This is a genomic window from Micromonospora musae (assembly GCF_003626635.1).
Taxonomy (GTDB): Bacteria; Actinomycetota; Actinomycetes; order Mycobacteriales; family Micromonosporaceae; genus Micromonospora; species Micromonospora musae.
Genome location: NZ_RAZT01000007.1, coordinates 284041 through 340194 on the forward strand (window position 1 = coordinate 284041; position 56154 = coordinate 340194).

Sequence of the window (56154 nt, forward strand, 5' to 3'; positions counted from 1 at the left end):
CGACCACGGTGGCGAGGACGAGCGGGACGACCGTCACGAGGAGGATCCGTCGCACCCCCGGTGGGGTGGACGGTGCGGGACGGCTGTGGTCGGCGCCCATTACGAATCTCCCAACGAATCCGGGGCAGGGTACGTGCCGGTGGGGCGATCGGTTCAGCGGCGCGGGACCGCCCCGCCACGAAAGATCCGGAGAGTCATCGTCGGAATGCTAACCATGGCGACCCTCCGGCGCCCGTTCACGCCGACGGTGTCACGTCATGACGGCGAAGGTCCCCACGGCGGCGGCCGACGGGGCATGTTGGGTTCATGACCGCAGATCCGTCACCGCACCACCCGGGCGCACCCGAGCCGGACCACGGCCGGGGTGGCCACGACAAGCACGCCGGCCACGACCCGGCGATGTTCCGGCGGCGGTTCTGGATCTGTCTGGCGCTCACCGTGCCGGTCGTGGTCACCAGCCACATGGTCATGGAGTGGCTCGGTTACCGGCTCGACGCGCCGGGCCTCACCTGGGTCGGGCCGGTGCTCGGCTCGGTGGTGTTCTGGTGGGGTGGCTGGCCGTTCCTGGTCGGCGCGGTACGCGAGGTGCGGGACCGGGCGCCGGGCATGATGCTGCTCGTCGCCATGGCGATCACCGTCGCGTACGGCGCGTCGCTCGCCACCAGCCTGGGCGCCTTCGACCTGGACTTCTGGTGGGAGCTGGCGGCTCTGGTCACCATCATGCTGCTCGGACACTGGCAGGAGATGCGGGCGATCGGGCAGGCGCGCGGGGCGCTCGCGGCGCTCGCCGCACTCCTGCCCGACCAGGCCGAGCGGGTCACCGAGGACGGCCGGACCGAGCCGGTGCCGGTGACCGGCCTGCGGGTCGGTGACGTGGTGCTGGTCCGGCCCGGTGGCCGGGTGCCGGCGGACGGACGCGTGGTGGACGGCGCCGCCGAGCTGGACGAGTCGATGATCACCGGGGAGTCCCGGCCGGTGTCCCGGTCCGTCGGCGATCGGGTGGTGGCGGGCACGGTGGCCGCCGACTCGGCGCTGCGGATCCGGGTCGAGGCGGTCGGGGAGCAGACCACGCTGGCGGGCATCCAACGCATGGTCGCCGAGGCGCAGCAGTCCAGCGGGCGGGCCCAGGTGCTGGCCGACCGGTTCGCCGCGGCGCTGTTCTACGTCGCCATGGCGACAGCCGTGGTGACGGTGCTGGCGTGGACGTTGATGGGCCGGGGCGACGAGGCGGTGGTCCGGGCCGTCACCGTGCTGGTCATCGCCTGCCCGCACGCACTCGGTCTGGCGATCCCGCTGGTGATCGCGCTCTCCACGGCGGTGGCCGCGAAGTCCGGGATCCTGGTCAAGGACCGGCTGGCGCTGGAGCGGATGCGGACCGTCGACGCCGTGCTGTTCGACAAGACCGGCACCCTCACCCGCGGCGAGCACGTGGTGACCGACCTGGCCACGGTCCCCGGCATCGAGCCCGACGAGCTGCTGCGGCTCGCCGCCGGAATCGAGGCGGAGAGCGAGCATCCGATGGCCCGGGCGATCGTCGCGGCGGCGGGGGAGCGTGGTGGGGCCGTCGCGGCCACCGGGTTCCGGTCCCGGCCAGGCCGTGGGGTGGAGGCCACCGTGGCGGGCCGGAGGTACGCGGTGGGCGGGCCGGCGCTCCTGCGCGAGCTGGGCGTACGCCTCCCCGACGAGCTGCGCGCCGAAACCGACCACTGGGCCGGCCGGGGCGCGGTGGTGCTGCACCTGGTGCGGCTGCCGGACGGGGTGCTCGGTGCGCTGGCGCTCACCGACGAGCTGCGCCCCGAGGCGCGCGACGCGGTCGCCGAGCTGCGGGCGCAGGGTGTACGGACCATCGCGATGATCACCGGGGATGCCCGGCCGGTGGCCGAGGCGGTCGCCGCGGACCTCGGGTTCGGTCCCGGCGACGAGGTGTTCGCGGAGGTGCTGCCGGCGCAGAAGGACGCCAAGGTGACCGAACTGCGGCGGCGTGGGTTGACCGTGGCGATGGTCGGCGACGGGGTGAACGACGCGCCGGCGCTGGCCCGGGCCGACGTGGGGATCGCCATCGGCGCCGGCACGGACGTGGCCATCGAGTCCGCCGGGGTGGTGCTCGCCTCCTCCGACCCGCGCGGGGTGGGGGCGGTCATCCGGCTCTCGCGTGCCTCGTACCGCAAGATGCTGCAGAACCTCGCCTGGGCGGCGGGCTACAACGTGGTGGCCCTGCCGCTGGCGGCCGGGGTGCTGGCCGGCGTCGGATTGTCGTTGAGCCCCGCCGTCGCCGCGGTGCTGATGTCGGGCTCCACCATCGTGGTGGCGCTCAACGCCCAACTGCTGCGCCGGGTACGCCTCGGCGCGCCGAACGCGGGCTGAGAGCCGCGCCCTGCCACGAGCCGAGGAGGCGTCGGGCGCCGCGGGGCGGCCGGGTCAGCCGCGCTTCATGAGCCGACCGACCGCGGCCATCATCTCGCTGGCCATCTCGTCGGCGCGCCCCTCGGCCGCTCCCTCGTGCATGCAGTGCCGGGCGTGGCCGTCGAGCAGCCCGAGGGCGACCTTGTCCAGCGCGGCCTGGACCGCGGAGATCTGGGTGAGCACGTCGATGCAGTAACGGTCCTCGTCGACCATCTTCTCGACGCCGCGTACCTGCCCCTCGATGCGGCGCAGCCGGGCGAGCAGCTGGTCCTTGCTGGCCGTGTATCCGCGGATGGGGGTCGGTGTGGTCATGGCGCAAGGATAGCCTACCCCCAGGGGGTATGGTACGGTCCTCGCAGGAGCCGATACCCCCACCGGGTACCGGTACAGCGACTAGGGCGGAAGCTTGCCCGGCTCTTACCCCCCGGGGGTATAGGTTGGGCGGCGGAAGGAGAGCTCCGATGGTCACCACGACGTACCAGGTGCAGGGCATGACCTGCGGACACTGCGTGAGCGCGGTCAGCGCCGAGGTCGGCGCCGTCGCCGGCGTCAGCGACGTCCAGGTCGACCTGGCCACCGGCCAGGTCACCGTCACCAGCGACGGCCCGCTGGAGACCAGTGCCGTGCGCTCCGCCGTCGACGAGGCCGGTTACGACCTCGTCGGCGAGTGAGCGGCGGCTGACCCGGAAACGAGGTCACACCGATGAACACACCCATGAAGCTGGGCAGCTTCGCGCTCGGCCTCGCGGCGGTGTTCGGCGCGGCGTACGGGGTCGGCCGAGTGGCCGACCCCGTCACCCCGGCCGCCGAATCCCGGCACGAGGGCCCGGCGACCGCCGAACACGGCACCCAGGACGATCCGGGACACGGCGGGAGCGAGGACGAACACCTCCCCGGCGGCCTGCTCGTCTCCGACCGGGGCTACACGCTCGCCCCCGTCACCGCCCCGGCCGGCGAGTTCGCCTTCCGGATCACCGACCACGACGGCCGGCCGGTCACCCGGTACGACGTGGCGCACGACGAGCGGATGCACCTCATCGTCGCCCGGCGCGACCTCTCCGGCTTCCGGCACGTACACCCCGAACTCGGCTCAGACGGCACCTGGCGGGTCGCCTCCCCGCTGGCCGGGCCGGGCGTGTGGCGGGCCTTCGCCGACTTCACCCCCACCGGGGGCGACCCGTTGACGCTCGGCGTCGACGTGACCGTGCCCGGTGCGCTGACCCCCCGGTCACTGCCGGCGCCGGCGACCAGCACCACCGTCGACGGGTACACCGTCACGCTCGCCGGTGACCCGCAGCCCGGCCGTACCGCCGAACTGACCCTGACCGTCAGCCGCGACGGCGCGCCGGTCACCGACCTGGAGCCCTACCTCGGCGCGTACGGTCACCTGGTGGCACTCCGCCAGGGCGACCTCGCGTACCTGCACGTCCACCCGGACGGCGAGCCCGGCGACGGGCGGACCGCGCCCGGCCCGACCGTCCGCTTCCTGGCCGAGGTGCCCGCCGCCGGCACCTACCGTCTCTACCTCGACTTCAAGCACGGCGGCACCGTGCGCACCGCCGAGTTCACCGTGGTGGCCGGCGTCGCGCTGGCCGACGAGAGTCCGGCCCCCGCCCCGACCGCCCCCGCCCCGACCGGTACCGCCGAACACGGTGGGCCCGGCCACGGGCACGACTGACGGGAGGCGTCATGACCACCACCAGCAGCAGCACCCCGCTGCCGACGGCGCCGAATCTCATCGAACTCGCCATCGGCGGCATGACCTGCGCCTCCTGCGCGGCGCGCATCGAGAAGAAGCTGAACCGGATGGAGGGCGTCTCCGCCACCGTCAACTACGCGACGGAGAAGGCCACCGTCCGCTTCGCCGACGAGGTCACCCCGGACGACCTCATCGCCACCGTGGAGAAGACCGGCTACACGGCGAAGCTGCCGCCGCCACCCACGCCCGCCGGCACGCCGGCCGCCGAGGCGCCGGTCGACGAGCTGCGCGGCCTGCGTAACCGGCTCTGGACGTCGGTGGCGCTGACCGTCCCGGTGATCCTGCTCGCCATGGTGCCGGCCTGGCAGTTCGACTACTGGCAGTGGCTGTCGCTGACCCTGGCCGCCCCGGTCGTGGTCTGGGGCGGGCTGCCGTTCCACCGGGCCGCGCTGATCAACCTGCGGCACGGCGCCGCCACCATGGACACCCTGGTCTCGGTGGGCACTCTCGCGGCGTTCGGCTGGTCGCTCTGGGCGCTCTTCCTCGGCGACGCGGGAACGCCCGGCATGACGCACCCGTTCAGCTTCGCCATCACCCGCTCCGACGGCGCCGGGAACATCTACCTGGAGGCGGCGGCCGGGGTCACTCTCTTCATCCTCGCCGGCCGCTACTTCGAGGCCCGCTCGAAGCGCAACGCCGGGGCGGCGCTGCGCGCGCTGCTCGAACTCGGCGCGCGGGACGTCGCCGTGCTGCGCGGCGGGGTGGAGACCCGCGTCCCGGTCGAGCAGCTCGCCGTCGGGGACCGGTTCGTCGTACGGCCGGGCGAGAAGATCGCCACCGACGGGGTGGTCGACGAGGGCACCTCGGCGGTCGACGCGAGCATGCTGACCGGCGAGTCCGTACCGGTCGAGGTCGGCCCGGGTGACGCCGTCGTCGGCGCCACGGTCAACGCCGGTGGACGGCTCGTGGTCACCGCCACGCGGATCGGCGGTGACACCCAGCTCGCGCAGATGGCCCGCCTGGTCGAGCAGGCGCAGAGCGGCAAGGCGGCGGCGCAGCGGCTCGCGGACCGGATCTCCGGTGTCTTCGTGCCGATCGTGATCGCCCTGGCCGTCGGCACCCTCGGCTGGTGGCTCGGCACGGGCGGCGGGCCGACCGCCGCGTTCACCGCCGCCGTCGCGGTGCTGATCATCGCCTGCCCGTGTGCGCTGGGCCTCGCCACGCCCACCGCGCTGCTCGTCGGCACCGGCCGGGGCGCCCAGCTCGGCATCCTGATCAAGGGTCCGGAGGTGCTGGAGAACACCCGGAGGGTCGACACCGTGGTGCTGGACAAGACCGGCACCGTGACCACCGGGCGGATGACGCTGGCGGAGGTGGCGCCCGCCGAGGGCGTCGAGGCCGCGGAGCTGCTCCGGCTCACCGGCGCACTGGAGGCCGCCTCCGAGCACCCGGTAGCCCGGGCGGTCGCCGCCGGCGCGGCCGAGGCCGGCGCACTGCCGCCCGTCACCGAGTTCGCCAACGTCGAAGGGCTCGGTGTGACAGGCGTCGTCGAGGGGCGCGCGGTGGTGGTCGGGCGGCTCCGGCTGCTGCGCGAGCGCGGCTTCGACGTACCTCCGGAGGTGGAGCGGGCGGTGACCGACGCGGAGGCCGCCGGTCGGACGGCGGTGCTCGCCGGCTGGGACGGGCGGGCCCGCGGCCTGCTCGCGGTCGCCGACGCCGTGAAGCCGACCAGCCGGGCCGCGGTGGCCCGGTTGCGCGAGCTGGGGCTGCACCCCGTGCTGCTCACCGGGGACAACGCCACGGTCGCCCGCGCGGTCGCCGAGGAGGTCGGCATCGACGAGGTGATCGCCGAGGTGTTGCCGGCGGAGAAGGTGGACGTGGTCGCCCGCCTGCAACGCGAGGGGCGCGTCGTCGCCATGGTCGGCGATGGCGTGAACGACGCGGCCGCGCTGGCCCAGGCCGACCTGGGCCTGGCCATGGGCACCGGCACCGACGTGGCGATCGAGGCGTCCGACCTGACCCTGGTCCGGGGCGACCTGACCGCCGCGGCGGACGCCGTCCGGCTGGCCCGGCGCACCTTGAACACCATCCGGGGGAACCTGGTCTGGGCGTTCGGCTACAACGTCGCGGCGCTGCCGTTGGCCGCGGCCGGGCTGCTCAACCCGATGATCGCCGGCGGGACGATGGCGCTCTCCTCGGTCTTCGTGGTCGCCAACAGCCTCCGCCTGCGCCGCTTCCGCCCCCTCACCACCCCCTGACCCCCCGCTGCCCTCGGCGTTGCCGCTCTCGGCGTTGATCATGAAGTTGGCGGGCGATTCGATCTCCGGATCCCCGTCAACCTCATGGTCAACGGGGGCGTGGGGGTGGGTTGGGGGTGGGTGGGGGTGGGTAACTGTGCGGGCGTAGCGACGTCTTGCACGGGAGGTGCCGTCATGGGTATCGACGACAAGGTCAGCAACGCGGCCGAGAACGCGGCCGGCAAGGTCAAGGAGCACACCGGCCGGGCCGCCGACGACGAGCGGCTGGAGGCGGAGGGTCGCAACGACCAGGCCGCCGCCAACCTGAAGCAGGCCGGCGAGAAGGTGAAGGACGCCTTCAAGAGCTGATCGCACGCGTACGCGCCGGGCCGGTCGTCACCGGCCCGGCGCGCTGCCTGCAAGCCCCTCGGTCCGGCGGCTCGTCACCGGCACCCCTGCGTGGTCCGGTCCGGCCGATGGTCAACTCGTCCTTCTTGAAGTCGGGGTATCCGCCGCAGCCGGACACCCCGACTTCAATGACCCCGAGTCGATCAACGCCGCCACCGACCGGAAGTCGACCGGCGAGCAGCTCAACGCCCAGCTCCGCCGGACCCTCGACGGGCTCGCCGACCAGGTGCGTGACCAGGCTCGCCGCGCGCAGGACCGCGAGATCAGGACACTGATCACCTCGACCGCCGACCGGATCGCCGCCGGTGCCCGGGCGAACCGCCCCACCACCTGGCTCGACGACACCTTCACCGGGATCCCGGCGACCCTCATGCGGGACTGCCGCCCCTGACGGCCCCGCCCGTCACCCCCTGGGTGCCAACCCTGACTTCACCCTCGGTCGCGGGCGCGGCCCTGTTCATCGTGGACGCTCACCCGCTAGCTTTCCTTTGCATGTGCAAGGGCTTGGCATGAGTGATGACCCACCGCTGTCGGGGGACGACCTGGTCCGGGTGCTCGGCACCCTGGCCAATCCACACCGGATGCGGGTGATCGCCGCGCTGTCCCGGGAGCGGGCGTACGTCAGTCGGCTCGCCCGGGATCTCGGGATCAGCCGTGCGCTGCTGCAGGTCCACCTGCGGAAGCTGACGGCGGCCGGCCTCGTGTCCGCCCACCTGGAGCTGTCGGAGGACGGGAAGGCAATGAAGTACTACGAGGTGGAACCGTTCGTGCTCCGGCTCACCCCGGGCACCATCGCGGCGGCGGCCCGGACGCTGACCCCGCCGGAGACCGTCGACCCGCACCGAGCCGAGCGGTGACCGGCATGAGCGACCACGACTGGACCGAGGTGGTCGGCGCGTTCGGTGTCTTCGCCCTGCTCATCAGCGTGTTCACGGTGACCGTGGTGCAGTTCGCCAAGACCCGGCGGGCGCGGTTCGCCGGGATTCGCGAGGAGGAGTACCGCCACCTCGCCGAGACGGCCGTCCGGCTCCAGGAGAGCAACGAACGCCTGCTGGCCACGCTCGACGGCCGGTTGGGATCCATGGAGGACCGGATGACCGCACTGGAGCGCGTCCTGCGCGAGGTCGACTAGTCCGGCCCGGAGCCCCGGGCCGTCGAGAGGCAACTCGACGACCCGGGTGGAAGCAGCATCGCCTCGCCCACGGGCGAGTTCTTTCCGCAACGCCCCTTCGAGGAGAGGACAACATCTCGTGCTGCGCGTACGCAAATCCGTCGGCTGGACGCTGGCGGTCGCGACGGTCGCCGCGCTGGTCGGCGCCGCCGGACCGCCCGTCGCGGCGGCCCCGCCCGATCCGGTCCGGACCATCAGCTGGCAGCCCTGTGAGCAGGACGCCACCGCCGAGTGCGGAACGCTCTCCGTCCCGGTCGACTGGGACCACCCGGACGGGGAGCGGTTCGATCTGGCCCTCGCCCGCCGGGCGGCCACCGACCCGCAAGCCGCCGGGGGCGCACTGGTCTTCGGTCCCGGAGGACCCGGCGACAGTGGCGTGGATCGGGTGGTGACCGGCATCGACCGGTTCAGCGACGACCTGCGCCGCCGGTTCGACATCGTGAGTTTCGACCCGCGCGGCACCGGCCGCAGTCACCCGGTCGTCTGCGCCACCGACCTGCTCGCCGCCCAGCCGCAGGTGATCGCCGACCAGGAGCAGTTCGCCGCCGCCCTCGCCGGCAACGCGCGGCTGCGCGCCGACTGCCGGACACGGACCGGGCCGCTCGTCGACCACGTGGACACGATCAGCGCGGCCCGGGACCTGGACGCGGTCCGGGCCGCCCTCGGCGAGCGCCGGTTGACCTTCCACGGCAGCTCGTACGGCACCCTGCTCGGCCTCCAGTACGCCGAGCTGTTCCCGCATCGGGTGCGGGCCATGGTGCTGGAGAGCACCGTCGACCACAGCCACGCGACCCGGTCCTTCCTCGACACCCAGGCGGTCACCGCGGAGGACTCGTTCGACGAGTTCGTCGCCTGGTGCGAGACCGCCGAGAAGTGCGCGCTGCACGGGCGGGACGTTCGGGCGGTCTGGGCCGGCCTCTGGTCCCGCGCCGAGCGGGGCGAACTCACCGACCCCGATCGCCCCGGCGCGCTGCTGAGCCCGTTCCTGCTCAGCCGGCTCGCGCAGCGGGCGTTCTACGGCCCGGACTGGCCGGGGCTGGCGGAGGACATCCAGACCATGGAGTCGAACCGACCGGCTCCGGTCGCCGCGTCGAGCACCACGGCGGGCACCTCGGTCAGCCCGTACCCCTTCGCGGTCTTCTGCCAGGACTGGTCACTGCCGGTCCGCGACTACCGGGAGTACGCGAGCCACCTGCGCCGGATCGCCCGGCTCGCGCCCGACCTGCGGTATCCCCAGGCCGTCTTCGCCCTCTCGACCTGCCTGGGCACGCCGACCCCGGTCGCGAACCCGCAGCACCGCCTCCGCGTCCGCACCGACGTGCCGCTGCTGCTCGCCGGCACCCGGCACGACCCGGCCAGCGGCTACAACTGGGCGACCAACGTGGCCCGCCAGCTCGGACGACACGGCGTGCTGCTGACGTACGACGGCTGGGGGCACGGCAGCTACACGACGAGCCGCTGCGTGTCCCGCGCCGTGGACCGGTACCTGCTCGACGGGGCGGTGCCGGAGCGCGGTGCCCGCTGCCCCGCGGTGGACCCGACCGCCTGATCCACCGGGGGCGTCCGGCCGTCGCGTGGTCCGCGGCCGGACGCCTCCCGGGTCAGCGCAGCACCCGGTACGTCACGTGGGTGACGGTCGGCCCGGCGACCACCGCCGCCTGTTCGAGCCGCAGATCGTCGAGGCCGGTGAGGAGGCGTTCGCCGCCGCCGAGAACGACCGGGACGATGTGCAGCTGGAGGGTGTCGAGCAGGCCGGCGGCCAGGTACTGCCGGACCGTGCTCGCCCCGCCGGCGACCGCGACCTTCCGGTCACCCGCCGCCTCCCGCGCCTGCTCCAGCGCCGAGTGGACGCCGTCGGTGACGAACCGGAACGTCGTACCGCCGGCCATCGGGAGCGGCTCGCGCGGCTGGTGGGTGAGCACGAAGACCGGTGTACGGAAGGGCGGCTCCTCGCCCCACCAGCCGCGCCACGTCTCGTCCCAGGGCCCGTCGCCGCCGCCGAACATCCGCCGTCCCATGACGTACGCGCCGACGTCCCGGGTCATCTCCTCCACGACGTCCGCGTCCACTCCGGGCTCGCCACCGGACAACCCGTGGTGCGCCCGCCAGCTCTCGAGGTTGTAGGCCCACTCGTGCAGCTGCTCGCCGCCCCGGCCGAGTGGGTCCTGGAGGCTCTGCTCGGGCCCGGCCACGTAGCCGTCGAGCGAGATCGACAGTTGACTGGTCACCGTACTCATGGATCCGTCCTCCGGGGTTGGTCGGCCACCACGAGCCGGGCGGCCCGCAGCTCCAGGTACCGCTGTTCGGGGAGGCTGGTGGTGCCCCGCGCCGCGGCCAGGTACGCCGCGCGCGCCGGACCGGGCTCGCCGGCCAGCTCCAGCAGGTGGGCGCGGACCGCCGCGAGCCGGTGATGCCCGGCGGTGCGCTCGTCCTCGACGAGCGGTGCGAGCATGGCGAGCCCTGCCCGGGGCCCGTCCACCATGGCCACGGCGACCGCCTGGTTCAGGGTGACCATCGGGTTCGGCGCGATCCGGGCGAGCAGCCGGTAGAGCGCGAGGATCTGCGGCCAGTCCGTCTCGGCCGCCGACGGCGCCTCCGCGTGCACCGCGGCGATCGCCGCCTGGAGCTGGTACGGCCCGGGCGGCGACCAGGTCAGCGAATCGGTGATCAGCGCGACGCCCTCCTCGACGGCCGCCCGGTCCCACCGGGTGCGGTCCTGCTCGGCCAGCGGCACCAGCTCGCCGCCCGGGCCCAGCCGGGCGGCCCGATGCGAGTCGGTGAGCAGCATCAGCGCGAGCAGACCGGTCACCTCACCGTCGTCCGGCAGCAGCGCGTGCAGCATCCGGGTCAACCGGATCGCCTCGCCGGTCAGCTCGGCCCGGTGCAGGTCCGGGCCGCCGGAGGAGGTGTACCCCTCGTTGAAGATCAGGTAGAGGACCTGGCGTACCGCGCTCAGCCGCTCGTCCCGATCGGCCGCCGACGGCATGGTGAACCGCGCGCCGGTCGCCTCGATCCGCTGCTTGGCCCGACGGATCCGCTGACTCATCGTCGCCTCGGGCAGCAGGTACGCGCGGGCGATCTGCGCGGTGGTGAGCCCGCCGACCGCACGCAGGGTCAACGCCACCTGCGCCGACCGGGCCAGCGCCGGATGGCAGCAGAGGAAGAGCAGGCGCAGCGTGTCGTCGCCGGCCGGCGGCTCCGCGTCCGCCGCCGGGGCGACCCCGGCGTACGCCGGCTCGCGTACCGCCACTGCGACCTCGCGATCCCGGCGGGCCCGTTCGCTGCGCCACTCGTCGGTCAGCCGTCGGGTGGCGACGGTGAGCAGCCAGGCGCGCGGCTTCTCCGGCACCCCCTGCCCGGGCCACTGCAGGGCCGCCGCGAGCAGCGCCTCCTGCACCGCGTCCTCGCACCTGTCGAACTGGCCGTGCCGGCGGACGAGCAGACCGAGGACCTGCGGCGCCAGGGCGCGCAGCAGCTCCTCGATCTCGCGCGACCCGGTCATCACATCTCCGGCCCGGCCTCGTCCATGATCGCGCGGATCTCCATGACGCCGCCGTACCGCACGTCCGGCCAGCGCTGCGCGATCTCCGCGGCCCGCTCCGGCGTGTCGCAGTCGACGGCGAGGTAACCGGCGAACTGCTCCTTGCTCTCCAGGAACGGCCCGTCGACGACCTCCGGGTGGCCGCCGGCCAGCCGGACCGTACGGGACTGCGACGGGTCGGCCAGCGCCTGCCCGCCGATCAGTTCGCCGGACTCGGAGAGCTCCTTCATGATCTCGTCGACCTCGCCGAAGAGCGCCACCCGGTCCTGCTCGGAGAGCTCCTCGACGAAACCCGGCCGGTTCCAGATCAACAGCATGTACTTCACAACCTGCTCCTCACGTCCCGGCCGCGACCGTGGGGTGGCGCGGCTCGCCCAGGGGTCGGAGCCGACACCCCGCTCCCTACATCCGCCAGGAAAGAAAATCCCAGAAATCTCGGCCCGCCGGCGGCCGGCTCACCGATGACCCCTCGGCCCGCTGTCGGGCCCCGTCGTGTCCTTCGGTCCGCCGTCGGGTTCCGTCGAGCCCGTTGTCCGCCGCTAGTTTCGCCGGCTCAGCGGCGGCCCCGCCGGCCGCCACGGACCTGACGGGCGCCCCGGGGGTCGCCCACGTCGAGAGACGCCCGATCCGCCGCCGCCGTGCCGGAGGCCCAGCCCTCTTCGTCGCGTACGGTCAGCCTGCTCCGGGTGACCCCGGGAAAGAGCGTCTCGAGCTGCTCCCGTACCGCCTCGCCCCGCGCCGCGAGCACCGGCAGCAGCCGCTCCGCGCCGGCCTCCTGCGCCGCCTGCTGGCTCGCCGCCGCCGTGGCCGCGCGCAGCCGCTCCCCGATCCGCAGCGCGAACGCGTTGAGGAAAGCGTCGTCGTAGCCGCGGGTGCGCCGCCCGCTGGACGCCCGACGCTCACCCCGGCCGGCGAGCATCGCGGCGGTGGCCTGCACCAGGAGCGAGGTGTAGAGCAGCTCCACCGCGTCCAGGTCGGCCGGCCAGCCGAGCACCGTGGCGAAGCCGAGGTCGTCGGACCAGACCGACTCGCACCCGTTCGCCGCCGCCACCTCCTGCACCAGCAGCGCCTTCGCGCCGGCGTAGGGGGCGTCGGTGCTCAACCGCACCCCGCCCGGCAGGTCGGACCGCTGCGTCTCGGCCGCCAGCAGCGCCTCGTCGAGCCGGTGTCGGGCGATCAGCTCCTGGGCCTTGCCGGTCAGCGCCTCCGCCTCGGCCGGGAAGGTGGTCGACTCGGCCTTGGCGAGCAGCGCCCGGACCCGGTCCAGGATCCGGGAGCCGCTGCCGCCGCGGGCAGTTCCGGTCGCCGGGCGGGCCCCCGTGGCACCGGGTGGCGGGCGGAGCACGGCGATCGGCGGCAGCGCCACCACGAGCGCCAGCGCGTCGACCGCCTCCCGCATGGCGGTCACCCGGTCGATCCCCTCCCGCGCCGCCCAGGCCGCGAGGTGACTGCTCTCCTTCGTCCACCACACGCGGGCGTCCAGCTCCCGAAGCTGCTCGTCCCACCACTGCGGAACCGGATCGGGCAGCTCCCGTCGCTGCACGGCGAGCACGTCGTGCAGCAGTCGCGCCGGCCGGGGCCCGAGGCGGCGGTGCGCGAGCCGGGCCAGGTCGACCGGCTGCCATCCGCGCGACCAGAGCCGCCCCACGTCGCGGGTCAGCCGGCGCAGCAGCGCCGCGTCCACCTCCGCGACGGCGTCCGGTCCGCCCGTGCCGACCACGAGCCGGTCCAGCTGCCGTTCGGCGAGGCGTACGTCCCGGCCGCGCGCGGCCGTCAGAGCGGCGTCGATCAGCTCCTCGGTCTCCGGCACGGCGTACTCCCTCCTCGCTGGCGGTTCCGCCGCCCACTCGATCATGCCCGCCGGTCGGGTCCGCCGTCCGGACGGGGCGCGCACTGACCTCGCACTTCGACCTGTTCGGGGCGGACGAGCCGGCCACGGTCAGGTCGGGCGGTACTCGACCTCGGGACGCCCCGGCGTGCCGTAGCGCGGGGTGCGGGTCACCCGGCCGGTGTCGGCCAGGTGCTCCAGGTAGCGCCGGGCGGTCACCCGGGACATCCCGGTCTGCTCGGCGACCTCCGAGGCGGAGAGGCCCGGCCGGCGGCGCAGCACGTCCAGCACGACGTCGAGGGTCTGCGCGACGAGGCCCTTGGGCAGCGTGTCCGGCGCCGTTCCGCGCAGCGTGGCGAGCATCCGGTCCACCTCGTGCTGGGCGGCGACCGCCCCGCCCGACGAGGCCTGCCGCCGGTACTCGGCGTAGCGCTCCAGCTTGTCGCGGAACGCGGCGAACGTGAAGGGCTTGAGCAGGTAGTGGGTCACCCCGAGGGCCACCGCCGCGCGGACCATCGTCAGATCCCGGGCCGAGGTCACCGCGAGCACGTCCGCGTCGCTGCCCGCCGCGCGCATCGCCCGGCAGACGTCCAGGCCGGGCACGTCGGGCAGGTGCAGGTCGAGCAGCACCAGGTCGACCGCGTCGGCACCGGTACGCCGCAGCACCCGCATCGCCTCCCGGGCGTTGTGCGCCACGCCGACCACGCGGAAGCCGGGCACCCGTTCGGTGTACGCGCGGTGCGCCTCCGCGATCAACTCCTCGTCCTCGACGACGAGCACCCGGATGTCGCTCACGCCGGTCCCTCGCTGCGCTCGGCACCGGCGTGAGGGTTCGCGCTCTGCCGGATGATTCGCTCGCCTGTGCGCTGCTCCACCGGCAGCGGAAGGTGTACCCGGAACACCGTGCCGCCGTCCGCGGCCTCCGCCACCTCGTGCCGGCCGCCGTGCCGGGTCAGCACCTGGCCGACCAGGGCGAGCCCCAGTCCACGGCCGCTGGCCTTGGTCGACCAGCCCCGGCGGAACGCGTCGGCGACCCGATCCGGTGGCAGCCCCGCACCGCTGTCGGTCACCTCCACCAGCACCTCGCCCGCCGTCTCGGCCACGTGCACGCGTACCCGGCGGGGCGGCTGTCCCGCGGCGACCGCCTCCAGCGCGTTGTCGACCAGGTTCCCCACCACGGTCAGCAGGTCACCGGCGGGCAGGGTGCCGACGTCGAGCCGGGACGCCGGATCGACGGTCAGCTCGACGCCGCGTTCGGCGGCCTGCGCCGACTTCCCGAGCAGCAGCGCGGCCAGGGCCGGCTCGGTGATCGCACCGACGACCTCGTCGGTGAGCTGCTGCGCCAGCGCCAACTCCTCGGTGGCCAGCCGTACGGCCTCCTCGGTGCGACCCAGCTCGACCAGGGTGAGGACGGTGTGCAGCCGGTTCGCGGCCTCGTGCGCCTGCGACCGGAGCGCGTCGGTGAGCCCTCGGACGGAGTCCAGCTCACTGGTGAGGGCCCGCAGATCGGTGTGGTCGCGCAGGGTGAGCACCGTGCCCATGGTGTGCCCGCCGGTACCGGTCGGCCGGAGGTTGGCGACCAGCGCACGATCGGCGGTCAGGATCAGCTCGTCGCGGGCGGTCTGCCCGTTCGTGATCAGTTCGGTCAGCGTGGCCGGCAGGTCCACCTCGGTCACCGGCCGGTCCACCAGCGGGGCGTCGGCGGGCAGCCCCAGCAGCCGGCGACCCTCGTCGTTGATCAGTGCGATCCGGCGGTCCGACCCGATGACCATGAGCCCCTCGCCGACGGAGTGCAGCACCGCGTCGTAGTACTCGTACATCCGGGTCATCTGCGCCGGACCGAGACCGTGGGTCTGCCGCCGCAGCCGTCGGCTGAGCAGCCAGGACCCGGCGGCGGCCAGGGCCAGGGCGGCGGCGGTGGCGACGAGCAGCACCGGTGAACGGTCGAGGAGTTCCCGGTTGATCGCCTCGGTGGTGATGCCGACCGACACCAGCCCGATCACCGTGCCGTCGGCGGCGCGTACCGGCACCACCGAGCGGACCGACTCGCCGAGCGTGCCGGTGTTCACCACGGTGATCGGCTGCCCGGCCAGCGCCGGGGCGATCTCGCCGATGAACGGTCGGCCGATCTGGGCGGGATCCTTGTGCGAGTAGCGGGTCCGGTCCGGGGCCATCACCACCACGAAGTCGGTCTGCGTCGCGCGTCGGATCGACTCGGCGTACGGCTGGAGCACGGCCGAGGGGTCGGGTGCGCGCAGCGCGTCGGCGACCTCGGGGGAGCGGGCGACCGTCTCGGCGACGGCGAGCACCTCCTTGCGGGCCGCCTCCCGGGCGTCGACCCGGGCGACCAGCGCGACCCCCGCGGTGGCCGCCGCCACCAACAACGTCACCACCACGACCTGGAGGGCGAAGAGCTGCCCGGCGATGCTCCACTTCCGTCCGCTCATGTCTCCTCGTCGTCGCGGGACTCGGGTTCCCCGCCCGGCCGGCGGTTCCGATCGGTGCACGTGCCCGTCGGGTCGACGGTTCAGGTCGGTGCGGCATCGCTCCGGCCGGGGCCAGGTCGGTGACGTCCGGGCCCGGTCGTGGGCTCAGGTCGGTGAACAGAATGAACGCAAGGCTGATTCCGGTTGAGACGTGGCCCACAGTCTCAGCCATGCAGACCCCCACCACCAGCACACCGGCCGCGCGAACCCGCCGCGACCGAACACACTTCCTGTACCTCGCGGTGATCGTCGCCGTTCTGGCGGGCATCCTGGTCGGCTTCGTCGCGCCCGACGCGGCGCAGGAGCTGAAGCCGATCGGCACCGGCTTCGTCGCGCTGATCAAGATGATGATCAGCCCGGTCATCTTCTGCACGATCGTGCTCGGCGTCGGCTCCGTACGGCAGGCCGCCAAGGTCGGCAAGGTCGGTGGTCTGGCGCTGGGCTACTTCCTGGTGATGTCGACAGTCGCGCTGGCCATCGGCCTCGTCGTCGGCAACATCGTCCACCCCGGCTCCGGGCTCCAGCTCAGCAACGAACTGGCCGAGGCGGGCCAGAAGGCCGCCGGCGCCGAGAGCGAGGGGACCGTCGACTTCCTGCTCGGCATCATCCCGACCTCGCTGCTCTCCGCGCTGACCGGCGGTGAGGTGCTGCAGACGCTCCTGGTCGCGCTGCTGGTCGGCTTCGCGGTGCAGGGTATGGGCCGCAAGGGCGAGCCGGTGCTGCGCGCCGTCGGCATCGCCCAGCGTCTCGTCTTCAAGGTCCTGACCATGATCATGTGGCTGGCCCCGATCGGCGCGTTCGGCGCCATCGCGGCGGTGGTCGGCGCGACCGGGGTGGACGCGCTGAAGAGCCTCGCGCAGATCATGCTCGGCTTCTACGCCACGTGTCTGATCTTCGTCGTGGTGGTGCTCGGGGCCATGCTCTGGCTCGTGGCCCGGATCTCGATCTTCTCGCTGCTGCGGTACCTCGGGCGCGAGTTCCTGCTGATCGTCTCGACCTCGTCGTCGGAGTCGGCGCTCCCGCGGCTCATCGCGAAGATGGAGCACTTCGGGGTCAGCAAGCCGGTCGTCGGCATCACCGTGCCGACCGGGTACTCCTTCAACCTGGACGGCACGGCCATCTACCTGACCATGGCGTCGCTCTTCATCGCCTCGGCGATGGGCGACCCGCTCTCGGTGACCGAGCAGATCTCGCTGCTGGTCTTCATGATCATTGCGTCGAAGGGTGCCGCCGGGATCACCGGCGCGGGCCTCGCCACGCTCGCCGGCGGCCTCCAGTCGCACCGGCCGGACCTGGTGGACGGCGTCGGCCTGATCGTGGGCATCGACCGGTTCATGTCCGAGGCGCGGGCGTTGACCAACTTCGCCGGCAACGCCGTGGCCACCGTGCTCATCGGTCGCTGGACCGGCGAGTTCGACCGGGAGCAGGCGCAGGCGGTGCTCTCCGGTGAGCGGCCCTTCGACGAGGCGACCATGCTCGACGAGGACCACGGCGACGCTGACGTGGCCGAGCCGGAGACCGCCGTCGCCCAGGACCGGGCCGAGGAGGTCAAGGCCGGCGCGGGCAACCGCTGACGAGCGTGCAGCGGAAGCGGCACCCCCCGCCGCCTCCGCTGCACGCCACCTTCCAGGCCGTCGCCGGGGCAGGGTGCCGCCGCCCCGGCGACGGCCCGCCCCCGTCGCACCCACCCCCCACCCCTCGCCCCCGCACCCTCGCCCCGTCGGCGGGGACAAATTCACGGAAAGAGTGGCCATCCGAGGCTGGATGGCCACTCTTTCCGTGAATTTGCGCGGATCTTGGGGCGGGCGGGCGGGCGGGCGGGTGGGTGGGTGGGTGGGTCAGGGCGGGGGCGGGTCAGTCAGGGGCGGGGTGGCCAGGTGTTCAGGATGGTGTGCACGGGGAGGGCGTCCCGCTCCGGGTCGGGGGCGGGGGTCGGGGGCGGCGCCGGCGTGCGGTCGAAGCGGGGCGCGGGGGCCGGCTGGATCTCCCGGCCCACCGCCACGAAGGTCCCCCGGGCGGCGTTGTGCGGGTGCCGGTGCGCCTCGCCGGGGGCGAGCACCGGTGCCACGCAGGCGTCCAGGTCGGCGAAGACGGCCGCCCACTCGTCCCGGGTACGGCCGGCGATCCGCTCGGCGAACCGGCGACGTAGCTCGCCCCAGCCGGCCGGGTCGTACTGGGCCGGCAGGTCGGGATCGTCGGCCAGGTCCAGGCCGGTGAGTAGGGCGGCGTAGAAGGCCGGCTCCAGCGCGCCGACCGCCAGGAAACCACCGTCGGCGGTGCGGTACGTGTCGTAGAAGGGCGCGCCGCCGTCGAGCAGGTTGCCGCCGCGCGGCGCGGACCAGGCACCGGTGCCGATCATCCCGTGCAGGAACGCCGTTAGCAGCGCCGATCCGTCGACCATCGCGGCGTCCACCACCTGCCCGACCCCCGAGCGTTCCCGCTCCAGCAGCGCGGCCAGCACACCGACGGCGAGCAGCATCCCGCCGCCCGCGAAGTCACCTATCAGGTTCGTGGGCGGGTACGGGCGTTCACCGGCGCGGCCCAGCGGTTCGAGCGCGCCGGAGACCGCGATGTAGTCGATGTCGTGACCGGCCCGGGGAGCCAGCGGCCCGTCCTGTCCCCAGCCCGTCATCCGCGCGTACACGAGGCCGGGGTTGCGGGCCAGGCAGGGCTCCGGGCCGAAGCCCAGCCGCTCGGCCACCCCCGGCCGGTACGCCTCGACCAGCACGTCCGCCCGCTCCACGAGGCTCAGGAGCGCCGCGACGCCGTCCGGGGTTTTCAGGTCCAGCCCGGTGACCCGCCGACCGCGCTGCAACGGCCCCGTTACCGGAGCGGCCAGCCGGCCGGAGGCGGGGCCGCCCGGCCGGTCGACCCGGACCACGTCGGCGCCGAGGTCGGCGAGGACCATGCAGCCGAACGGGGCGGGCGCGAGGCTCGCCAGCTCGACCACCCGCACCCCGGCCAGCGGCCCGCCGCGCGCCGTGGCCGACAGCCCGTCGTTCTCCTCGGCCAGCGGCCCGCCACGCACGCCGGCCGCTCCGCCGCCTCCGGCCGCTCCGCCGCCTCCGGCCGGCCCGCTGCCTCCGGCCGGCCTGCCGTCAGAGGGCACGGGCGATCAACTCCTTCATGATCTCGTTGGTGCCCCCGTAGATCTTCTGGGCGCGGGCGTCGGCGTACATCCGGGCGATCGGGTACTCGGTGGTGTAGCCGTAGCCGCCGAAGAGTTGCAGGCATCGGTCGACGACCTCGCACTGTCCGTCGGTGAGCCAGTACTTCGCCATGGCGGCGGTCGGCACGTCCAGCTCGCCTCGGCCGTGCCGGACGATGCAGTCATCGAGGAAGACCCGGCTCGCCCGCGTCCGGGTCGCGCATTCGGCGAGCACCATCCGGGTGTTCTGGTGCCCGAGCAGCGGCTTGCCGAACGCGGTCCGCTCCTTCGCGTACGCCACGGTCAGCTCGACGGCCCGCTCCATGGCGGCGACCGCGCCCACCCCGATCACCAGCCGCTCCTGCGGGAGCTGCTGCATGAGCTGGACGAAGCCGAGCCCCTCGGCGTCGCCCAGCAGGTTGGCGGCCGGCACCCGGAGCCCGTCGAAGAACAGCTCGGCGGTGTCGTTGGCGTGCAGGCCGATCTTGGTGAGCAGCCGGCCCCGGCGGAAGCCGTCCGGGTCGCCGCCGACCTCGCAGACCAGCAGCGAGATGCCGGCGGCCCGCTGCTGCGGGTCCGTCTTGACGGCCACGATGACCAGGTCGGCGAGCCCACCGTTGCTGATGAAGGTCTTCGCCCCGGTGACCAGGTAGTCGTCGCCGTCGCGCACCGCGCGAGTGCGCATCGCCTGGAGGTCCGAGCCGCCGTCGGGCTCGGTCATGGCGATCGCCCCGACCAGTTCGCCGCTGCAGAGGCCGGGCAGCCAGCGCCGCTTCTGCTCCTCGCTGCCGTACGCCACCAGGTAGCCGGTGACGATTCCGCTGTGTACGGCGAGGCCGAGGCTGCTCTCCCCGGCGTACGTCTGCTCCTGGAGCAGCACCGCCTCGTGGGTGAAGTCGCCGCCCCCGCCGCCGTACTGCTCCGGAACGGAGAGGCCGAGCAGGCCCAGCTCGCCCGCGCGGCGGTAGTGCTCCCGGTCCGGGTGCCCCTGCGCCAACAGCCGGTCGGTGTGCGGCAGCACCTCCCGGGTGAGGAAGGTACGGGCCAGCTCGGCCAGGTCGTCGTGCTCCGGCTTACGCCACGGCGAGGGGTGGAGCGTCGGCATGGCCCCACCCTTGTGCCCGTCCGGCGACGTGTCAACAAGCGTCGATCGACTCCCCGGGCCGTGAACCGCCCGCGTGTGATGGCGTCGTCAAGATTTCCCCTCGCCCCGTCACGGGGGCGTGAAAACCGTCGACTTCGGCGCGCGGACCGGCATGGGATGGCGGCCGACGGGCCCGGCAGGCGGGCCTCTTCGGCACCGGCGGAGGCAGAGCCGTGAAGGTCGATCGTGGCGGTCGCGGGACGCGGGACGAGGGGACGCCGACCGGGATCGGCGTCGCGACGGGCGCCGTGCTGGTCGTCGGCGCGACGTTGCTGGCCGCTGCGCTCTTCCCTTCGGGTGAGCTGCCCGGGCGGCTGGCCGTCGTCGCGCTCACGGTCGGCGGGTACGCCGTTCTCGTGCCGGGCCTGCGGGCGCTGGCCGGGGTCGCCGTGCTGGCGGTGGCCTGCTTCGTCGGGTTCCTGGTCAACCGGTTCGGCGAGCTGACCGGCGCCTCCGCGCAGGTCTGGGCGTACTCGGCAGTGATCGGGTTCGCCGCGCTGCTGGGCGCCGGCTGCCGGTGGGTCCGGACGCTCGCCCGGCCCACCGGAGCGGGCCCGGCGCCGGATCACGGCGCGGCGCGCGCCGGCGCGCCCGATGCCCAGCTCTCGCCGCATTCGGCCGGCTCGGACGGCCGTCCCTGTGGCCCGGTTCACCCGTAGCCGGGCGGCCCGTGAAAAGGGCGTCAAAAAGCTGTGCGCCCCCGTCACGGTCCCGTTATAGCCCCTGTCGCACCGCTGACGGTGGGGCTTTGATTGCCCGGCGCGACCGGGAGGCGGTCGCGACGAACCTTATCCGTACGAGGAGTCAGCGTGTCTGACGTGGTGTTCGTGGTCCTGACGGTGGCGCTCTTCGCGGCGCTCGCCCTGGTGGTCCGGGCGGTGGAGAAGCTGTGAGCGCGGTCAACGCCGTCGGTCTGGTGCTCGCGATCGGCCTGGGGATCTTCCTGGTCGTCGCCCTGCTCTTCCCGGAGCGCTTCTGATGACCATGACAACAGCCGGCGTCATCTTCGTCCTGTCGCTGGTGGTGGCGCTGGTCGCCGTCTACAAGCCGTTCGGCGACTACATGTACCGGGTGGTCTCCGGCACCCGGCAGTCCCGCGTCGAGCGCGGGATCTACCGGCTGGTCGGGGTCAACCCGGCCGCCGAGCAGAGCTGGGGCGTGTACGCCCGCAGCGTGCTGGCCTTCTCGGTCGTCTCGCTGCTCTTCCTCTACCTGCTCCAGCGGGTGCAGGACAAGCTCTGGCTGTCGCTGGGCTTCGACCCGGTGGTGCCGCACGGCGCGTGGAACACCGCGGTGTCGTTCGTGACCAACACGAACTGGCAGTCGTACTCGGGTGAGTCGACCATGGGCCACCTGGTGCAGATGGCCGGCCTCGCGGTGCAGAACTTCGTCTCCGCGTCGGTCGGTATCGCGGTCGCGGTCGCGCTGGTCCGGGGCTTCTCCCGGCACCGCACCGAGCGGCTGGGCAACTTCTGGGTCGACCTGACCCGGATCACCGTCCGCATCCTGCTGCCGATCGCCGTGCTCGGCGCGTTCGCGTTGATGCTCGGCGGGGTGGTGCAGAACCTCTCCGGCGGCACCGACGTCACCACCCTCACCGGTGGCGGCCAGACGATCACCGGCGGCCCGGTGGCCAGCCAGGAAGTGATCAAGGAGCTGGGCACCAACGGCGGCGGCTTCTACAACGCGAACAGCGCCCACCCGTTCGAGAACCCGACGTCCTGGACCAACTGGATCGAGATCTTCCTGATCCTGCTGATCCCGTTCAGCCTGCCCCGGGTCTTCGGCCGGATGGTCGGCCAGAACCGGCAGGGGTACGCCATCGCGGCCGTGATGGCGATCCTCGCGTTGGCGAGCGTCACCCTCACCAACGTCTTCGAGCTGACCGGGCACGGCACCGTGCCGCAGGCGGTGGGCGCCGCGCTGGAGGGCAAGGAGCTCCGGTTCGACGTCTCGAACTCCGCCACCTTCGCTGCGGCGACCACGTTGACCTCCACCGGCGCGGTGAACTCGTTCCACGACTCGTTCACCCCGCTCGGCGGCATGATGCCGCTGTTCAACATGATGCTCGGCGAGGTCGCCCCCGGTGGCGTCGGCTCCGGCCTCTACGGCCTGCTGATCCTCGCGGTGATCACGGTCTTCGTGGCCGGGCTCATGGTCGGCCGTACGCCGGAGTACCTGGGCAAGAAGATCGGCGCCCGGGAGATCAAGTTCGCCTCGATGTACTTCCTGATCATGCCCGCGCTGGTGCTGATCGGGACGGCCGCGGCGTTCGCCACCGGCAACAACGAGACCGCGCTGAACGCCGGCCCGCACGGGCTCTCCGAGGTGCTCTACGCGTTCACCTCGGCGAGCAACAACAACGGGTCCGCCTTCGCCGGCATCACGGTGAACACCACCTGGTGGGACACCGCGCTCGGGCTCTGCATGCTGCTCGGCCGGTTCCTGCCGATCATCTTCGTGCTCGCCCTCGCCGGCTCGCTGGCCCGCCAGCAGCCGACCCCGGCGTCCGAGGGCACCCTGCCGACCCACCGGCCGCTCTTCGTCGGGATGGTCACGGGCGTCACGGTGGTCCTCGTCGCGCTCACCTTCCTGCCCGCCCTCGCGCTCGGCCCGCTGGCCGAGGGGCTCTGATCTCTCATGAGGAACGAGAACATGTCCGTCACGTCGGTGACATCGGGGGCCGGCGACGCGCCGACCGCCGGCACGCCCGCCACCCAGGGCAACCGGGTCGGCGGCGGCCTGCTCGACCCGAAGCAGATGCTCCGGTCCCTTCCGGACGCGCTGCGCAAGCTCGACCCGCGCACGCTGTGGCGCACCCCGGTGATGCTGATCGTCGAGATCGGCGCCGTCTTCACCACCGTGCTGGCGATCGCCGACCCGTCGGTGTTCGCCTGGGCCATCACCGTCTGGCTCTGGCTCACCGTCATCTTCGCGAACCTCGCGGAGGCCGTGGCGGAGGGCCGGGGCAAGGCGCAGGCCGCCACGTTGCGCCAGGCCAAGCGGGACACCATCGCCACCCGGCTGATCGGTTGGCAGCCGGGCGCCGCGGCGAACTCGTACCGGGACGAGGCGGTGGCCGCGCCCGAGCTGAGGCAGGGCGACATCGTCCTCGTCGAGGCGGGGAGCATCATCCCCGGCGACGGTGACGTGGTCGAGGGCATCGCCAGCGTCGACGAGTCGGCCATCACCGGTGAGTCCGCGCCGGTGATCCGGGAGTCCGGCGGTGACCGCAGCGCGGTCACCGGCGGTACCAAGGTGCTCTCCGACCGGATCGTCGTGAAGATCACCCAGAAGCCCGGGGAGAGCTTCATCGACCGGATGATCGCCCTCGTCGAGGGGGCGAACCGGCAGAAGACGCCGAACGAGATCGCGCTCAACATCCTGCTCGCCGCGCTCACGATCATCTTCCTGCTCGCGGTGGTCACCCTCCAGCCGCTGGCGATCTTCTCGAAGGGCTTCCAGGCGGCCGCGTCGGACACCGGCGCGATCACCGACGCCGGCATCACCGGCGTGGTGCTCGCCTCGCTGCTCGTCTGCCTGATCCCCACCACGATCGGCGCGCTGCTCTCGGCGATCGGCATCGCCGGCATGGACCGCCTGGTCCAGCGCAACGTCCTCGCGGTCAGCGGTCGCGCGGTCGAGGCGGCGGGAGACGTGAACACGCTGCTGCTCGACAAGACCGGCACGATCACCCTCGGCAACCGGCAGGCCGCGGAGTTCCTGCCGGTCGAGGGGGTCGAGGCGGCGGAGGTCGCCGACGCCGCACAGCTCTCCAGCCTCGCCGACGAGACCCCCGAGGGGCGCTCGGTGGTGGTGCTCGCGAAGAACGAGTACGGGCTCCGCGAGCGGGAGCCGGGTGTCATGCCGCACGCCACCTTCGTGCCGTTCACGGCGCAGACCCGGATGAGCGGCGTCGACCTGACGCCCGACGCCAGCGTCGACGGCGGTACCACCGGGCCGGTACGCCGGATCCGCAAGGGCGCCGCGGCGGCCGTCATGAAGTGGGTACGCGACAACGGCGGCCACCCGACCGAGCAGGTCGGTGAGCTGGTCGACGCGATCAGCGGCACCGGCGGCACCCCGCTGGTCGTCGCCGAGCACGTCGCCGGGGAGCCGGCCCGGGCGCTCGGCGTCATCCACCTGAAGGACGTGGTCAAGTCCGGGATGCGTGAGCGGTTCGACGAGATGCGCCGGATGGGCATCCGAACCGTGATGATCACCGGTGACAACCCGCGGACCGCGAAGGCGATCGCCGACGAGGCGGGGGTGGACGACTTCCTCGCCGAGGCCACCCCGGAGGACAAGCTCGCCCTCATCAAGAAGGAGCAGGAGGGCGGTCGGCTGGTCGCCATGACGGGCGACGGCACCAACGACGCGCCCGCGCTCGCCCAGGCGGACGTCGGCGTGGCCATGAACACCGGCACGTCGGCCGCGAAGGAGGCCGGCAACATGGTCGACCTCGACTCCGACCCGACGAAGCTCATCGAGATCGTCGAGATCGGCAAGCAGTTGCTGATCACCCGGGGCGCGCTGACCACGTTCTCCATCGCCAACGACGTGGCGAAGTACTTCGCCATCATCCCGGCCATGTTCGCCGGCCTCTACCCGAGCCTGGACGCGCTGAACATCATGCGGCTGGCCAGCCCGGAGTCGGCGATCCTCTCCGCCGTCATCTTCAACGCGATCATCATCGTCGTGCTGATCCCGCTCGCCCTGCGCGGCGTGCGGTACCGGCCGGCCAGCGCGTCGAAGCTGCTCAGCCGCAACCTCTGGCTCTACGGCCTGGGCGGCCTCGTCGTGCCGTTCCTCGGCATCAAGCTCATCGACCTGCTCATCCAGTTCATCCCAGGGATCTCGTGATGCGCCTACCCAGCTGGATCACCCAGCACCTAGCCGCCCTGCGGGCCGTGCTCGTCTTCACCGTGCTGCTCGGCCTGGCCTACCCGCTCGCCATGGTCGCCGTGGGCCACATCCCCGGCCTCGACGGCAAGGCGAACGGTTCCCTGATCAGCGTCGACGGACGCACCGTGGGCAGCAGCCTCATCGGACAGTCCTTCACCGACGCGGATGGGAACCCGATCGCCCGCTACTTCCAGAGCCGCCCGTCGATGGCCGGCGACGGCTACGACCCGACCGCCACCTCGGCCAGCAACCTCGGCCCGGAGAGCGTGGTCGACACCATCGCCACCGATCCGGAGGAGTCCTCGCAGAGCCTGCTCACCCAGGTCTGCGAGCGCAGCAAGGCGGTCGGCGAACTCGACGGGGTGGACGGCAGCCGCCCGTTCTGCACCCCGGACGGGGTCGGCGCGGTGCTCGCCGTGTTCCGCGCCGACGGCCTCACCGGGGCGATCACCCGGGTGGTGAGCGTCAACCAGGCGGCCCCGGCCACCCCGTTCCTCGCCGACTACCAGGGCGTGCGGGTGCAGCTGGCCGAGCCCGGCCAGGACTACGTCGCCGAGGGCGGGATCATCACCCCGATCCGCGGCGACGCCCCCGCCGAGCCGGCCGTGCCCGCCGACGCGGTGACGGCCAGCGGCAGCGGCCTCGACCCGCAGATCAGCCCGGGCTACGCCGAGCTGCAGGTGAACCGGGTCGCGCGCGAGCGCGGCGCGGACCCGGCGGCGGTCCGCCGCCTGATCGAGGCGAACACCACCGGCCGGGCGCTGGGCTTCATGGGGGAGCCCGCGGTGAACGTGCTGGAACTGAACCTGGCGCTGGACCGGGAGTTCCCCGCCCGCTGACCCGTCGAACACGCGGGGCGAGACCACGAACGTGGTCTCGCCCCGCGCCGTGACCGCCCACCCGAGGGCGCAGGAGAGGATGGTTCCGTGTCCCGAGGAGAGCTGCGCATCTACCTGGGTGCGGCCCCCGGCGTCGGCAAGACGTACGCGATGCTGGAGGAGGCCCACCGGCGTGCCGAGCGCGGCACCGACGTGGTGATCGGGCTGGTCGAGACGCACGGCCGTAAGCACACCGCCACCATGATCGGCGACCTGGAGCAGGTGCCCCGCCGGACGGTCGAGTACCGGGGCAGCGAGTTCGCCGAGATGGACCTCGACGCGGTGCTCGCCCGCCGGCCGGAGGTCGCCGTGGTCGACGAACTGGCCCACACGAACGTCCCCGGCTCCCGCAACGGCAAGCGCTGGCAGGACGTCCAGGAGCTGCTCGACGCCGGGATCGACGTGCTCTCCACGGTCAACGTCCAGCACCTCGAATCGGTCAACGACGTGGTCGCGCAGATCACCGGCACCGTGCAGCGGGAGACGGTGCCGGACGAGATCGTCCGGGCCGCGGAGCAGGTCGAGCTGGTCGACATGACGCCGGAGGCGCTGCGCCGGCGGATGGCCCACGGCAACATCTACCGACCCGACAAGATCGATGCGGCGCTCGGCAACTACTTCCGGGTCGGCAACCTCACGGCGCTACGGGAACTGGCGCTGCTCTGGCTGGCCGACAAGGTCGACGAACAGCTCGGCCGGTACCGCGACCAGCAGGGCATCGCCGAGACGTGGGAGGCGCGCGAGCGGGTGGTGGTCGCGCTGACCGGCGGCCCCGAGGGGGAGACGCTGGTCCGTCGCGCCGCCCGGATCGCCGCCCGCAGCAAGGGCTCCGACCTGCTCGCCGTGCACGTGGCCCGCAGTGACGGGCTGGTCGGCGCGGACCCGGCGCAGCTCGCCCGGCAGCGGGTACTGGTGGAGAGCCTGGGCGGCACCTACCACCAGGTTCTCGGCGCCGACGTCTCGGCGGCCCTGCTCGACTTCGCCCGGGGCGTCAACGCCACCCAGCTCGTGCTCGGCGCCAGCCGCCGTGGTCGCTTCGCCCAGATGTTCGCCCGCGGCGTCGGGGTGACCACCATCGCGCACTCCGACGCCATCGACGTGCACCTGGTCACCCACACCGAGGCCGGTCGCGGGCGCCGCGCCGGCGGGGTGCCGGCAGCGCTGTCCCGGCGTCGTCGGCTGCTCGGCTTCGCCCTCGCCGCGCTCGGCGTACCGCTGCTGACCCTGCTGCTCACCCTCGTGCCCGACCTCACCCTGGCGAGCGACATCCTGCTCTTCCTCGCCGCCGTGGTCGTGGTGGCGCTGGTCGGTGGGCTCTGGCCGGCGCTGGTCGCCGCGCTCGGCGGGTCGCTGATCCTCAACTGGTTCTTCACCCCACCCTTCAACACGCTGACCATCAACGAGCCGGACAACCTGCTCGCCCTCGCCGTCTTCGTCGGCGTCGCGGTCGCGGTCAGCTGGATCGTGGACGTCGCCGCCCGGCGCACCCGGGAGGCGGCCCGCGCCGCCGCCGACGCGCAGACCCTCGCCGCCGTGGCGGGCGGGGTGCTGCGCGGTGGGCGACCCTTGATCGCACTGCTGGACCAGCTCCGCGAGACGTTCGGGCTGCGCGCGGTGAGCGTGCTGGAGCTCGCCGAGGAGGCCAGCGGGCGGCCCGCCCGGTCCCGGGAGGAGCGGGCCTGGTGCGTGGTGGCGAGCGTCGGCGAGCACCCGGCCACCACCCCCGACCGGGGCGAGACGGTGGTGCCGGTCGACGAACGGATCACGGTGGTGCTCTGCGGCGCCCGGCTGGAGGCGGCCGACCGCCGCCTGGTCGAGGCGTTCGCCGCCCAGGCGGCCGTCGCGCTCCGTCAGGAACGGCTGGCCGAGGAGGCCGCCACCGCCCGGCCGCTCGCCGAGGCGGACCGGATGCGCACCGCGCTGCTCGCCGCGGTCAGCCACGACCTGCGTACCCCGCTGGCCTCGGCCAAGGCGGCGGTGACCAGCCTGCGCAGCCCCGACGTCGACTTCGACGAGGACGACCGGGCGGAGCTGCTGGCCACCGCGGAGGAGTCGCTGGACCGGCTGGCCCGGCTCGTCGCCAACCTGCTCGACATGAGTCGGCTCCAGGCCGGCGCGCTCGGGGTCCTACCGGCCGCGATCGGCCTGGAGGACGCGGTGCCGCTCGCCCTCGACGAACTCGGCCCCCCGGCCGCCGGCGTCGGCACCGACATCCCGGCCGACCTGCCCGCCGTCACCGCCGACCCCGGCCTGCTGGAACGGGTGCTCGTCAACGTCATCGCCAACGCCCTGCGGTACAGCCCGCCCGGTCAACCACCGCACATCACCGCGAGCGCCCACGCGGGCCAGGTGGAACTGCGGGTCATCGACACCGGGCCGGGCATTCCGGAGGACCAGTGGGAGCACGTCTTCCTGCCGTTCCAACGCCTCGGTGACCGGGACAACCAGACCGGGGTGGGGCTCGGGTTGGCGCTCTCCCGGGGGCTGGCGGAGGCGATGGGCGGCAGTCTCACCCCGGAGACGACGCCGGGTGGTGGACTGACCATGGTGCTGCGGCTGCCCGCCGCTACCCATGGCATGGCGGAGGGACCACAGGAATGACCCGGATCCTGGTCGTGGACGACGAGCCGCAGATCCTGCGCGCTCTGCGGATCAACCTCCGCGCCCGGCGGTACGACGTGGTGGTGGCCGACACCGGCGCCGGTGCGCTCAAGGCCGCCGCCAGCCACCCGCCCGACCTGGTCGTCCTCGACCTCGGCCTGCCCGACCTGGACGGGGTCGAGGTGATCCGGGGGCTGCGCGGCTGGACCGGGGTGCCGATCATCGTGCTCTCCGGCCGGGCCGGCAGCGAGGACAAGGTGGAGGCGCTGGACGCCGGGGCCGACGACTACATCACGAAGCCGTTCGGGGTCGAGGAGCTGCTGGCGCGGATCAGGGCGGTCACCCGCCGGCTCGGCCCCGCCACCGAGGTGGGCGCCACGTTGAAGGTGGGCCGCAACACCGTCGACCTCGCCGACCGTACGGTCACCAGCGACGACGGCACGGAGATCAAGCTGACCCCCACCCAGTGGTCGGTGCTGGAGAAGCTGCTGCGCCACCCCGGCAAGCTGGTCAGCCAGCGGCAGCTGCTGCACGAGGTGTGGGGGCCGGAGTACGAGAACGAGAGCAACTACCTGCGGCAGTACCTGGCGCAGCTGCGCCGCAAGTTGGAGGACGACCCGGCCCGTCCCCGGCACCTCATCACCGAGCCGGGCATGGGCTACCGCTACCGCCCCTGACCGAGGTCAGTCCGCGGCGATCCGCAGCCGCTCGGCGCGGTCCAGGCGGTACCCGATGCCGTGCACTGTGGTGATGACCGGGCCCCGGCCGGCCAGCTTGTGCCGCAGCCGGCTCACGTGGACGTCCACGGTGCGCGGGCCGAGGCAGGGGCCGTGGCCCCACACCTCGCGCAGCAGCTGCTCCCGGCCGAGCGCCTGGTCCGGGCGGTGGGCCAGGAAGAGCAGCAGGTCGTACTCGCGGCGGGTCAACGCGAGCGGGGCGCCGTCCAGCAGGGCGGTACGGCGTACCGGCCGGAGCACCAGCCCGGTCCGGGCGGGTTCGGCCGCGGCACCGACCGGTACGGTCACCAGCTCCACCGGCCTGGTGAGCCGACGGCGCTCGGCGTCGCCCGTACCGGTGGTGGCGCGGGCGGGGCGGTCGTCGAGCCGTGGCGCGTCGTCCAGCAGGGCGGCGAGCCCTTCTACGAGGTCCCGGGCGGCGGTCGTGGCGTCGCCGGGCGTCCGGAGCAGGATGCGGATCTCGACGAGGACGCCGGGACGGTCCCCGTCGACCGTCGCCGGTCCGGCCGGACGGGCCACCGGCCGCAGCACGGTGAGCTCGGGTGCCACCTAGGCCTCCCGGGTTCCGGCCAGCGCGGCGACGGGCTGCTGCGGTGCGGGGGCCTCGGTAGGGGCCTCGGGGCGGACCGGAGGCGCCACCAGGAGCGGGTCGACCTGGATCCGGTCGATGCCGAGCGGTCTCAGCATGGACCGCAGCGCCGATTCGCAGAGCCGGGTCCACGGCTGGTCCGCGCCCATCGCGCGGGCGAGCCGCTCCGGGTCGGTGAAGGCGAGACCGACCCGCTGCCCCTGGGGTAGCCGGCCGGTCCGTACGGCGAGCGCCTGCCGCCCCGGTGTGGTGCGTACCGGGACGACGTAGGTATCCGGAAGCTCGTCCATTCTGGTGCCTTTCGGGTGTACGACCGGCGGGTTGCCGGTCACGGGGTGAATCGTTCGAGGCTCGCGCCGAAGCGTCGGATCACTTCGGCGCGGGCCCAGGCCGGGGCGGGAACCGTCACGACGGGCACCTGCGCGCGGCTGACGCAGTAGCGGGTCACATGCCCGCCGGCCACGCTGAAGCGGCCGCGCCGGGGGCTGCCGACGACGAGGAGATCACTCTCTCGGCAGGCCTGGTCGACCAGCACCTGGCCGGCGTACCCCTGCTCGGCGACGATCCGTACCGGGACGTCGCGGGGCACGCCGCCCATCGCCGCGTCGAACGCCTCCCGGATGTACGCGCGGGCGGCGCGGTCCAGGTCCTCCTGCCAGAGCCAGGGCATGGTGCCCGGGCGCCAGACCGGTGCGTACGCCCACGCACGTACCGCGTACAGGCAGGCGTTCTCCTGGTGTGCCAGGCGTACGGCGGCACGCAGCGCCGCCAGGCCGCAGAAGGAGCGGTCGACGCCGACGACGACGCGTCGGGTGGTGGCGGGGCGGCTCATGCCGAGGTCGCCAGGCTCTTCGGGGTGGCTTCGGAGAGGTCGAGGGGGCGCAGGATGCTGAGCGTGACGACGACCTCCGCTCCGCCTCGCCGGCGCAGGTCGGCCACGGCGCGGTGCAGCATCGTCAGGCTGTCGGCGGAGAGTCGTACGACGGCGTCGAGGTCCGCCGCGATCCACCAGGCGGCCACCGCGCACGGCTCGGTCCGCAGGTACTCCAGGAGGTGGCTGCCGGGGGTGGCGGCGGTCAGCCGTACGCCGATCAGCGCTTCGTGCCGCCGTTCGGGCTCGTCGCCGGGTGGGACGCCGTCCGGCGCCGGCTCGGGCTCCGGCCACCTCGACCATCGTGAGGTCATGTCGCCATCGTGACGCGCCACCGGGCGGCCCTACCCGTCTCTATACGCCGATTTGACGGCGAACGGGGCTCTTCTTGACGCGTCGTTCACACCTGCCATCGGCGGGCGCTCCGGTCCGAGGTGTGGACGCGGCACCCAGGGGTACGGCGGGTCGCAAGAGTGCGCCGTCGAACGGAGGAGCCGGCCATGGCCAGCGTGACGAGGCAGATGCTCGATGCGTACCCGAAGTCGATCAACCTGGACCGGGCGAAGCTCGCCGCGGTGATCGACACGATCAACTCGTGTGCCCAGGCGTGCACGGCGTGCGCCGACGCCTGCCTCAGCGACGAGATGGTGGCCGAGCTGACGAAGTGCGTGCGAACCGACCTGGACTGCGCGGACGTCTGCACCACCACCGCGCGGGTGCTCTCCCGGCACGAGGGCTACGACGCGAACGTGACGCTCAGCGTGTTGGAGGCGTGCGTGACAGCCTGCCGGGCGTGCGGCGACGAGTGCGCCCGGCACGCCGAGATGCACGAGCACTGCCGGATCTGCGCCGACGTCTGCCGGGAGTGCGAGAAGGCCTGCCGGGACCTGCTGGCCGCGATGAGTTGACGTACGACCGCCGGCCGCCCGGGTGTGCCCGGGCAGCCGGCGGGATGACGGGTCAGCGCTTGGCCTGCTCCTTGGCTTCCTGCGGTTTCATGCCCTTGCCGGCCATCTTCATGGCGTCCTTGAGCTGGCTCTCCGTCATCTTGGAGTTGCCCTCGATGCCCATCTTGTGGGCCTGCTGACGCATGTCGTGCAGCTGCTCCCGGCTGGTCATCTCAGCCTCCATCTGTAGGACGGGCGCGAGGCGCGGCCTCGCGCCGGGCAACCCCCCGCTTTCCCGCCCACCACCGGTACAAACTGGCCCCGCCGGTCAGGGCATTTGTCGTCTACGCCGCTTTCGGCGGTGGTCGACGCTGTGGTGGGTGGTGACGCTGATCTGCCCGTCGGACTCCATCCGCGCCTCCCGCACCTTCGAGATGTCGTCGACCCCCTCTTCGCGGAGCAGCTGGTTCAGCTCCTCGTCCGTTATCAGCTCGCGACGCATGTTCCGGTGCATGATCTGCCCGTTGCGAACCAGCAGCAGCGAGCTGGGCCGGATCACCCGGGCCGCCGCCGGCCACCCGTACGCCACGGCGTCGAGCAGGTACGACCACCCGATGATCACCGCGACGAGCAGCACCCCGTCGGTGATCGACGTGTAGTTGCCCGACATACCGTTCTGGGCGGCGTCGGCGAGCAGCACGATGACCAGCAGGTCGGTGACGCCGGTGGTGCCGCTCTCCCGCTTGAGGATGATCCGGAGCAGCCCGAACAGCACCAGGTACATGACGCTGCCGCGGATGACCGTCTCCAGCAGCGGTGTACTCGGAACGAACAACTGTTCCCAGGCGGCCACGGGTCCGGCTACCCGGCCGTCACGGTGCCATGCCTCGACCTGGTCCCGCCGCGAGCGGGATCGGCCCCGGTTCGCGGTTTCGCCCGATTCGCAGTGGGCAGGTGTGAGGATCGGAGCAGGGAGTCGGAGGGAGCGCGACGTGGTCGACCGGATCGCCGACCCGTGGGGTCCGCGAACCCCGTACGGGGCGGGACAGGAGTGGCCGGTACGGGTGGACACCTTCCTCGACGGCGATCTGCGCGCCGAGGACGTGGACCAATGGGTCCAGTCAGCGTCGATCCTGCACTCCAACGGCGACGCGCTCGACATCGCGGTGCGGGACGGCCGGATGGTCGGCGTACGGGGCCGGGCGGTGGACCGGGTCAACCGGGGGCGGCTCGATCCGAAGGACCTCTACGGCTGGCAGGCCAACCACAGCCCCGACCGGCTGACCCGTCCGCTCGTCCGCGACGGTGACCGGCTGGTGGAGACCGACTGGGACACCGCCATGGGGCGGATCGTGGACCGGTCGAAGGAGCTGCTCGACGGCCCCGGCGGCTGGGGCCACTTCGGCTTCTACACCACCGGTCAGCTCTTCCTCGAGGAGTACTACACGCTCGGCGTGATCGGGAAGGCCGGTCTCGGCACGCCGCACATGGACGGCAACACCCGGCTCTGCACGGCGACCTCGGCTGCGGCGCTGAAGGCGACCTTCGGCGCGGACGGGCAGCCCGGCTCGTACACCGACATCGACCACTGCGACACGCTGGCGCTCTGGGGGCACAACGTCGCGGAGACCCAGGCGGTGCTCTGGATGCGGATGCTGGATCGCCGCCGTGGTCCGAACCCGCCGGCGATGCTCGCCGTCGACCCGCGGTCCACCGCCGTGACCCGCGAGGCCGACCTGCACCTGCCGATCCGTAACGGCACCAACATGGCGCTGCTCAACGGGCTGCTGCGGGAGGTCATCCGCAACGGCTGGTACGACGAGGAGTACGTGGCGGCGCACACGCTGGGCTTCGACGAGCTGTCCCGCACCGTCGACGGCTACCCGCCGGAGCGCGTCGCCGAGATCTGCGACGTGCCCGCCGCCGACGTACGCCGCGCCGCCGAGCTCCTCGGCGGGTCGCAGCGCCTGCTCTCCACCGTGCTGCAGGGCTTCTACCAGTCCAACCAGGCCACCGCGGCGGCCTGCCAGGTGAACAACCTGCACCTGCTCCGGGGGATGATCGGCCGTCCGGGCGCCGGCCTCTACCAGATGAACGGCCAGCCGACTGCGCAGAACACCCGGGAGACCGGGGCGGACGGGGACCTGCCGGGGCTGCGCAACTGGGACAACCCCGACCACATCGCCGAGCTGGCCCGGCTGTGGAACGTCGACTCCGAGGTCATCCCGCACTGGGCGCCGCCCACGCACGCCATGCAGATCTTCCGGTACGCCGAACAGGGCTCCATCAAGCTGCTCTGGATCAGCGCCACCAATCCGGCGGTCTCCCTGCCCGACCTCTCCCGGATCCGGCGCATCCTGCGCCGGCCCGAGCTCTTCGTGGTGGTGCAGGATCTCTTCCTGACCGAGACCGCGGAGTTCGCCGACGTGGTGCTCCCCGGTGCCACCTGGGGCGAGAAGACCGGCACCTTCACGAACGTGGACCGGACGGTGCACCTCAGCGAGAAGGCGGTCGAGTCACCCGGCGAGGCGCGACCCGATCTGGACATCTTCCTGGAGTACGCGCGGCGGATGGACTTCCGTGACCGCGACGGTCGACCGCTGATCAGGTGGACGTCGCCGGAGGAGGCGTTCGAGGCGTGGAAGGAGTGCTCCCGGGGCCGCCCGTGCGACTACACCGGGCTCAGCTACGACCGGCTGAGGGGCGGCAGCGGCATCCAGTGGCCGTGCACCGACGCCCGACCCGAGGGCACGGAGCGGCTCTACGTCGACGGGGTCTTCCCCACCGACCCGGAGGTGTGCGAGACCTACGGCCAGGATCTGGCCACCGGCGCCGAACTCCTCGCCGACGAGTACCGGGCGAAGCAGCCGGGCGGGCGGGCGTTCCTGCACGCCGACGAGTACCGGCCGTCGCCGGAGGTGCCCGACGCGGAGCATCCGATGCTGCTCACCACCGGCCGCACCGTCTACCAGTTCCACACCCGTACGAAGACCGGCCGGGCACCGCAGCTCAACGCCGCCGCGCCGGACGTCTGGGTGGAGCTGAACCCGGTCGACGCCGAGCGGCTCGGCATCGGCGAGGGTGACCTGGTGGGGGTCTCCTCGGCGCGCGGCGCCGTGCAGGCCCGGGCGCGGCTCAGCGGCATCCGCCCCGGGGTGGTCTTCCTGCCGTTCCACTACGGCTGGTTCGACCAGGACCCGGCCGACCGTACGCCGCGGGCCGCCAACGAGTTGACCATCACTGCCTGGGATCCGGTCTCCAAGCAGCCGCTCTTCAAGGTCGCCGCGGTGGCCGTGACCCGGCTTGCCGGCGGCGGGGGCGTCCCGGCGCCGGCGCCGACGGTGGGCGGCAGCGCGCCCGCCGTCGCCGGGATCCCGGCGACGGTCGGTGGCCCGGCGGCGGAGGCGACCAGCCAGGTGGGAGGGGAGTGAGTCATGCATCTCGCGCTCTATCTCGGGCTGCTGCACCGGGCCGAGACCAACCTCGCGGACGCGTTCGGGCAGGTGGGCGCCGCGCACCAGGAGGAGCCGGACGTCTTCCACCTCTGCGCGCAGCAGGCGAAGCGGTGCCACGGGTACGCGGAGCTGCTGAAGCCGTTCGTCGCCCGGTACGCCGAGGAGGCGCCCGCCGAGCCGGACCGGCTGCACTCGGAGTTGTTCGGTGGTACCCGCGGCGGTGGGATCGGGCTGCTCCGCGACCTTCAGGACCTCTATCTGATGGCGGCCGAGTGCGACATCTGCTGGACGGTGGTGGGGCAGGCCGCGTACGGCGCCCGGGACCGGGACCTGCTCGCGGTGGTCCGGCGGTGTGAGGGCGAGACCGCCATGCAGCTGAAGTGGCTGCGTAGCCGGATGAAGCAGGCCGCCCCGCAGGCGCTGGTGGTGGCCGAGTGACTTCGCGCGATGTGCCAGGCACTGGCGATCCGGTGGCCGTGCCCTTACCACCGTCGGAGCGGTGCTATAGCGTCAGCGACGTGATTGTCGAGCAGCATTGGTGGAACGGTGACCGGACGGCGCGGGGGCGCCGGGACGTGTACATCCGCACCGACGGGCAGCGCTGGGAGGTCCAGGCCCAGATCGGTGGTGAATCCGGGCGGTCCCGGGTGCAGGAGTGCCCGAGCCGGGCCGCAGCCGCCATCCTGGCCGGCGCGTGGCGCGGCAACCATCCGGCCTGGCGGCAGCTGCCCCAGTGACGGTGGCCCCACCCGCCCGCCCAGGCCGCTGAGCTACTGCTCAGCGGCCTGCTTCGCTGTCGCGTGCGTTCGGCCCATGGCCGCGGCGCGCCCGGGCAGCCGGTGACGGTGCCGCGGTGGACGATGCGCGGGGCGTCAGTGCGGGTTGCCGGCGGTGAGCCGGAGGGTGAAACCGGCCGGGCCGCCACGGTGCAGGCTCACGTGGTTGCAGGACTGGTAGGTGATCCAGAGTCCGAGGCCACCGGTCGCGCCGTCGCCGGCCGGGAGCAGCCCGGCGAACGGATCCTTCGGGCCGTCCCCGGCGTCGCTGACGGTCGCCACGATCCGGTCCGGACCGGCCCAGAGGCGTAGCCGGACCGGGGTGCGCCCGTGCCGCAGCGCGTTGGTGACGGTCTCGCTGACCGCCACGATCAGATCGTCGACGTCGTCCGGGGGCAGTACGCCCCGGTCGACCGCCTGCACGGCGGCGCGCGCCTGCGCGGCGGTGGGATCGGTCAGTTCGATCAGGGGCGCGGTGGCCTGGAGCGGATCGGCCGGCGCGGCGCGCTCCTCGCGCAGGTAGACGACCGGCTCGGTGTACGTCGGGCTGGGCAGGTGCTCTCCGCCGGGGGTGGCGTACCGGGGGTGGGTGCGGGCCACCTCGTCGAGCACGTGCGGTGGCGTGATCCGGGTGTCGTACGCGCACATGCTCCAGAGCGGGAAGTCGTCGTACGCGTGGTTGATCGCCGACTCGTACCGGGCCCACCAGTCCCAGGTCGCCCCGAAGGCGACCTCCGGCAGCTCGCCGATGATCCGGATCTGACCGGCTCCGGCGGCCACCCGGTCGGCGAGCAGCTGCCGGTAGGAGCGGATCGCGGCGGTGGGGCGGGCGTAGACGCTGCCGCCGGTCAGGAACTCGACGCCCGATCCGGTGGGCAGGGCGGCCCGCACCAGCCCGCCGGTGCGCTCGCCGAGGGCGACGAACGTCGGCTCGCCGGCCTCGACTCCGCCGAGCAGGAACGGCAGCACGACGGCGAGCAGCTGCTCGTCGGAGTCGTAGCGGACCGCCTCGTGGAAGTAGCCGTGGTGGCCTGCGGCGGCACCCGTCCTCATCGGGCCACCTCCACGGTGAGACCGGGCAGATCGAGCAGGGCGGCGAGGCGCGCCGCGGCGGGGAGCGGCGAGCGCAGCAGCACGGCGCTGTTCCGGCGGCAGGCGTACTCGCGCAGCCGCAGCAGCGCCCGGTGGTCGACGAAGCGCAGGCCGGGGGCCTCCAGCACCAGCCGGCCGTCGACCGGTCGCAGGTCGGCCCGCTCCAGGGCGGTGACGAAGAGCTCCTCGCCGGTCTCGTCCAGCTCCCCGGTCAGGCCCGCGCGGTGGCCCGTTCCGTCCCAGGCGAAGAGCTGGAACGGGGCCTCGACGGCGTTCGTCTCCGGGTGCAGGCAGGCCAGCTCGGCCACCGCGCGGCCGTCGATCTCCCGCCGGTCGTACGCGCACATCGCCCGGAAGGGCCGGGCGCGCATGTACCGGTCGACCAGGTGCTCGTAGCGGGTGAAGGCGTCGAGCTGGGCCGGGGTGCGGACCAGCGGGGTGGCTTCGGCGACCACCCGCAGGCCGCGGTAACCGGCGGCGAGGGCGGCCTCGGTGGCCGCCGCGTACGCCCGCACCTGGGCGGGGCCGTCCACGACGGCGCCGGAGGGGTAGGTGTCGGGCAGCGACACCACCTCGGCCGCCCCGCGGGCCAGCGCGTCGCCCAGCGCCGGGGTGGTGGTGAGCCTCGCGACCACCGGCTCGACCGGGCCGGCGGTGACGTACCAGAGCCGTTCGCCGGCGGCGAGGCCGGCGGTGAGGAACGTCCGGGCCGCCTGGTCGAGCGCGGCCGGATCGTCATAGACCCAGCAGACGTGCCCGTACGTCGTCGAAGGCGTCATGCCGCTGATCACGCCCGCTGCCCCATGCGGGCAGTTTAGGGCCACTCGCCCGGTCACGGCGCCTCCGCCGGGCAGCGCTGCCGCAGCCGCTCGATCACCGCCGCGCCGGCCTCGTCGAAGGCGTCGAGCTGTGCCGGGGTGAGCGCGTCGAAGAAGAGTTCGCGGACCAGGGCCGCGTGGGCCTGCGCGGCGGTGCGCACGCCGGCCAGGCCGGTGTCGGTGATCCGGACGGTGGCCGACCGGGCGTCCTCCGGGCAGTCGTCCCGCAGGACCAGGCCGCGCTGCTCCATCCGGCGGAGCTGGTGGGCGAGCCGGCTCTTCTCCCACTGGAGCTCCTCGCGGAGTTCGCGGGACCGCAGCGCCTGCCCCGGTGCCTCGGCCAGCGCGGCGAGCACCTGGAAGTCGGGCTCGGAGATTCCCGCGTCCCGCTGGAGGTGCTGGTTGAGGGCGAGCGAGAGCTGGTCGTGCATCCGGTGGAAGGCGCGCCAGCTCTGGTACTCGCGCCCGTCGAGCCGGTTGCCGGATTCGCCCATCCGACCAGCGTAATTCGGGATGGGGTCGACCGCCCGGGTCGGGAACCGGGGCCGGTCGGGGATGACCGGGATCACACGCGCATCCACCGTGCGCGCCGTAGTCTGGTTGACGCATCAACCTTTGGGAGGCAGTCGTGTCAGGCAGCTACGGCCACCGCCTCGAGTTCGGCACGTTCGTCACGCCGGTGAACGCGTCGCCCGACACCCCGGTGGCGCTCGCCCGGCGCAGCGAGGCGCTCGGCTACGACCTGGTCACCTTCTCCGACGACCCCGACCAGCCCGCCCACCTGGACACGTGGACGCTGCTCGCCTGGGTCGCCGGCCGGACCGACCGGATCCACCTCGCCGCGAACGTGCTCACCACCCCGATGCGGCCCCCGGCCCTGCTCGCCCGCTCCGCCGCCAGCCTCGACCTCCTCTCCGGCGGGCGGCTGGAACTCGCCCTCGGCACCGGCGAGAGCGACCGGGCCCCCGGCGGGCTCGCCGCCGTCGAGGCGCTGGGCGGCCCCGCGCTCGAACCGGGAGCGGCCGTCGACGCGCTCGGCGAGTCGGTCGACGTCGTCCGGGCCATGCTCGACGCCGGCGACCCGGCACCGGTTCGCTACCGCGGCGAACACCACCGCCTCGACGGGGCGGCGGGGGGTCCGCTACCGGCCCACCACATCCCGATCTGGCTCGGCGGAACCGACCCCCGGCTGCTGCGGCTGGTCGGCGCGACGGCCGACGGGTGGCTCAGCACCCTCGACCCGGCCACGCCCGACGCGGTCCGGGCCGGCAACAAGCTCATTGACGAGGCGGCCCGCGAGGCGGGCCGCGGCCCTTCGGAGATCCGCCGACTGCTCAACGTCTCCGGACGCTTCACCGACACCCGCCAGGGCTTCCTGCACGGACCGGCCGCCGGCTGGGTCGAGGACCTGCTGCCGCTGGTCGTCGAGGACGGTGTCGGCACATTCATCCTGATCACCGATGACGTGGCGACCATGGAGCGGTTCGCCCGGGAGGTGGCGCCCGCCCTGCGGGAGGCGGCCGACCGGGCCCTGCCCGCGCCGCTGCCTCGCACCGCCGCGCGCAGCGGCGCGGTCCGCGCCAGGCGGCGTCCCGGCATCGCGTACGACGAGCTGCCCGCCTCCCTGGCCGACCGCGCCGTGGAGCCCGGCGACATCGACTACTCCCGGGTGAAGTCGAACTACCTGCGCGGCGGCGCGCCCGGTCTCGTCCTTCGGCCGCGTACCCCGGCCGAGGTGGCCGACGCGCTCGCCTTCGCCCGCGCGCACCGGCACCTGCCGCTCGGCATCCGCAGCGGCGGGCACGGCATCAGCGGCCGGTCGACGAACGACGGCGGCATCGTCCTCGACGTCGGCGAGCTGAACGGCATCGAGGTGCTCGACGAGGCCCGCCGCCTGGTCCGGATCGGTCCCGGCGCGCGTTGGACGGACGTCGCCCAGGCGCTGGCCCCGTACGGCTGGGCGCTCACCTCCGGCGACTACGGCGGGGTCGGCGTGGGCGGGCTGGCCACCGCGGCTGGTGTCGGTTGGCTGGCGCGCAAGCACGGGCTCACCATCGACCACCTCCGCGCCGTCGAGCTGGTCCTCGCCGACGGCCGCGTCGCGCGGGCGAGCGAGACGGAGAACCCCGACCTCTTCTGGGCGGTACGCGGCGCCGGCGCCAACTTCGGCGTGGTGACCGCGTTGGAGTTCGAGGTGGACGAGGTCGGGCCGGTCGGTTGGGCCCAGTTCGCACTCGACGCCGGTGACCCCGCCGGTCTGCTCACCCGCTGGGGCGCCGCGGTCGAGGCCGCGCCGCGCGACCTGACCAGCGCGATCATCATGGGCCCGCCCCGGATGGGTCAACCGGCGGTCGCGCAGGTGATGGCGATGGTCGACTCGGACGATCCCGCCACGATCGTCGCCCAGCTCCAGCCGCTCGCCGACGTCGCGCCCGGGTACGACCAGCAGGTCGTCATCACCTCGTACGCCTCGGTGATGGCGAACGCGAGCGACGCGCCGCACCAGGCGCAGGGTGAACCGATCTCCCGCACCGGGTTGATCACCCACCTCACCGCCGAGTTCGCGGCGGCCGCCGCCCGACTGCTGACCAGCGGCGTCGTCTACTTCTTCCACATCCGCTCGATCGGCGGGGCGGTCACCGACGTGGACCCGGACGCGATGGCCTGGAGCCACCGCGGGTCCAACTTCCACGTGACCGCCTTCGGGCGGCACCGGGCCCGGCTCGACGCGCTCTGGGACGACCTGCTCACCGAGCACCTGAGCGGCACGTACCTCAGCTTCGAGACCGACCTGCGGCCGGAACGCCTCACCGAGGCGTTCCCGCCCCGCACGCTGGCCCGGCTGCGCACGCTGAAGAAGCGCTACGACCCGGACGGCCTCTTCCGCGACAACTTCGCCATCACACCCGACACCGCATCGAGGACGACGCCATGACCGACTACGGGCACGACCTACTGTTCGGCACCTTCGCCACGCCCACCGTGCAACCCGTCCGGCACGCCGTCGACCTGGCAGTCGTCGCCGACCGCGCCGGGCTGGACCTGGTCACCTTCCAGGACCACCCGTACCAGCCGCGCTTCCACGACACCTGGACGCTGCTGAGCTACGTGGCCGCGCGCACCGAGCGCGTGCACCTCAGCGCCAACGTGCTCAACCTGCCGCTGCGGCAGCCCGCCATGATCGCCCGCAGCGCGGCCAGCCTCGACCTGCTCAGCGGCGGGCGGTTCGAGCTGGGCATCGGCGCGGGCGCGTACTGGGACGCCATCGAGGCGATGGGCGGCCCGCGACGCAGCGCGGGCCAGGCGATCACGGCGCTCGACGAGGCGATCCGGATCATCCGCGAGGTCTGGGCGGCCGACAGGCCCGGCGGCGTACGCGTCGACGGCGAGCACTACCGGGTGAACGGCGCCAAGCGGGGGCCCGCCCCCGCGCACGACGTGAACGTGTGGGTCGGCGCGTACAAGCCGCGGATGCTGCGGCTGACCGGGCGGATGGCCGACGGCTGGCTGCCGTCCCTGCCGTACTTCCAGAACGGACCGGCCGAGCTGACCCCGATGAACGAGCAGATCGACGAGGCCGCCGTGGCGGCGGGTCGGGAGCCGGCACAGATCCGGCGGCTGCTCAACATCGGTGGCGAGTTCTCGCCCACCGGCCGGTCGCTGCTCAACGGCCCGCCGGAGCAGTGGGCAGAGGATCTCGCCGGCCTGACCCTGGAGTACGGGGTGAGCGCCTTCATCCTGATGGCCGACGATCCCGCCACCATCGAGGTCTTCGCCGCCGAGGTCGCCCCGGCCACCCGGGAGCTGGTCGCCGAGGAGCGGGCCCGCACCGCGCGTTGACCCGACCGCACCGGCCGGTTGCGGTGTCCCGGCCCCCGGTTCGGTGGGGCCGGCGGTCAACCGTCGGTCGGGTCGACGGCGGCGAGCCGGCCACGCAGGTGCTCCCGCTCCGGCTCGGTGCCGGCCAGGTCGAGCGCCTCCCGGTAGGCGGCGGCCGCCTCCGCGTGCCGGCCGAGCCGGTGCAGCAGACCGGCCCGGGCGGCGGGGTAGGGGTGGTAGCCGCGTAGCTGTGCCTCGCCGGCCAGCTCGTCCAGGAGCGCGAGGCCGGCCTCCGGGCCGTCCCGCATCGCGACCGCCACGGCCCGGTTCAGGGCCACCACCGGCGAGGGGGTCAACGCGAGGAGTACGTCGTAGAGCGCCACCACCTGCGGCCAGTCGGTGGACGCCTCGTCGGCCGCCTCGTCGTGCAGCGCCGCTATCGCGGCCTGTACGCCGTACGGGCCGGGCGTGCCGCCGGTGAGCGCGACGAGCACCAGGGAGCGCCCTTCGTTGATCATGTCGCGGTCCCACCGGGTGCGGTCCTGGGCGTCGAGGAGCACCAGTTCACCGTCGGCGCCGATCCGGGCGTCCCACCGGGCGTGGACGAGCAGCATGAGCCCGAGCAGGCCGGCGACCTCCCGCTGGGTGGGCAGCAGCCCGCGCAGGATCCGGGCCAGCCGGATGGCCTCCTCGGCGAGGTCGAGCCGCTGGAGCCGTGGGCCGGAGCTGGCCGCGTACCCCTCGGTGAAGATCGAGTAGACCGCCTGGAGCACGCCGGGCAGGCGCCCCGGCAGCTCCGCCGGCTCGGGCACCCGGAACGGGATGCGCGCCTCGGAGATCTTCCGTTTCGCCCGTACCAACCGCTGGGCCATGGTCGCCGTCGGCACCAGGTAGGCCCGGGCCACCTCGGGCGTGGTCAGTCCGGCCAGGTAGCGCAGGGTCAACGCGCCACGGTCCGCAGCCGGCAGCGCCGGGTGGGCGCAGGTGAAGAAGAGCCGCAACCGCTCGTCGGGGAGGCCGTCGTCGTCGCTCACCGGGGCGGCCGCGTCGGCCCGCTCCGCCTCGGCCGCGATGAGCGCCAGCCGGGCCGCGTACGCCTGGTCGCGCCGGAGCCGGTCGACGGCCCGGCGGCGGGCGGTGGTGAGCAGCCAGGCGCCGGGCCGGGACGGTACGCCGTCGACCGGCCAGTGCAGCAGGGCCGCCTCGATCGCCTCGGAGGCGACGTCCTCGGCGAGGTCGAGATCGCCGAAGCGGTGCACCAGGGCGGCGAGCAGCCGGCCGTGCTCCTCGCGGAACACCGCCTCGACCGAGGAGCGCGTGCCGGCTGCCCGCTCGTCCACTCCGCTCGACCTCAGAACTCGGCGACCGGCCGGACTTCCATCGCCCCGTTGCCGCGTGCCCCGGGGCAGCGCGCGGCCCACTCCACGGCGACGTCGAGGTCCGGCACGTCGATGACGTAGTAGCCGCCGAGCACCTCCCGCGACTCGGCGAACGGCCCGTCGGTGACGGCCCGCTCGCCGGTCTCGGCGACGTGCACCGTGGTGGCGGTGGTCAGGTCGGCCAGCGAGTGGCCGGAGACCAGGATCCCGGCCTCCGCGACCGCCTTGTCGAAGGCCACCCAGTCCTCGACGGTGCACGGGTCCGGTGCGTCCGCGGAACCGCTGTAGATCAGCAGCATGTACTTCATGTCCGACTCCTGTCGTCTCTCCGGCTGCCTTACGTTCTGACGACGAACGGGGCCGGCGCCAATCGACACGCCCCACAGAAAATTCTCGTCGCTCTGCGCGCTGATCGCCCGCCGAGGTGACGCGGGCCGGGCTGCCGCTACCGAACGAGCAGCTACCGGGCCAGCAGGGCGCGCAGCGCCGCGACGACCTCGGCCGGCGCCTCCTCCGCCATGAAGTGGCCGCAGGAGACGGTGCGGTGCTCCAGATCCGGCGCCCAGGCCCGCCACAGCGCCGCCGCGTCGTAGCCGAGAGCGGCACCCCAGTCCTGCTGGAGCACGGTCACCGGCATCCGCAGCCGGTTCCCCGCCGACAGGTCGGCCCGATCGTGCACGACGTCGATCCCGGCCGACGCCCGGTAGTCGGCCACGATCGAGGGGACCGCCGCCCGGGACGCCGCCAGGTACGCGGCCCGCACGTCGGCCGGGAGAGCCGCCGGGTCGCGGGTCCAGACATCCAGGAAGTGCCCGAAGAAGGCGTCCGGGCTTCCGCTGATCAGCTGCTCCGGCAGGCCGGGCGGCTGGGCCATGAGGTACAGGTGGAAGCCGACGGCGGCGGTGGTGCCGTGCAGGACGTCCCACATGTCGAGGGTGGGCAGCACGTCCAGCGCGGCGAGGTGGGTGACGGCGTCCGGATGATCGAGGCCGGCCCGCACGGCGACCAGCGCACCCCGGTCATGCCCGGCCAGGGCGAACCGCTCGTGGCCCAGCGCCCGGGCCAGCGCCACGATGTCGGCGGCCATCGTCCGCTTGGCGTACCGCTCCCCGTCGGTGTCGACGGGCTTGTCGCTGGCGCCGTACCCGCGCAGGTCGGGGGAGATCACCGTGTGGTCCGCGGCGAGATCGGCGGCGACGTGCCGCCACATGAGATGGGTCTGCGGGAAGCCGTGCAACAACACGACGGGGCTGCCGGAGCCGCCCACCGCCGCCTGGAGCGTCACACCGTCCGCGACGGTGACGCGCTGGTAGTCGAAACCCTTGATCTCCACGAGGGGACCTTTCGCTGTCGGAGGCCCGGGGCGGGGACGCCGCCCCAGCCGGTACGCGTCGAGCCTGCGCCCGACCGATCAGCAACCGATCAGCGTCGGATGAGTGGCTGCTCGGCCGCCGCGGAGTCGACCTAGATTGGGGCCATGACCAGCGAGCCGGCCACCTCCCCGGTGATGTTCGGCGTCCTCGGGGAGGTACGCGCCGACGACGCCCGTGGCCCGGTGGCGCTGCGGGGTGCCCGCCAGCGCGCCGTACTGGCCCGGCTGCTGGTCGCCCGGGGGCGGGTGGTGCCGGTCGACCGGCTGCTCGACGCGCTCTGGGCGGAACCGCCGGACGGGGCCGTGGCCGCGCTGCGCACCTTCGTCGCCGACCTGCGCCGGGCCCTGGAACCCGAGCGACCGCCCCGCCAACCGCCCCGCCTGCTGGTGACCGTGCCGCCCGGATACGCGCTGCACCTCGCCGACGGCGCGGTGGACGCGTGGCGATTCGAGGCGGCCGTCGGCGAGTCGGCGGAGCTGCTCACCGGCGGCAAACCCGGCGAGGCGCTCGCCCGCCTCGACGAGGCGCTCGCCCTGTGGCGCGGCCCCGCCTACGCCGAGTACGCCGGCCGCAGCTGGGCCCGCGCGGAGATCGACCGGCTCGACGAGCTGCGGCTGCTGGCCGTCGAGCGGCGGGCCGAGGCGCTGCTCTCCTCCGGTCGGGCCGCCGAGGCCGCCTCCGACCTACGGGCGCACGTCGCCGACCAGCCGCTGCGCGAGGACGCCTGGCGGTTGCTGGCCCTCGCCCTGTACCGCGCGGACCGGCAGGGCGACGCCCTGGCGGCGCTACGCCGTGCCCGGGAGACGCTGGTGACGCGGCTCGGCGTCGACCCCGGCCCCCGGCTGCGGCAACTGGAGGCGGACGTCCTCGCCCAGGCGCCGCACCTCGCCGGCCCCGCATCCGCCCCGGCGGCCACGGCGTCGGCCGGCCCCCGCATCCCGCCCGACCGTGGGGTGACCGGGGCGGGGCGGCGCCCGCTCGTCGGGCGGGACGACGAACTGGTTCGCCTCCGACAGGCGGCCGAGCAGCTCGCCGAGGGCCGCTCCCCGAGCCTCGCCCTGATCTCCGGGGACGCGGGCGCCGGCAAGTCCGCGCTCGCCGAGGCGCTGACCGTCGAGCTCGCGGCCGCCGGCTGGACCACGGCGTGGGGTCGCAGCCCCGAGTACGACGGCGCTCCGGTCGCCTGGCCGTGGCGGCAGATCGCCGACCAGCTGACCGCGGCGACCGGAACCGGGCCACCCGGTGTCGAGGCGGAGAACCCGGCGGGCGTCGAGGATGATCCGGCCGTCGCCCGGTTCCGCCTGCACCGCGCCGCCGCGGCACAGCTCACCGAGGCGGCGGGACGCGGACCGGTGCTGCTGGTCCTCGACGACCTGCACCGCGCGGACGAGGGCACCCTCGACCTGCTCTCCGCACTGCTCACCGGCCCGGAACCGGTGAGCGGCCCGGTGTCGGTGCTCGGCACCTACCGGGCCACCGAGATCACGCCGGAGCTGACCACGGCGCTGGCCCGGCTCGCCCGGATCGAGCCCCTCCGCGTCTACCTGGGCGGGCTCGCCGAATCGGCGACCGGCGCGCTCGCCCGAGCCGTCGCCGGGCGGGACCTGGACGCGGCCGTCGTGCGCTCGATCCACCGCCGCAGCGGTGGCAACCCGTTCTTCGTACGGGAGTTGGCCCGGCTCCTCGCGACCGAGGGTGACGCGGCGTTGGAGCGGGTGCCCGCCGGGGTTCGGGACGTCATCCGGCACCGGCTCGACCGGCTTCCGGTGGCGGCGCAGGACGTGCTGCGGCAGGCCGCGGTCCTCGGCCGGGACGTCGATCCGGAGGTGCTGGCCGTCCTCGCCGGTGACGACGTGATGGTGCTCGACGCGCTGGACCAGGCGCTGGCCGCCGGGTTCCTCACCGAGCAGGGCGGCGAGCTGCGGTTCACCCACGTCCTGGTCCGGGACACGATCTACGGTGACCTCTCCGCGCCGCGCCGGGCCCGTTGGCACACCGCCGCCGGGGAGGCGATCGAGCGGCTGCACCCCGACGACGTGGTGACCCTCGCCCACCACTTCGGCGAAGCGGCGAGCCGGGCCACCGCCGGGCGCGCCGGCCGGTACGCCCGGGTCGCCGCCGAGCAGGCCGAACGGCGCGCCCACCCGCATCAGGCGGCCCGGCTGTGGCAGCAGGCGGTGGACGCCCACGACCGGGCCGGCGACGCCGACGTGCGCGGGCGGCTGGTGGCGATGATGGGCCTCGGCCGGGCGCTGGCCGTGACCGGCCAGCTGGACCGCACCCGTCGCTACCGGGCCGAGGCGATCGGCACGGCCGAGACGCTCGACGATCCGGCCCTGGTCGCCGCGGTGCTCTCCGCCTTCGACGTGCCGGCGGTGTGGACCCGCAACGACGACGAGGAGCTCTCCCACCGGATCGTGGCGGCCGCCGACCGGACGCTCGGCGCGGCCGGCGCGGACGACCCGGAGCTGCGGAGCCGGCTGCTCAGCACGCTCGCTCTGGAGCTGCGGGGCAGCACCGGCGACCGTGGACGTCGGGCGGCCGTCGAGGCCGAGACGATCGCGCGGCGACTGCACCGACCGGCGCTGCTGGCGTTCGCGCTCAACGCCCGCTTCATGCACACCTTCGAGCGGACCGGCCTGGCCCCGCAGCGGGCGCGGCTCGGCGCGGAGCTGGTCGACCTGGCGGCCCGGCACGACCTGGTGACCTTCGAGGTGCTCGGTCATCTCATCGTGGTGCAGGCGAGCTGCGCGCTGGCCGACCTCAGCACCGCCGACGCGGCGGCGGCCGCCGCCGACCGGCTCGCCGTCCGGCACGACCTGCCCCTCGTGGGTGTCTTCACCGAGTGGTACGCCGCGCTGCGCCTCGCCCTGCTCGGACGCCGCGCCGACGCGGCGGTCGCCTACCGTCGGGCGGCGGCCCGGACCCCGGCGGCGGGAATGCCCGGCCTGGCCGAGGGTCTGCTGCCGCTCGCGCTGCTCTCGTTGCGGCCGCTGGACGCGCTCGCGTCGGCGGGGCAGGTGCCCGGCGAGGCTGACCGGGGGCCGTACGAGCCGTGGGTGCGGGCGCTGGAGGTGGCCGCCGCCGGCCGCCGGGACGAGACCGTCGCCGCCCTGCGCGCGCTGCCCGAGTCGCCGCACGACCTGCTCCGGGAGGCCCGCCTCTGCCTGACCGCCCGGGCCGCGCTCGCCGTCGGCGACGAGCCCACGATGCGGTACGCGTACGCCGAGCTGCTGCCCGCCGCGGCCGAGCTGGCCGGGGCGGGCAGCGGCGTGCTCAGCTTCGGTCCGGTGGCCCGGCACCTGGCCGACCTGGCCAGGGCGCTCCGTCGCGACGACGAGGCCGTCGCCCACGACCGGACGGCTCGGGAGATCGCGGCGCGTCTCACGGCGGCGTCGTGACGCCGCTCGGGTGCCCCGGGCCGGAGAGTGGCCCGGAGCACCCGGTGTCGGCTCAGGACTTCCGGATCCAGAAGGTCAGGCCCAGCGACTCGTCGGTGAACGGCTCCGCGCCGGCCCAGGACGGCTCGCCCTCGGCACAGTCGGACGCCAGCACCTCCTCGGCCACCAGGTCACGGTGCTCGCTCAGGGCCAGCGCGGTCTCGTCCCGGTCGGTGCGGTAGCGCAGCTCGATCCGGTCGGTGACCTCGAGGCCGCTGCTCTTACGCGCCTCCTGGATCTGCCGGATCGCGTCGCGGGCCACGCCGGCCCGCCGCAGCTCTTGGGTGAGGTGCAGGTCGAGCGCGAGCGTCGCGCCGGCGTCGTTGGCCACCGCCCAGCCCTCGCGCGGGGTCTCGGTGACCACCACCTCGTCCGGGCCGAGCGTCACCGTCTCGTCGCCGACCTGGACGGTCGCCGACCCGGTGTCGCGCAGCGAGTCCTTGAGGGCCGCCGCGTCGGCCGCCGCGATCGCCGCGGCCACCTGCTGCACCGTCTTGCCGAACCGCCTGCCCAGGGTGCGGAAGTTGGCCTTGGCGGTGGTGTCCACGAGCGACCCGCCGGCCCCACCGACCGGGTCGACCGACCCGACGTTGAGCTCAGCGGAGACCTCCGCCAGCAGCTCCGGCGGAAGCTCCTCGAAGCCGCTCGCCGAGGCCAGCGCCCGCGACAGCGGCTGCCGGACCTTCATGCCGGAGTCGGCGCGGGCCGCCCGGCCCAGCTCGACCAGGCGACGGGCGAGCGCCATCTGCCGGGACAGCGCCGGGTCGATCAGCGACTCGTCGGCGACCGGGTACGGGGCGAGGTGCACCGACTGCGGCGCCTCCGGGTCGACCGGCGCGATCATGTCCTGCCACACCCGTTCGGTGATGAACGGGGTGAGCGGCGCCAGCAGCAGGGTGACGGCGCTCAACGCCTCGTGCAGGGTGGCGAGCGCCGCCCGGTCGCCCCGCCAGAAGCGACGCCGGCTGCGCCGCACGTACCAGTTCGACAGGTCGTCCACGAACGTGGCGAGCAGCCGGCCGGCCTGGTGCGTGTCGAAGTCGGCCATCGCGGCGTCGACCTGCTGGACCAGGGTGTTCAGCTCGGAGAGCAGCCACCGGTCCAGCACCGGCCGGTCGGCCGGGGCCGGGTCCTCGGCCGACGGGGTCCATCCGGCGGTACGGCCGTAGAGGGACTGGAAGGCGGCCGTGTTCCAGTAGGTCAGCAGGGTCTTGCGGACGACCTCCTGGAGGGCGGTGTGCCCGACCCGCCGGGCCGACCAGGGCGAGCCGACGGCGGCCATGAACCAGCGCACCGCGTCCGCGCCGTGCTGGTCGAGCAGCGGGATCGGCTCCAGGATGTTGCCGAGGTGCTTGGACATCTTCCGGCCGTCCTCGGCGAGGATGTGGCCCAGGCAGACCACCGTCTCGTACGGGGAGCGGTCGAAGACCAGCGTGCCGATGGCCATCAGGGTGTAGAACCAGCCACGGGTCTGGTCGATCGCCTCGGAGATGAACTGCGCCGGGAATTGCTGCTCGAAGAGCTCCTTGTTCCGGTACGGGTAGCCGAACTGGGCGAAGGGCATGGAGCCGGAGTCGTACCAGGCGTCGATGACCTCCGGCACCCGGCGGGCGGTCTCACCGCAGTGGCAGGCGAAGGTGACGTCGTCGATGAAGGGCCGGTGCGGGTCGAGCCCGGTCACATCCGTGCCGGTCAGCTCGCTCAGCTCGGTGAGCGAGCCGACGCAGGTGAGGTGGTCGTTCGCGCAGCGCCAGATGGGCAGCGGGGTGCCCCAGTAACGCCGACGGGAGAGCGCCCAGTCGACGTTGTTGTTGAGCCAGTCGCCGTAGCGGCCGTACTTGACCGTGCCGGGGTGCCAGGTGGTGCGCTCGTTCTCCCGCAGCAGCGCGTCGCGTACGGCGGTGGTCCGCACGTACCAGGACGGCTGGGCGTAGTAGATCAGCGCGGTGTGGCAGCGCCAGCAGTGCGGATAGGTGTGCTCGTACGGGACGTTCTTGAAGAGCAGGCCGCGCAGTTGGAGGTCCTCGATCAGCGGCCGGTCGGCCTCCTTGAAGAACCGTCCGCCGATCAGCGGGATGTCCGGCTCGAAGCGTCCGTTCGACTGCACCGGGTTCACCATCGGCAGCCCGTACGCCCGGGCGATGGCGAGGTCGTCCGCGCCGAACGCCGGCGCCTGGTGGACGAGGCCGGTGCCGCTGTCCGTGGTCACGTACGACGCCAGGACGACGTAGTGCGCGTCGGGCACCTCGACGAGGTCGAACGGCGGCCGGTAGGTCCACCGCTCCAGCTCCTTGCCCTTGAACGACTCGCCGGTGAGCTCCCAGCCGTCGCCCAGCGCGTACGCCAGCAGCGGCTCGGCGACCACGAGCTGCTCGTTGCCGTCGCTGGCGACCACGTACCGCACGTCGGGGTGGACCGCCACCGCGACGTTCGACGGCAGCGTCCACGGGGTGGTGGTCCAGACCAGCAGGGCGGCCCGGTCGGCCAGCGGGCCCGAGGTGAGCGGGAACCGGACGAAGACCGACGGGTCGACGACCGTCTCGTACCCCTGGGCGAGCTCGTGGTCGGAGAGCCCGGTCTCGTCGCGCGGGCACCACGGGGCGACCCGGAAGTCCTCGACCAGCAGGCCCTTGTCGAAGATCTGCTTCAGCGACCACCAGACGGACTCGATGTACTCCGGGTCCATGGTCCGGTAGGCGTCGTCCATGTCGACCCAGTAGCCCATGCGGTCGGTGAGTTCGGCGAACGCGTCGGTGTGCCGGGTGACCGACTCCCGGCAGCGGGCGTTGAACTCGGCGATGCCGAACTTCTCGATGTCCTGCTTGCCGGAGAAGCCGAGTTCCCGCTCGACGGCGAGTTCGACGGGCAGGCCGTGGCAGTCCCAGCCGGCCTTACGGGCGACGTGGAAGCCCTTCATGGTCTTGTAGCGGGGGAAGACGTCCTTGAAGACGCGCGCCTCGATGTGGTGGGCGCCGGGCATGCCGTTGGCGGTGGGTGGCCCCTCGTAGAAGACCCACTCCGGGCGGCCCTCGGACTGCTCCAGGCTGCGCCTGAAGATGCTGTTCGCGTGCCAGAAGTGCAGGACGTTGTGGTCGAGGTCGGGCAGATCGACCTGCGTCGGTACGCTGCGGTACATCGGTCCTCCGTCGGCGCGTGTGCTCAAGCTCCGCCGGAGGGACGAGGCCGTGGCCCCGCGGTACCACCCTCCTTGGCCGGTGTCCGGCCCTCTCGTTTCGGGTGTGGTCGGGTCTACTGGGCCGGGTGGCCTTTCTTCCGACGGCTCCGGGGTGATCTTCCCGCCGCGCACGCCTCCGGGCTTCCACCATCCCCGGATCGCTCCTGGCTGCGTGCGACGGTACTCGTCCCCATCTGCGCCTTCCGCGCTCATCCTATCCCAGCCGGGGACGGCCCAGCGACGGTGATACCGCCGCCCGCCAGGGTCGTTTCAGCGGTTCGCGTCGCGTCCGGGGGCGTACATCTGCTGGAGCCAGTTCGGGTACGCCGGCGGCTGGGCGCTGACCGCGTCGAGGTCGGCCAGGTCCTGCTCGGTCAGCGTCACCCCGCCGGCGGCGATGTTGTCGTCGAGCTGTGCCATCGTCCGGGCGCCGATGACGACGCTGGTGACCGCCGGCTGGGCGAGCAGCCAGGCGATCGCGATCTGGGGGATGCTCGCGTCGTGCCGGGCGGCGACGGTGCGGAGCATCTCGACCACCTCGAACCCGCGTTCGCTCTCCACCGGCGGGAAGCCGGCCGCGCCGCTGCGCCGAGCGGGACCCTGCACCGACCCGTCCCGGCTGAACTTGCCGGTGAGGAAGCCGCCGGCCAGCGGGCTCCACACGGTCAGCGCCAACTTCTCGGACTGGGCCATCGGCACCAGATCGCGCTCGACGTCCCGTCCCACGAGGGAGTAGTACACCTGCACGGAGACCAGGCGGTGCAGGTCGTGCAGCGCGGAGACGCCGAGCGCCTTGGTGATCTGCCAGGCGGCGAGGTTCGCGCAGCCGAGGTAGCGGACCTTGCCCTGCCGTACGGCGTCGTCGAGCGCGCTGAGCACCTCCTCGAACGGGGTCAGGTGGTCGAAGTTGTGCAGCTGGTAGAGGTCGATGTGGTCGGTCTTCAGCCGGCGCAGGCTGGCCTCCAGCGCGCGCGTCACGTACAGCCGGGACCAGCCGGCGTCGTTGGGGCCGGGGCCGGTACGCGAGTGCACCTTCGTGGCGAGGACCACGTCGTCGCGGCGGCGGCGGAGCGCGCGGCCGAGCAGCTCCTCGCTCTCGCCCCGGCCGTAGACGTCGGCCGTGTCGATGAAGTTGATCCCGACGTCGAGCGCTCGCTCCACCATCCGGTCGACCTCTTCCCGGCCGAGCCCGCCGAGGCCGGCGTAGCGGGGGTCGTTCGCCCCGCCGAAGGTCATCGTGCCGAGCGAGAGCTCGGAGACCCAGACGCCGGTGTCGCCGAGGAGTCGGTACTTCAAGGTGGGTACTCCCTCCGGGTGCGGCCCGCCGGGGCCGCCGCTGAGACAGCCTGCTCGGACAGCGTGTCCGAGAAGCCTAACCGGAGCCGAGCGGCGACGCCTAGGATCTGGTTATGCCTTCGATCACGCGACGACGCTCCGGCGGCTCCGACCGGCGTCTCCCCGTCGAGGCGCAGATCCTCGCCGCCACCGAGCGTCTGCTCGCCGAGGGGGAGAGCTTCACGGAGCTCGGGGTGCAGCGCATCGCCCGGGAGGCGGGCGTCGCGCGGTCGACCTTCTACATGCACTTCGCCGACAAGACCGAGCTCCTGCTGCGGCTCGCCGAGTCGTTCACCGGCGTCGCCTTCGGGATCGCCCGGGAGTGGGAGCCGGCGCCGGAGGGTCCGCCGGTCGGCGGCTCGGTGGGGCTGGACGCGCTGGCTGCCGGCTTCCGGGAGATCCTCGCCGTCTACCGGCAGCACAGCGGGGTGCTCGCCGCGATCACCGAGGTCTCCGGGTACGAGCCGGTGATCCGCAGGTTCTGGCGGGCGAGGCTCGACCTGTTCCTCGTGCGTACCGCCCAGGTGCTGGAGGAGGAGAAGCGGGCCGGCCGGGTGCCCGCGGAGGTCGACATCGCCGCCGCGAGCCGCCTGATAGTGCTGGGCGGCGAGCGCTTCCTCGCCGACCACGTGGCCACCGACGACGGCAGCGGTGACGAGGCCGCCGCCCGCGAGCTCGCCGAGACCTGGTGGTACGGCGTCTACCGGCGTCCGGCCGGGCCGGAGACGCCGGTCGACTGACCGTGACGACGGGTGCCCTCAGCGGGCCCGCTGCGTCCCGTGCCGGGCGTAGCGCGCCCGGAACCTCTCCACCCGGCCCGCGCTGTCGACGAGCCGCTGCTTCCCCGTCCAGAACGGGTGGCTCGCGGAGGAGATCTGCACATCGATGACCGGATAGGTGTTGCCGTCGGTCCACTCGACGGTCTGGTCGCTGGTGGCGGTGGAGCGGGTGAGGAAGGCGAAGTCGGCAGCGCGGTCGCGGTAGACGACCGGCCGGTATTCGGGGTGGATGCCGCGCTTCATGCGCTCTCTCCTTCGGGGTTGGCGGAACTGTCGGGCAGATCGGGATCGGGACTGCCGTCCGGGGTGAGGGTGACGAGGGGGAAGCAGCCGGCGAACGGGTCGGGATAGCTGCGCCAGACCTCCTCGCCGTCAGCCAGTTCGGCGTCGGTGAGCAGGCACGCGGCGAGGGTGCGGTGCAGTTCGGCGGCGGCCAGGTCCAGGCCGATGAAGACCAGATGTTGGTGGCGGTCGCCGTAGTAGGGGTCCCAGTCCAGAGCGGCGGCGAGCCGCCGGTGGTCGGACGCCTCGGCCCAGAGCTCGTCCGGCAGGACGGCGAGCCAGCGCCCGAGCGAACCCAGGGCGAGGCCGCCACCGGCGAAGTCCCAGGCGATCACGGTCTCCGGCTGACTGGCCAGCCAGAGGTGTCCCCGCGACCGGATCGCCTCGGCGTTGAGCTCCTCCAGCGCGTCGTGCAGGCGGCCGGGGTGGAACGGCCGGCGCGCCCGGAACAGCGCGGAGACGACTCCGCAGTCCGGGTGCGGCTCGTGCACCCCGAGCGCGTACCCCTCCAGGCCTCGGGTCAGTGTGCCCGGCGTGTCGGGCCGGTGACGGCGGGTGTCGCGCAGCTGCCGGCTCAGCGCGTGGGTGTCGACCAGTTCCGCGTCGACCCGGACCTGAGTGGTCCACGGCGCCATCCGGTCCAGCAGCACCGAGAGCCGGCTGGTGTCGAACTCCCCGTCGCGGGACAGGCCCCACAGGACGATCGTGTCGGCGTACTCGATCTGGCGTACCACCACGTCGGCCACGGCGCGGTCGTCGTCGGCGGCGGCGTGGATGCCGAGGCTCTTCAGGTCGTCGGTGGTGGCCAGCGCGTCGATCAGGTGCTCGGCATCGACCACTGTGACGTACGAGTCGATGCGCAGCAGGTCGGTGACCGGGGCGCCGTCGACCAGGCAGTGGGCGCAGGCGGTGGCGACCGCCTCCGGCTCGACGACCTCGGGGAGCATCAGGATGAGGTCCCGGCCGGGGTGCGTGCGGGCGAGTCGGGCCAGGGTGGGCAGCACGTCCTCGCGGAGCGTGCAGGAGACGCAGCCGTGTGCGAGTTCGATGCGTACGTCCTCCAGCAGGCCGGAACCGTCGCGGACGATGCGCTGGACCGCGCCCGCGTGCACCTCGGTGAGGTCGTGGCGGACCAGCAGCAGGGTCGGGTCCGCCGTGAGCAGGGCGCGGGCGGCGGCGTAGGTGGTGCCCGGCCAGAAGCCGCTCAACACGGTCAGGGCCGGCCGGAGGTCGGCCGCTCCGGCCAGGGTGCCGGCGGGCGCGAGTGGTGACGTCGACATCACGGTCCTCTCGTCGCTTGTTGAAAACGATTGTCATTATAGTGAGAGGCCGAGTATCAACCAGAAGGAGTCACGTGTCCAGACGATGTGATGTCACCGGCGCCCAGCCGGGCTTCGGCAACGCCGTGTCCCACTCCCATCGACGCACCCGCCGCCGGTGGAACCCGAACCTCCAGCGTCACCGGTACTGGCTGCCGTCCGAGCGGCGCTGGATCACCCTCACCCTCACCGCGAAGGCGTTGCGGACGGTCGACCGCAGGGGCATCGAGGCGATCGTCGCCGAGCTGCGCGGCCGGGGAGCGCGGATCTGATGGCCCGGCAGACCGACATCCGTCCGGTGGTCAAGCTCCGCAGCACCGCCGGAACCGGCTACACCTACGTCACCCGGAAGAACCGGCGCAACGACCCGGACCGCCTCGTCCTGCGCAAGTACGACCCGCTCGTGCGTCGGCACGTCGAGTTCCGGGAGGAGCGCTGATGGCCCGCCGCGGTCTCGTCAACCGTCAGGGCCGCCGGGCGGAGCTGGTCGCGCGGCAGGCCGACCACCGCGCCGAGCTGAAGCGGCTCATCGCCCACCCCGACACCGACCCGGTGGTACGCGGCGAGGCCGTCCGCCGCCTGGCGCGGCTGCCACGCGACTCCAGCCCGGTACGGCTGCGCAGCCGGGACGTCGTCGACGGGCGACCGCGTGGGGTGCTCAGCCGGTTCGGCCTGTCCCGGGTCCGCTTCCGGGAGATGGCGCTGCGGGGTGAGCTGCCGGGGGTACGCAAGGCCTCCTGGTGACGTCCGACGTGGCCGGCCCGTCCCGCCTCATCCGCGCCGGTCGGCGGACGGGCCGGTCCACGTCGAGCCGCCGCGCAGGTAGGTGAGCACCGCCAGCACGCGACGGTTGGTGTCGTCGCTGGGCAGCAGGCCGAGCTTGGTGAGGATGTTCCCGACGTGCTTGCCGACCGCCGCCTCGGTGACGTGCAGCGCCGCCGCGATCGCCGCGTTCGAACGGCCCTGCGCCACCAGCCCCAGCACCTCCCGCTCCCGTCCGGACAACGCGGCGAGAGGGTCGTTCGGGCGGTGCAGCAGCCGGCGTACGACGTCGGGGTCGATGACCGTGCCGCCGCCGGTGACGGTGCGCAGCTGCTCGACGAACTCGACCACCTCGGCGACCCGGTCCTTCAGCAGGTAGCCGACGCGGCGGCCGTCCCCGCTGCCGAGGAGCGCGGCGGCGTACTCGGCCTGCACGTGCTGACTGAGCACCACCACCGCGAGCTCCGGCCGCTCCGCGCGCAACTCGACCGCCGCCCGCAGACCGTCGTCCCGCCGGCCGGGGGGCATCCGGATGTCGGTCACCACCAGGTCCGGCCGGTGCGTGCGGGCCGCCGCCAGCAGCTCCGGCGCGGAGCCGGCGGCGGCGAGCACCTCGAAACCGAACCGCTCCAGCAGGCCGACCAGCCCTTCGCGGAGGAGGACCTCGTCCTCGGCGAGTACGACCCGGGTCACCGGTGGCATGGCAGCTCCACCCGGACGAGGGTAGGGCCGCCCGGTGGGCTGGCGAGCAGCAACCGCCCGCCGGCGGCGCCCACCCGGTCGGCGAGTCCGGTCAGCCCGGTGCCCCGCGCCGGGT

At 73.5% G+C, this 56154-nt stretch carries 56 protein-coding genes (2 of these 56 cut by a window edge); 28 read left to right on the top strand and 28 right to left on the bottom strand.

Going from position 1 to position 56154, the window contains the following annotated elements; translation table 11 throughout:
- A protein-coding gene (locus D7044_RS15905) for a YibE/F family protein (RefSeq protein WP_120673587.1) crosses the window boundary here: on the bottom strand, positions 1-100 show its 5' end (the start). It extends 1262 nt beyond the left edge of the window; only the first 100 of its 1362 coding nucleotides appear in the window; it begins with the start codon at positions 98-100; the stop codon falls past the left edge of the window.
- A 206-nt stretch (positions 101-306) separates the two neighbouring features.
- Between D7044_RS15905 and D7044_RS15910 the strand changes: the two genes are divergently transcribed.
- Positions 307-2364 (top strand): heavy metal translocating P-type ATPase, encoded by a 2058-nt coding sequence (locus D7044_RS15910; protein WP_120689393.1) that lies wholly within the window; start codon positions 307-309, stop codon positions 2362-2364.
- A gap of 54 nt (positions 2365-2418) precedes the next feature.
- On the opposite strand, the gene D7044_RS15915 is transcribed toward D7044_RS15910, so the two are convergent.
- The gene (locus tag D7044_RS15915) at positions 2419-2715 is read right to left on the bottom strand and encodes a metal-sensitive transcriptional regulator (RefSeq protein WP_120673585.1); all 297 of its coding nucleotides are present in this window, start codon (positions 2713-2715) and stop codon (positions 2419-2421) included.
- Positions 2716-2864: 149 nt separating this feature from the next.
- On the opposite strand from D7044_RS15915, the gene D7044_RS15920 reads away from it, so the two are divergent.
- The 8 genes from D7044_RS15920 (at position 2865) to D7044_RS15950 (ending at position 9467) form a co-directional block, all read left to right on the top strand.
- Positions 2865-3074 carry a heavy-metal-associated domain-containing protein gene (locus D7044_RS15920; protein ID WP_120673584.1) on the top strand — a complete coding sequence of 70 codons (210 nt, stop codon included), beginning with the start codon at positions 2865-2867 and terminating at the stop codon, positions 3072-3074.
- Positions 3075-3106: 32 nt separating this feature from the next.
- The gene (locus D7044_RS15925) at positions 3107-4081 is read left to right on the top strand and encodes a hypothetical protein (RefSeq protein ID WP_120689394.1); all 975 of its coding nucleotides are present in this window, start codon (positions 3107-3109) and stop codon (positions 4079-4081) included.
- An 11-nt stretch (positions 4082-4092) separates the two neighbouring features.
- On the top strand, positions 4093-6360 hold the full coding sequence (locus tag D7044_RS15930; RefSeq protein ID WP_120689395.1) for a heavy metal translocating P-type ATPase: 2268 nt from the start codon (positions 4093-4095) through the stop codon (positions 6358-6360).
- Positions 6361-6534: 174 nt separating this feature from the next.
- On the top strand, positions 6535-6708 hold the full coding sequence (locus D7044_RS15935) for a CsbD family protein (protein WP_120689396.1): 174 nt from the start codon (positions 6535-6537) through the stop codon (positions 6706-6708).
- A 265-nt stretch (positions 6709-6973) separates the two neighbouring features.
- Entirely contained in the window at positions 6974-7138 is a 165-nt protein-coding gene (locus D7044_RS32415) for a hypothetical protein (protein ID WP_158610011.1), read from the top strand.
- 118 nt (positions 7139-7256) lie between these two features.
- On the top strand, positions 7257-7604 hold the full coding sequence (locus D7044_RS15940; protein ID WP_120673580.1) for an ArsR/SmtB family transcription factor: 348 nt from the start codon (positions 7257-7259) through the stop codon (positions 7602-7604).
- A gap of 5 nt (positions 7605-7609) precedes the next feature.
- Positions 7610-7879, top strand: coding sequence for a hypothetical protein (locus D7044_RS15945; RefSeq protein WP_120673961.1), 270 nt, complete (start codon positions 7610-7612; stop codon positions 7877-7879).
- A gap of 118 nt (positions 7880-7997) precedes the next feature.
- Positions 7998-9467: an alpha/beta hydrolase gene (locus D7044_RS15950; protein ID WP_120689397.1), complete on the top strand. Its 1470-nt coding sequence runs from the start codon at positions 7998-8000 to the stop codon at positions 9465-9467.
- 52 nt (positions 9468-9519) lie between these two features.
- On the opposite strand, the gene D7044_RS15955 is transcribed toward D7044_RS15950, so the two are convergent.
- The 6 genes from D7044_RS15955 to D7044_RS15980 form a co-directional block, all read right to left on the bottom strand.
- A complete protein-coding gene (locus D7044_RS15955; protein WP_120673578.1) occupies positions 9520-10155 on the bottom strand; it encodes a dihydrofolate reductase family protein in 636 nt (211 codons plus the stop codon).
- Positions 10152-11420: an RNA polymerase sigma factor gene (locus tag D7044_RS15960; protein ID WP_120689398.1), complete on the bottom strand. Its 1269-nt coding sequence runs from the start codon at positions 11418-11420 to the stop codon at positions 10152-10154. The genes D7044_RS15955 and D7044_RS15960 overlap by 4 nt, the downstream gene beginning before the upstream one ends.
- Positions 11420-11776: a YciI family protein gene (locus D7044_RS15965; protein ID WP_233562913.1), complete on the bottom strand. Its 357-nt coding sequence runs from the start codon at positions 11774-11776 to the stop codon at positions 11420-11422. The genes D7044_RS15960 and D7044_RS15965 overlap by 1 nt, the downstream gene beginning before the upstream one ends.
- A gap of 236 nt (positions 11777-12012) precedes the next feature.
- The gene (locus D7044_RS15970; protein ID WP_120689399.1) at positions 12013-13269 is read right to left on the bottom strand and encodes a DUF2786 domain-containing protein; all 1257 of its coding nucleotides are present in this window, start codon (positions 13267-13269) and stop codon (positions 12013-12015) included.
- Positions 13270-13398: 129 nt separating this feature from the next.
- Positions 13399-14082 (bottom strand): response regulator, encoded by a 684-nt coding sequence (locus tag D7044_RS15975; protein ID WP_120673574.1) that lies wholly within the window; start codon positions 14080-14082, stop codon positions 13399-13401.
- Complete coding sequence (locus tag D7044_RS15980; protein ID WP_120689400.1) at positions 14079-15734, bottom strand: sensor histidine kinase; 1656 nt, start codon at positions 15732-15734, stop codon at positions 14079-14081. Before D7044_RS15980 ends, D7044_RS15975 begins: the two co-directional genes overlap by 4 nt.
- Before the next feature lie 209 nt (positions 15735-15943).
- Here D7044_RS15980 and D7044_RS15985 point away from each other — a divergent pair, with 209 nt between their 5' ends.
- Complete coding sequence (locus D7044_RS15985) at positions 15944-17347, top strand: cation:dicarboxylate symporter family transporter (protein WP_120673572.1); 1404 nt, start codon at positions 15944-15946, stop codon at positions 17345-17347.
- 284 nt (positions 17348-17631) lie between these two features.
- On the opposite strand, the gene D7044_RS15990 is transcribed toward D7044_RS15985, so the two are convergent.
- Positions 17632-18801 (bottom strand): CaiB/BaiF CoA transferase family protein, encoded by a 1170-nt coding sequence (locus D7044_RS15990; protein ID WP_411710985.1) that lies wholly within the window; start codon positions 18799-18801, stop codon positions 17632-17634.
- Positions 18802-18871: 70 nt separating this feature from the next.
- On the bottom strand, positions 18872-20026 hold the full coding sequence (locus D7044_RS15995; RefSeq protein WP_120689401.1) for an acyl-CoA dehydrogenase family protein: 1155 nt from the start codon (positions 20024-20026) through the stop codon (positions 18872-18874).
- 212 nt (positions 20027-20238) lie between these two features.
- Here D7044_RS15995 and D7044_RS32650 point away from each other — a divergent pair, with 212 nt between their 5' ends.
- From D7044_RS32650 to D7044_RS16035, 7 genes are all read left to right on the top strand, one after another.
- Complete coding sequence (locus D7044_RS32650; protein ID WP_199716634.1) at positions 20239-20724, top strand: hypothetical protein; 486 nt, start codon at positions 20239-20241, stop codon at positions 20722-20724.
- A gap of 230 nt (positions 20725-20954) precedes the next feature.
- Positions 20955-21044 (top strand): K(+)-transporting ATPase subunit F, encoded by a 90-nt coding sequence (gene kdpF, locus D7044_RS16010; protein ID WP_091592907.1) that lies wholly within the window; start codon positions 20955-20957, stop codon positions 21042-21044.
- On the top strand, positions 21044-22699 hold the full coding sequence (kdpA, locus tag D7044_RS16015; protein ID WP_120673569.1) for a potassium-transporting ATPase subunit KdpA: 1656 nt from the start codon (positions 21044-21046) through the stop codon (positions 22697-22699). The genes kdpF and kdpA overlap by 1 nt, the downstream gene beginning before the upstream one ends.
- Before the next feature lie 21 nt (positions 22700-22720).
- Positions 22721-24928 carry a potassium-transporting ATPase subunit KdpB gene (gene kdpB, locus D7044_RS16020; protein WP_120689402.1) on the top strand — a complete coding sequence of 736 codons (2208 nt, stop codon included), beginning with the start codon at positions 22721-22723 and terminating at the stop codon, positions 24926-24928.
- Positions 24928-25809: a potassium-transporting ATPase subunit C gene (locus D7044_RS16025; RefSeq protein WP_120689403.1), complete on the top strand. Its 882-nt coding sequence runs from the start codon at positions 24928-24930 to the stop codon at positions 25807-25809. The genes kdpB and D7044_RS16025 overlap by 1 nt, the downstream gene beginning before the upstream one ends.
- Before the next feature lie 87 nt (positions 25810-25896).
- A complete protein-coding gene (locus tag D7044_RS16030) occupies positions 25897-28449 on the top strand; it encodes a sensor histidine kinase (protein WP_120673566.1) in 2553 nt (850 codons plus the stop codon).
- The gene (locus D7044_RS16035; protein WP_120673565.1) at positions 28446-29126 is read left to right on the top strand and encodes a response regulator; all 681 of its coding nucleotides are present in this window, start codon (positions 28446-28448) and stop codon (positions 29124-29126) included. The genes D7044_RS16030 and D7044_RS16035 overlap by 4 nt, the downstream gene beginning before the upstream one ends.
- 6 nt (positions 29127-29132) lie before the next feature.
- On the opposite strand, the gene D7044_RS16040 is transcribed toward D7044_RS16035, so the two are convergent.
- The 4 genes from D7044_RS16040 to D7044_RS32425 are packed head-to-tail and all read right to left on the bottom strand — an operon-like array spanning position 29133 to position 30960.
- On the bottom strand, positions 29133-29735 hold the full coding sequence (locus tag D7044_RS16040; protein ID WP_325050898.1) for a winged helix-turn-helix domain-containing protein: 603 nt from the start codon (positions 29733-29735) through the stop codon (positions 29133-29135).
- Complete coding sequence (locus tag D7044_RS16045) at positions 29736-30065, bottom strand: SAV_915 family protein (RefSeq protein WP_187398931.1); 330 nt, start codon at positions 30063-30065, stop codon at positions 29736-29738.
- 38 nt (positions 30066-30103) lie between these two features.
- Complete coding sequence (locus D7044_RS32420; RefSeq protein ID WP_158610012.1) at positions 30104-30607, bottom strand: universal stress protein; 504 nt, start codon at positions 30605-30607, stop codon at positions 30104-30106.
- A complete protein-coding gene (locus D7044_RS32425) occupies positions 30604-30960 on the bottom strand; it encodes a hypothetical protein (RefSeq protein ID WP_158609260.1) in 357 nt (118 codons plus the stop codon). The genes D7044_RS32420 and D7044_RS32425 overlap by 4 nt, the downstream gene beginning before the upstream one ends.
- A 186-nt stretch (positions 30961-31146) precedes the next feature.
- On the opposite strand from D7044_RS32425, the gene D7044_RS16055 reads away from it, so the two are divergent.
- Positions 31147-31554: a four-helix bundle copper-binding protein gene (locus D7044_RS16055; RefSeq protein ID WP_120689405.1), complete on the top strand. Its 408-nt coding sequence runs from the start codon at positions 31147-31149 to the stop codon at positions 31552-31554.
- Positions 31555-31606: 52 nt separating this feature from the next.
- Here D7044_RS16055 and D7044_RS32430 read toward each other — a convergent pair whose 3' ends face one another.
- Positions 31607-31765 (bottom strand): hypothetical protein, encoded by a 159-nt coding sequence (locus D7044_RS32430; RefSeq protein ID WP_158609259.1) that lies wholly within the window; start codon positions 31763-31765, stop codon positions 31607-31609.
- Between the two features lie 96 nt (positions 31766-31861).
- The gene (locus D7044_RS16060; protein WP_233562878.1) at positions 31862-32386 is read right to left on the bottom strand and encodes a DUF421 domain-containing protein; all 525 of its coding nucleotides are present in this window, start codon (positions 32384-32386) and stop codon (positions 31862-31864) included.
- Between the two features lie 139 nt (positions 32387-32525).
- On the opposite strand from D7044_RS16060, the gene D7044_RS16065 reads away from it, so the two are divergent.
- From D7044_RS16065 to D7044_RS16075, 3 genes are all read left to right on the top strand, one after another.
- Complete coding sequence (locus D7044_RS16065) at positions 32526-34964, top strand: molybdopterin oxidoreductase family protein (RefSeq protein WP_120673562.1); 2439 nt, start codon at positions 32526-32528, stop codon at positions 34962-34964.
- 3 nt (positions 34965-34967) lie between these two features.
- The gene (locus tag D7044_RS16070; RefSeq protein WP_120689406.1) at positions 34968-35426 is read left to right on the top strand and encodes a hypothetical protein; all 459 of its coding nucleotides are present in this window, start codon (positions 34968-34970) and stop codon (positions 35424-35426) included.
- Positions 35427-35506: 80 nt separating this feature from the next.
- Positions 35507-35725: a hypothetical protein gene (locus tag D7044_RS16075; protein ID WP_120673560.1), complete on the top strand. Its 219-nt coding sequence runs from the start codon at positions 35507-35509 to the stop codon at positions 35723-35725.
- Positions 35726-35860: 135 nt separating this feature from the next.
- Here the strand turns inward: D7044_RS16075 and D7044_RS16080 are convergent, their stop codons facing one another.
- The 3 genes from D7044_RS16080 to D7044_RS16090 are packed head-to-tail and all read right to left on the bottom strand — an operon-like array spanning position 35861 to position 38168.
- The gene (locus D7044_RS16080) at positions 35861-36817 is read right to left on the bottom strand and encodes a sensor histidine kinase (protein WP_120689407.1); all 957 of its coding nucleotides are present in this window, start codon (positions 36815-36817) and stop codon (positions 35861-35863) included.
- Positions 36814-37635 carry an MEDS domain-containing protein gene (locus tag D7044_RS16085; RefSeq protein WP_120689462.1) on the bottom strand — a complete coding sequence of 274 codons (822 nt, stop codon included), beginning with the start codon at positions 37633-37635 and terminating at the stop codon, positions 36814-36816. The genes D7044_RS16080 and D7044_RS16085 overlap by 4 nt, the downstream gene beginning before the upstream one ends.
- 53 nt (positions 37636-37688) lie before the next feature.
- Positions 37689-38168: a MarR family winged helix-turn-helix transcriptional regulator gene (locus D7044_RS16090; RefSeq protein ID WP_120673956.1), complete on the bottom strand. Its 480-nt coding sequence runs from the start codon at positions 38166-38168 to the stop codon at positions 37689-37691.
- A 134-nt stretch (positions 38169-38302) separates the two neighbouring features.
- On the opposite strand from D7044_RS16090, the gene D7044_RS16095 reads away from it, so the two are divergent.
- Positions 38303-40609, top strand: coding sequence for an LLM class flavin-dependent oxidoreductase (locus D7044_RS16095; RefSeq protein ID WP_120689408.1), 2307 nt, complete (start codon positions 38303-38305; stop codon positions 40607-40609).
- A complete protein-coding gene (locus D7044_RS16100; RefSeq protein ID WP_120689409.1) occupies positions 40606-41514 on the top strand; it encodes an LLM class flavin-dependent oxidoreductase in 909 nt (302 codons plus the stop codon). The genes D7044_RS16095 and D7044_RS16100 overlap by 4 nt, the downstream gene beginning before the upstream one ends.
- 56 nt (positions 41515-41570) lie before the next feature.
- Here D7044_RS16100 and D7044_RS16105 read toward each other — a convergent pair whose 3' ends face one another.
- The 3 genes from D7044_RS16105 to D7044_RS16115 all read right to left on the bottom strand — a co-directional run bounded on the left by D7044_RS16105 (position 41571) and on the right by D7044_RS16115 (position 44205).
- Complete coding sequence (locus D7044_RS16105; protein WP_120673556.1) at positions 41571-42833, bottom strand: RNA polymerase sigma factor; 1263 nt, start codon at positions 42831-42833, stop codon at positions 41571-41573.
- 11 nt (positions 42834-42844) lie between these two features.
- A complete protein-coding gene (locus D7044_RS16110; RefSeq protein ID WP_120689410.1) occupies positions 42845-43180 on the bottom strand; it encodes a YciI family protein in 336 nt (111 codons plus the stop codon).
- 152 nt (positions 43181-43332) lie between these two features.
- Entirely contained in the window at positions 43333-44205 is an 873-nt protein-coding gene (locus tag D7044_RS16115) for an alpha/beta hydrolase (RefSeq protein ID WP_120689411.1), read from the bottom strand.
- Positions 44206-44349: 144 nt separating this feature from the next.
- Between D7044_RS16115 and D7044_RS16120 the strand changes: the two genes are divergently transcribed.
- On the top strand, positions 44350-47646 hold the full coding sequence (locus D7044_RS16120) for an AfsR/SARP family transcriptional regulator (protein ID WP_120689412.1): 3297 nt from the start codon (positions 44350-44352) through the stop codon (positions 47644-47646).
- 52 nt (positions 47647-47698) lie between these two features.
- Here the strand turns inward: D7044_RS16120 and ileS are convergent, their stop codons facing one another.
- On the bottom strand, positions 47699-50821 hold the full coding sequence (ileS, locus tag D7044_RS16125) for an isoleucine--tRNA ligase (protein WP_120689413.1): 3123 nt from the start codon (positions 50819-50821) through the stop codon (positions 47699-47701).
- A gap of 309 nt (positions 50822-51130) precedes the next feature.
- Positions 51131-52156: an aldo/keto reductase gene (locus tag D7044_RS16130; RefSeq protein WP_120689414.1), complete on the bottom strand. Its 1026-nt coding sequence runs from the start codon at positions 52154-52156 to the stop codon at positions 51131-51133.
- Between the two features lie 113 nt (positions 52157-52269).
- Here D7044_RS16130 and D7044_RS16135 point away from each other — a divergent pair, with 113 nt between their 5' ends.
- On the top strand, positions 52270-52935 hold the full coding sequence (locus D7044_RS16135; protein ID WP_120689415.1) for a TetR/AcrR family transcriptional regulator: 666 nt from the start codon (positions 52270-52272) through the stop codon (positions 52933-52935).
- Between the two features lie 18 nt (positions 52936-52953).
- On the opposite strand, the gene D7044_RS16140 is transcribed toward D7044_RS16135, so the two are convergent.
- Positions 52954-53217, bottom strand: coding sequence for a type B 50S ribosomal protein L31 (locus tag D7044_RS16140; RefSeq protein WP_120673549.1), 264 nt, complete (start codon positions 53215-53217; stop codon positions 52954-52956).
- Entirely contained in the window at positions 53214-54539 is a 1326-nt protein-coding gene (locus tag D7044_RS16145; protein ID WP_120673548.1) for a CobW family GTP-binding protein, read from the bottom strand. The genes D7044_RS16140 and D7044_RS16145 overlap by 4 nt, the downstream gene beginning before the upstream one ends.
- 71 nt (positions 54540-54610) lie before the next feature.
- Between D7044_RS16145 and rpmB the strand changes: the two genes are divergently transcribed.
- From rpmB to rpsN, 3 genes are read left to right on the top strand one after another with little or no spacing between them, the layout of a single operon-like run.
- Entirely contained in the window at positions 54611-54847 is a 237-nt protein-coding gene (gene rpmB, locus D7044_RS16150) for a 50S ribosomal protein L28 (protein WP_120673547.1), read from the top strand.
- Complete coding sequence (rpmG, locus tag D7044_RS16155; RefSeq protein ID WP_120673546.1) at positions 54847-55014, top strand: 50S ribosomal protein L33; 168 nt, start codon at positions 54847-54849, stop codon at positions 55012-55014. The genes rpmB and rpmG overlap by 1 nt, the downstream gene beginning before the upstream one ends.
- A complete protein-coding gene (gene rpsN, locus D7044_RS16160; protein ID WP_120689416.1) occupies positions 55014-55319 on the top strand; it encodes a 30S ribosomal protein S14 in 306 nt (101 codons plus the stop codon). Before rpmG ends, rpsN begins: the two co-directional genes overlap by 1 nt.
- A 27-nt stretch (positions 55320-55346) precedes the next feature.
- On the opposite strand, the gene D7044_RS16165 is transcribed toward rpsN, so the two are convergent.
- Together D7044_RS16165 and D7044_RS16170 are read right to left on the bottom strand one after the other, a co-directional pair.
- Positions 55347-56039 (bottom strand): response regulator transcription factor, encoded by a 693-nt coding sequence (locus D7044_RS16165; RefSeq protein ID WP_120689417.1) that lies wholly within the window; start codon positions 56037-56039, stop codon positions 55347-55349.
- Positions 56027-56154: the 3' portion of a sensor histidine kinase gene (locus tag D7044_RS16170; RefSeq protein WP_120673955.1), read on the bottom strand. It continues 1165 nt past the right edge of the window; 128 of the gene's 1293 nt are visible here — the last part of the coding sequence; its start codon lies off the right edge, out of view — the gene reads right to left on this strand; the stop codon is at positions 56027-56029. The genes D7044_RS16165 and D7044_RS16170 overlap by 13 nt, the downstream gene beginning before the upstream one ends.

Bases quoted from the DNA above. Each gene is read 5' to 3' on its own strand.
- D7044_RS15910 (WP_120689393.1), top strand. From the start codon at position 307: ATGACCGCAGATCCGTCACCGCACCACCCGGGCGCACCCGAGCCGGAC.
- D7044_RS15915 (WP_120673585.1), bottom strand. From the start codon at position 2,715: ATGACCACACCGACCCCCATCCGCGGATACACGGCCAGCAAGGACCAG.
- D7044_RS15920 (WP_120673584.1), top strand. From the start codon at position 2,865: ATGGTCACCACGACGTACCAGGTGCAGGGCATGACCTGCGGACACTGC.
- D7044_RS15925 (WP_120689394.1), top strand. From the start codon at position 3,107: ATGAACACACCCATGAAGCTGGGCAGCTTCGCGCTCGGCCTCGCGGCG.
- D7044_RS15930 (WP_120689395.1), top strand. From the start codon at position 4,093: ATGACCACCACCAGCAGCAGCACCCCGCTGCCGACGGCGCCGAATCTC.
- D7044_RS15935 (WP_120689396.1), top strand. From the start codon at position 6,535: ATGGGTATCGACGACAAGGTCAGCAACGCGGCCGAGAACGCGGCCGGC.
- D7044_RS15940 (WP_120673580.1), top strand. From the start codon at position 7,257: ATGAGTGATGACCCACCGCTGTCGGGGGACGACCTGGTCCGGGTGCTC.
- D7044_RS15945 (WP_120673961.1), top strand. From the start codon at position 7,610: ATGAGCGACCACGACTGGACCGAGGTGGTCGGCGCGTTCGGTGTCTTC.
- D7044_RS15955 (WP_120673578.1), bottom strand. From the start codon at position 10,155: ATGAGTACGGTGACCAGTCAACTGTCGATCTCGCTCGACGGCTACGTG.
- D7044_RS15960 (WP_120689398.1), bottom strand. From the start codon at position 11,420: ATGACCGGGTCGCGCGAGATCGAGGAGCTGCTGCGCGCCCTGGCGCCG.
- D7044_RS15965 (WP_233562913.1), bottom strand. From the start codon at position 11,776: ATGCTGTTGATCTGGAACCGGCCGGGTTTCGTCGAGGAGCTCTCCGAG.
- D7044_RS15980 (WP_120689400.1), bottom strand. From the start codon at position 15,734: ATGAGCGGACGGAAGTGGAGCATCGCCGGGCAGCTCTTCGCCCTCCAG.
- D7044_RS15985 (WP_120673572.1), top strand. From the start codon at position 15,944: ATGCAGACCCCCACCACCAGCACACCGGCCGCGCGAACCCGCCGCGAC.
- D7044_RS15995 (WP_120689401.1), bottom strand. From the start codon at position 20,026: ATGCCGACGCTCCACCCCTCGCCGTGGCGTAAGCCGGAGCACGACGAC.
- kdpA (WP_120673569.1), top strand. From the start codon at position 21,044: ATGACCATGACAACAGCCGGCGTCATCTTCGTCCTGTCGCTGGTGGTG.
- kdpB (WP_120689402.1), top strand. From the start codon at position 22,721: ATGTCCGTCACGTCGGTGACATCGGGGGCCGGCGACGCGCCGACCGCC.
- D7044_RS16025 (WP_120689403.1), top strand. From the start codon at position 24,928: ATGCGCCTACCCAGCTGGATCACCCAGCACCTAGCCGCCCTGCGGGCC.
- D7044_RS16035 (WP_120673565.1), top strand. From the start codon at position 28,446: ATGACCCGGATCCTGGTCGTGGACGACGAGCCGCAGATCCTGCGCGCT.
- D7044_RS16045 (WP_187398931.1), bottom strand. From the start codon at position 30,065: ATGGACGAGCTTCCGGATACCTACGTCGTCCCGGTACGCACCACACCG.
- D7044_RS32420 (WP_158610012.1), bottom strand. From the start codon at position 30,607: ATGAGCCGCCCCGCCACCACCCGACGCGTCGTCGTCGGCGTCGACCGC.
- D7044_RS32425 (WP_158609260.1), bottom strand. From the start codon at position 30,960: ATGACCTCACGATGGTCGAGGTGGCCGGAGCCCGAGCCGGCGCCGGAC.
- D7044_RS16055 (WP_120689405.1), top strand. From the start codon at position 31,147: ATGGCCAGCGTGACGAGGCAGATGCTCGATGCGTACCCGAAGTCGATC.
- D7044_RS32430 (WP_158609259.1), bottom strand. From the start codon at position 31,765: ATGACCAGCCGGGAGCAGCTGCACGACATGCGTCAGCAGGCCCACAAG.
- D7044_RS16070 (WP_120689406.1), top strand. From the start codon at position 34,968: ATGCATCTCGCGCTCTATCTCGGGCTGCTGCACCGGGCCGAGACCAAC.
- D7044_RS16080 (WP_120689407.1), bottom strand. From the start codon at position 36,817: ATGAGGACGGGTGCCGCCGCAGGCCACCACGGCTACTTCCACGAGGCG.
- D7044_RS16085 (WP_120689462.1), bottom strand. From the start codon at position 37,635: ATGACGCCTTCGACGACGTACGGGCACGTCTGCTGGGTCTATGACGAT.
- D7044_RS16090 (WP_120673956.1), bottom strand. From the start codon at position 38,168: ATGGGCGAATCCGGCAACCGGCTCGACGGGCGCGAGTACCAGAGCTGG.
- D7044_RS16100 (WP_120689409.1), top strand. From the start codon at position 40,606: ATGACCGACTACGGGCACGACCTACTGTTCGGCACCTTCGCCACGCCC.
- D7044_RS16110 (WP_120689410.1), bottom strand. From the start codon at position 43,180: ATGAAGTACATGCTGCTGATCTACAGCGGTTCCGCGGACGCACCGGAC.
- D7044_RS16120 (WP_120689412.1), top strand. From the start codon at position 44,350: ATGACCAGCGAGCCGGCCACCTCCCCGGTGATGTTCGGCGTCCTCGGG.
- ileS (WP_120689413.1), bottom strand. From the start codon at position 50,821: ATGTACCGCAGCGTACCGACGCAGGTCGATCTGCCCGACCTCGACCAC.
- D7044_RS16135 (WP_120689415.1), top strand. From the start codon at position 52,270: ATGCCTTCGATCACGCGACGACGCTCCGGCGGCTCCGACCGGCGTCTC.
- D7044_RS16140 (WP_120673549.1), bottom strand. From the start codon at position 53,217: ATGAAGCGCGGCATCCACCCCGAATACCGGCCGGTCGTCTACCGCGAC.
- rpmG (WP_120673546.1), top strand. From the start codon at position 54,847: ATGGCCCGGCAGACCGACATCCGTCCGGTGGTCAAGCTCCGCAGCACC.
- rpsN (WP_120689416.1), top strand. From the start codon at position 55,014: ATGGCCCGCCGCGGTCTCGTCAACCGTCAGGGCCGCCGGGCGGAGCTG.
- D7044_RS16165 (WP_120689417.1), bottom strand. From the start codon at position 56,039: ATGCCACCGGTGACCCGGGTCGTACTCGCCGAGGACGAGGTCCTCCTC.